This is a genomic window from Tanticharoenia sakaeratensis NBRC 103193, from assembly GCF_000963885.1.
Taxonomy (GTDB): domain Bacteria; phylum Pseudomonadota; class Alphaproteobacteria; order Acetobacterales; family Acetobacteraceae; genus Tanticharoenia; species Tanticharoenia sakaeratensis.
This window is the reverse complement of record NZ_BALE01000015.1, coordinates 1-57,671: the sequence shown is the minus strand read 5'-3', so window position 1 is coordinate 57,671 and position 57,671 is coordinate 1. Positions and strand designations below refer to the sequence as shown.

Sequence of the window (57,671 nt, the reverse complement as noted above, 5' to 3'; positions counted from 1 at the left end):
TCATAGCTGCCTTGGGCTAGCCTACGCGCTGAGCTGTTGCATCTGCTTCGTGGCAATCGCCGATCGTCGCAGCCTGGCAGCCTGGCAGCCTGCGGACTACCTTACGTCTTGCCGCGCGTCGGCTCTATGGATGCTTTTTGTGTTCGGCACGCACGCCACTGAACGACGCTGCAAATCGACTTCGGTCTGAAGAAGCCGGACTTGTTCTTGATCGTGGGTCGAGTTTTCGCATCCGACATAAAAGTCTTCAATGTTGATGCTTCCGGACGACGCTGTTCTACATCGTGCCTTGGGCTGGTCGACCGGGATGGACCCGGCCGAGGCTTGCGGCATAAGGCGGCATCATGCCGCCCAAATCAGAAATCCAGTTCGATCGTGAAGTGGTAGATGCGCGGCAGGCCCGCAACGGCAGCATTGGTCGCACTGCCGCCACCGTTGATGCTGGAGGGATAGACCGACGCCCAATAGCTCTGGTTGGTGACGTTGTTGACGCCGAACCGGAAGACGATCGGTTCATCATAGACACGTGTCGCGTAACGGGTGCCGAGGTCGAGCGTGACATAGGACCCGGCGAATGTCGTGTTGGTCACATTCGCCGCGCGGCGCCCGGTATAATGAACGTTCGCGTTGACGGCAGCGCCGCGCAGGAACGGCAGACGATAGTCGACGATTACGTTCGCCTGAACAGGCGGAACGCCAACGACTTCCTTATGCGACGTGCTGGCAACCCCGGTGCTGCCCAACTGGGCATCCATCCAGGTCATGCCGCCGAAGACGCTCAGGTCGCGCGTGACGCTGCCAGCTGCCTGAAACTCGACACCATAGTTGCGCTGGTTGCCGAACGTGCCGAACACGTTGGTCGTCGGATCGGTGTATCCGTATGGCCGCGTCATCCGGAACGCCGCGACATTGAGCTGCAGCCTCTTGGAGACGAGGTATTTGTAGCCGACCTCGTATTCCTCGGACCGGAGCGGAGCCAGGACCTCGTTGACATTGGCCGCGCCGGCCGGCGCCGTCGGACCAGCCTCGAGCGCACGTCCCCAGGTGAAATACGCACTCTGATTGGCAGCGGGCTTGTAGATCAGGCTCGTCATCGGGCTGAAGGCCGCGTTGCGGCTGTAGCTCGAGGTCTTCACGTTCCTGGTGTTGTAGTTGTTGGTGCTGAGCCAGCTCCAGGCGAGCGTGCCCATGATCGACCAGTGCTTCCCGAGCGAGATGGTATCGCCGGCCAGCAAGGACTGGTTCGTGGTGTCCGCCGACTTGTAGTTTCCCGAGAAGTAGGGCTGCGGACTGGAGACGACCTTCGGATCGTTGATGTTCGCCTTGCCGAGGCTGAATGACTGACCCAGTGTCGGGTTGTAGTTCCCCATCGTGTAACCGTTGGAGCCCAGCTCAATCTCGTGCTTGAGCGGTCCGGTGTAGAAACGCCCGTTCAGATAGGCGAGATTGCTGCCGACCTTGAAGTTCTTGGCAGTGGCCGCTGCGGAGATCGTCTGGTTATAATCTCCCCGGTTGTCGGTCAGTTGGTTGGCGACCGTGAACACATCGCGATAGGCGTTCTGATACAGGCCGCCGAGCGTCAGGCTCCAGTCATCGTTGAAGTGATGGATGATCTTGGCCAGCGCCGTGTTCGTTTCAGCATTGTAGCCGCCCTGCGACTGTCCGTATCCCCGGTTCGACAGATCCGGCGCATTCGGAAGCTGGATTGTGGGACCATAGGAGAACTGTCCGGCAAATCCGCGTTCGGCATAGCTGTACTGGCTTGCATCGATCTGGATAACCGTGTTGGGCGACAGGTGAATATCGAAGTCGCCACTGACCAGATTGCGGCGGATGTGCGAGCCCTCGACATAACTCATGCCTTGCTGGTTCAGCAGGTTCAGACGATAGCCGAACCAGCCGTTCCGGCCCACGCGACCGGAAAAATCTCCGCTTTCCAGCGGCGCGCCAATCGAATCGACGCCGACCGTCAGTCGCTCGGTCATCCGGTCCGTCGGGCGCTTGAGCGAATAGTCGAATGTCCCCGCCGGGTTCTGCGGCCCATACAGGGCGCCTGCCAGACCGTTCAGAACCTGAAGGCTGTCGAACTGTTCCGCGGCATACGGCGTGGTGATGACCATGTTCAGGCCATCCATCCGCGAATTGGACACCACGTCGGCCTCGAAGCCGCGAGACTGCGGGCGGCTGGTGTTGGGGTCACCGCGGATCTCGAGCTGCACGGACGGCATGTAAGCCGCGAGATCGTTGACGTTTCGAGCCTGCTGGTTCGCAATGATGTCCTGCGTCACCGTCATGATGGAAAACGGCGTATCCAGGATCGAACGGTTGCCCAGCGGACCAAGCGACGCCGTCGTATGGTTGTACTGGGCGTTGGTGCCGGTCGCCATGCGACGATTAACCGTGATGTGCTCACCCCTGGCGGCCTGAATCGTGTTGTCGGACGATTTTGAGGCAGGGTTTCTGGCCGTCGTGGCCTGTCGGGCCGGAACGGGCGTCAGGGCCGTCGTCTGCGCCATGGCTGCTGGGGATACGATGCTCGCAAGCACCGTCGCACCGACAAAGACAGCCATCCGTTTGGCAGGGTACATTGAAACTCTTTCGTCAGGGCCCGGAAGCGAACGACTCCCGGTCGTTCGTTTGTGTTCCCTGACGGTCCCAGAATGAATTGTCCAGCATGCCATCCAGTTTTATGGAGCTGAAACGGCATCGTTCGAAATGATTAAGTCATTGATAATATTCATAATTATAGTTTGTGTTTTTACATTCCGTGCCAACCTCACGAATTCGTGAGGTTGGCACGGGCCTGACGCAAAAGATCCGTCACAACGTTCTCGAAACGGGCGTTCGGGTCCGCGTTGCACAGGTCGAGCGCGGTTCGCAGCAACGCGATTCCGATACGAGCCGTCAGGACAGGTGCAACGATGCCGCGGCCCGCCAGCGCATCGGCCACTATCGTCTCCCAGCGGGCAAACCCCGCCAGAGATAGATCCTTCACGTCGCCCGCCCCTGCCCGCGCGATCGTTCCCAAGCTGATGCGTGGCCGGTCGTCACTTGCGAAGCGCGCAAAGCCGTGTTCGAGAAGACCAGCCGTTGAAAGGCCGGCCGGTGCGTCCCGGATGGCAGCCCCAAGGGTTTCCCCGACATCGGTCATCCATGCCAAAGCGATGTCGGACTTGCTGTCGAAATAACGAAAGACCGTCCGCCGGGACGTTTCAGCCGCCTTGGCGATGTCGTCGAACGACGTCTCGTCATAGCCGTGCCGGACGAACAGCGTATGCGCTGCGTCCATCAGCGTCTGGCGGGTTTTGGCATGCTTGATGACGCGCGCCGGCGTCGCGGACGGGGCATCGATCCAACGGTTCCTGATCGCGGTAGCCAGTTCGGCGGGCGTGTCCAGATCGAAGCCCATATGCGGCGCATCGACTAAAACGATGTCCTCGACCTTTGATTTCCATATCTGGCCGAAGCCCCGGTCTCCTTCGAGACGCTCGGCATGGCGCACTGTCGCGGCTGTCACGACGGCCGGGATGCCGAACGCTTCGCGGTTATACCGCGTGACGACATCGCGCGTATCGGATGCCTTCGCGAGAAGGGCCTGAAGATGGGCGGGATCGAGACGGCATTGATCGACCGCCGCGAATAGAACCGGTGCGGCGTTGCGTCGCAGCGCGCGTGCCGCAGCCTGCACGGAAGTCGACAGCCCTTGCCGCCAGTTCGGGTTATGAACAATCTCGACGTCCAGCCCATCCAGATGGCGCGCGATGACCGGGACGTTGACGACCACGAACAGACGCTTCGGGGACGTGTCGAGCAGCAGGCGCGCCATATGCCGGATCAGCGGCTCGCCGTTTATCGTGAGTTCCTGCTTGGGTTGTCCAAGGCGCTGACTACCGCCCGCGGCAAGAAGGACTGCTTTGTGACGTCTCATGGCGCTCCGGCATGACGCTTCGGGATGGGAAGATTAGGCTGCTCGCCGGATGTGGCAACGCCGGGCATATATCCATGGGGCGGTGACAGGCCCACTCTGCCTGACATCCCCTGACGAACACAGCCTGTGCCGGGATATACATCAAACGCAACACCCTCGCCCGCCGCGCCGGCCGACCTGTGTCGGAAGACGCTAACCTGACCGACCGGGATGATGCCGACGAGGAAACTTCGCCTTTCCGAGGCAGAATACTGGATTTGAGGCATCGTCCGTATGCTGGCGGACGGTGCCTGCTGTGGTCACTCCGGGCGATGCACGTCGTCCCAGGCAACCGAGCGGACGAAGATGCCCAAGGGGCGCACATCATCCGAGCCGGGGAAGATGTCGTGCGGCGGTGTGGGGTTGCTGACGTCGATGAAGAGATTGATCGTCCCGTCGGGGGGAATGTCGCCATGAGGCACATGCAGCACGAGTTCGTGGGGCTTGCCATCCGGATACTGCCAGTGCCCGAGAGCACGCCGGTCATCCTCCAGGCTGAAACGAACAGGCGACGGCGTGCCTGCCGCGATCGCACTTGTATCGAGACGCACGACGATGTCGCCCCGGGGGCGGACGGCCGGACGGAAGCGCAGCACGGCCACGTTGCCGCGTGTCCATCTCCCGTTGCCTTCCGGATCGAACCAGCCGCTGGCCGCCATGCCGTCCGCGGTCGGGGCGGCTGGAGAAATCGCGATCCCGGCCGGAATGGCCGGCGGTGGCAGCATCGTGTGCTCGATGCAGGCACGCGGCCAGTCCGTTCCCCAGCAGGGCAGCGCCGGCAGAAGGATGATGCGACCGCGCCACGGTGCGCCGCGCACGTGAATGCCGTCTTCGAAACCGATGTCGAGACGCCCGGCCGGCCAGGGCCGCAGCGGCTGGAGCATCACGCCGCCCGGGATTGCAAAGGCCTTGAAGTCGGCAATGGGCGCGACGAGGTGCGATCCGATCGTGAGATGATGGGCACCGAAGTAGAACTGGTCGATCCGGCCGTCGGCGGGCACGGCGATGGCATCCATCACTCCCATGGGTGCGACATCGAGCGCCACTGCGGCGGGGCCGGTGACACGGCCCGTCGTGACAAGCGGCTCGGGCGTTGCCCGCCAGCACGTGAGCAGCGCAGCAAGCGGGACCAGCCAAAGGAGCGCGGCCGGACGACGCACGACATCCCTGATCAGGAACAGGCTGTAGAACCCAAGCAGGCCAAACGCCCACTTGAAATAGTGGATGTTGTGATAGTCCCACAGCCCGGGCGCATGCAGATCGCGATAGCTGAGATACAGCAGCGTCGAGCCCAGGATCGTGCCGCCCATGACCATGTCGCGCAGATGGCGGCCAGTCACGATCGCGCTCGCAAGACCGAGCAGCCCGGTGAGGACGAACGGCAGCGTCGCGATCATGCCCTGCCCGACCGGCAATGCGGGCTTGGGCGAAATCATCAGTTCCACCCAATGCAGGGGGATCAGCCGTGCTGCGAACCCGATCTGTGCCGAGCTCTGAACATAGGGGCTCTCATGAAGACCCCAGATTGCGAGATAAAGGCCGAATACCGGCAGGGCACCCACGATGACACCGCCGCCATACGTCAGGATCGAGCGCACGCAGGTGCGTCTGTCGATCCGCCGGAGCCCGGTCGCGACCAGCGCGCCGAGCCCCAAGGCAGCCAGGATCAGCGCGCCATCGATCGGTCGCCCGCTTCCGACCAGTGCTCCGAAGAACCCGCATCCGAATGCGGCAAGCGCACGCGGCCTCTGGAGCCATGACAGAAATGCGAGAAGCGCTGCCAGCGTCAGCGGCGTGGCAAGCGTGCTGGTCCAGGGCGTGACCCAGACGGCGCGGATCGGAGGCGGCACCAGTTCGCACAGCGCGAAGCAGACCGCACCGATCAGGCCCGCGCCCCGGAGATCCGGCGCCAGGCGGCTGCACAGTGCCGCCGTCAGAACCACCGATGCGATCAGGCAGCCCAGATTGAGCGGCAGGAACGGATCGGCGATACCGAGCCAGACAAACGGCGCAGCCAGCAGGGGATAGAGCGGCAGATACCAGTGACTGGCCGGAGCAAGGTCACCATGCGCGAAGGCCAGCGCCGAGCGCATGTAGTGTGTCTGGTCGTAGTTGTGCCACCAGCCGCTCGTCAGGACCGGTGCGACCGGGCGCTCGGGAGAAACCGACCACGCCCACAAGTAGAAGAGACCCACGCACGCGGAAAGAAATGCCATCGCCAGACGAGGGGCGACGGCGGCAACGCGTCCCTTCATTCTATCTGCCGCGACCCAGTGTCTTGAGTGCGACGCGTCCCGCCACGCGGAATGGACGGGTCACGCGCCATGATGTCGACTGGCGGATCGCATCCCACCATCCCTTCGCTTCGTCGCGCTCGGCCGTGACGTCCACAAGCGCGCTCTGAAGCGCGATGATTTCGCCCTGCAGGCCGGCCAGCACGGTCGCGTGACGGGCGCGTTCGAGTTCGTGGGTGGCCGTCAGATCCAGGCTGCTGTCCAGTGGGATTGCCGGCATGCTGCATTGTTCACGCAGGCGGATGATCTCCTCGCGCTCGCCGTGCGCCGCCTCGATTTCTGCCGCATAGAGATCGCAGCGGGCCTGTGTTGCGGCCAGGCTCGTGCGCAGGCTCCGGATGGTGTCGGCCTGCAGGAGTGCTTCGTTGCGGACCGCCTCGAGCGTCATCGTGCGCGTGGTGAGGTGATGGTTTTCGGCGAGCACGCCGTGATAGCGCGCATCCAGATCGGCAATTGCCCGCAGCGCGTCCTGATGCCCGGCGCCGATGTCCGCGATCCGCCGGGTCGCGGCGGCCAGCTGCTCATGCAGCGTGGAGAGTTCGTCGTCCTTGCGGGCGATCATGTGCCGCTCGTCCTCGGCGAACGTCGATGCGACCTTCAGGGAGTGATCGAGGTTTGCGGCGTGCTGCCGGAGTTCCTCGAGCTGATAGCTCTCGAAATTGTCGAACACATTGACCGGGACCTGGAAAGCATCCGCGCTTAGGCCGGAATCGGCATGCAGGTAGAAGTCATTGAGCCCGTCGAACCAGACGCGGCGATAGCCGTGACCAGCCAGATAGGCCTCGATGCCGGTCTCCCGACGTTCGGGCCGCTCGGGCAGCGTGCATTCGAGCAGGATCACGCGGGGGGTATACTGCGCCCAGTCGTTGCTGCGCAGGACCGGCTCTTCCCACCCCTCGACGTCGATCTTCAGGACGTCGATCCTGGCCGGAGCGTGGTTGGCCAGGATCCCCGCCAGCGTCCGGGTCGGGATCGTGATTTCGCGAACGGTCCAGCCGTCGACGCGGCAACGCTCGGCCTCGGCCTTGTCCAGGGTCGACAGGCCCGTTCCTTCCACGACGAAGTAAGGCTGCCGCCCCTCTTCCGCATCGACCGCGACCTCGAGCGTCACGTCGCGCGGACGCTGCTCCGCATAGAGACTTGCCAGAGCCGGATTGGGCTCGATGTTGATCCCGTGCCAGCCGCGCTCGTAAAGGGCGCGGCAGTCGTTCTCCATCTTCGGATCGGCGGCGCCGACATCGACGTAGAACCCGTCCGGCTGGTCGCGAAACAGGCGGTTGAGAAGCACGTCCTCGAAATTGCGGCTGTAGGAGATGAAGACGGGGGGCGTGTTGTCAGACGGCTTGTTCATGAGCGTCTCTCCTTGCGGGATGGGCTCCTGGGTCACGACAGAAGACCAAGCGCTGTGAACCGGGCGAGCTGACGCTCCCGGACGGCGCGTTCGCTGTGATGTTCATCGATGAAGCGCCTGGCGGCAGCGGCACGTTCGGCAGCGTCCGCCGGGTTTCGGAGAACTTCCTGCATCTGCCACGCCGCGTGAACGACGTCAGGGTCTGCCCAGCGCTGGCCCTGCGCCATGGGATACTCGTTCTCGCCAACCGGGATCATGGTGAAGGAAACCGGATATCCTGTCCTGCTGGTCAGAAGGTCGGTCGTGGCTGCGTAATCCGTTGCGATCACAGGTTTGCCCAGCGCCATCCCCTCGGCCACCAGCAACCCAAGCCCCTCGCAGCGATGCAGCGAGACCAGACAGTCGCAGGCCGCCATCAGGCCGAGCGTATCCGCCCGGCTGAGGACACGATCGATCATGACGATGTCCGGGTCGGCCTCGATCAGCGCTCGCAATGCCGCCTGCTTCCCGGACACCTGCGCGCCGTTCAATGTCTTGATGACCAGCGTCATCCGGCGCTCCGGCATGGCACGCCTGGCCGCTTGGAAGGCCGCAATCACGCCTTCGGGATTCTTGCGTTCGATGAAGGAAAGGAAGTCGAACGAGTTGTAGAACAGGAACGAATCCGCGGGCAGACCGAACCGTTCGCGAATGCCGGTCGTATCGGGGGCTTCGAGCGTGAGCGCCACAGGCATGTGCACCACCGGGCGGTCGACGCGCCCGGCCAGCATGCGCTGGATCCATCGGCTCTGGGCCCAGATTTCGTCCACCTGATCGAACGCACCGAGCCATGCTTCGGGAAACTCTTCCAGCTCCCAGGCCGGCATGCTGATCCGGTAGCCGGACACAAGTCGGGGCGCCAGATCGGCCAGCACCAGCGGCAGCTGGTCGGCATTGATGTTGGCGAACAGCTGGATCCGCCCCCGGATCGGCTCGACCAGATAGGCATCGTGCCCGTGTTCGGATCGATCCGACACGACGCCGAACGCCACATCCGCGCCTTCAACCTGCAACGGACTGTTGACCAGCGTCGAGAGCGTATGGCGCGCGACCATGCCGACCCCGCTGACCGTGCGGAGATAGCCGACGACCGTGACGTCCGGTCGTGCGGCAGGCTCCGGCACGGGCCGGATCTGGGGCACGCGTTCGCCCAGGCGACGTGCCACCGGTTCGATCAGGCGCGGGTCGATCCCCTGCTCGTGGGAGAAGTGGCGCAGATACCACAGCGTGAGCCCAAGCACGTCCTCCAGCCGGCGCGGGTCCCGGAACAGGCGCTGGTTCGGGAAGTGCTGGTGCAGGAATGCCTGGAAGTTGGTGAAGACGAGCGATGGCCGGTCGCGATTGGCGCCGGGCGCGGCCCGATGCAGATGGGCCTCGAACGTCCGGAACGGGTCGGTCGGCCAGTCGGGGGCCGTCTCACGGAACATCTGCCGCACGAGCGGCGGGATCGGCACGTCGGATGCGAACCGGCCATATGCATAGGCCCCGCCCGGTATCTGGCCGTGACCGTGCGCTTTCAGCAGTCGCGCATAATGATCGAGCAGCTCCGCGAGCGGGCCGCTGTGAGTCCCGCGGAAATTGCGGCTGTGCTTGCTCAGCACATGGGGACGGCGGGGGTCGTAGCCGCTGAAATGGAAGAAGATCAGCGGCAGGTCGTTTGCAAACCATCCGTCCGCGGACTTCTCAAGCCGGGCCTGCCCGAGATTCCAGTAGGCCAGATTGAGGCCCGGATGATGAAGAATACGCGCGTTCGGCGCGAACCCCGGGATGAGGTCCATGAACTTCTGATCGACGAAGATGCCCTTGTCCTGGGCATTGATGCAGTGCCGATAGAGCCGGCGCTGCCACCAGTAGATCAGCGGCAGGCTTTCCGTTCGCGCCGAGACGCCGAGGAAGCCGAGATTGTACACGCCGGCGCGCATGATCGCGACGTCGTCAGGATCGGCATCGCCCTCGGCAGGCTGCCGCAGATGCGGGGTCAGCACGAACGAGGCGCCCGTGTCGAAGGCTTCGAGGACGGGCTCGAGCGGGGCGAGAAGCAGGATGTCGGGGTCGAAGTAGAGAACGCGCTCGAAGCCCAGCGCGGTCATGAGATGACCGAACATGAACGGCTTGAGTGCCGTATTGAACTCCATGATGTCATAGGAGAACGCGAAGCTCTCGAATGCCGGGATACCCAGGGCATCGGCCGGGATGATCTCGAATGGGCCATCATAAAGGCCCGGCATCGGATCGGGACGGTCCGCCAGGCAGACAAACAGCGCCATGTCGGGGTGCCGGGCCCGGACGGACTCCAGCAGGACGCGGGCACCCGGCAGGTAATTGTTGGAGCAGATCGTGAACAGCGCGGTGCGCGGGCGGGAATTGCCTGGCGTCGCGTCCGAACCGGCGGACGCAGACGGAAGATCGGCCGTGACAGTCATAGGCTACCTGATTGGAAACCGGCACGCAGACATTGCGGCCGGTCTGGCGGACGATGATAGAGGGCCGTGGAACGACCGGCCCATAGTGCATGCCCGTCCTCCCGCCATGGCGCAAGTCTTTCGCACCGCTTTCAAAATCACGTCCCGGATCCCCGGTCGGGATGCCGTTGGGGATGATCTGCGGAACGAGGAAGGGTCAGCCGGAAGCGACAGGAGCGTCCACTCGACAGCGCTTCCGCCCGCGAAAGCGTCGTCCACATATCGCGGCAAAAAAGCGCCGATCGCTGGCCCTTGCTGGATAGCGCCGGAAATTTCCGGGTCCATGTCCCTGGATCGTCTCTTGCACGTGGCAAGTGCCATCCTAAAGCGCCCTCTTAGCCGAGATGCGATCGGGCATGGGCACGGCCAATGGTCTTCTTCGGCTTCAAAAGCAAACGGACACCAGTGAGGTCGCTGACCATCTAGGCTGCCTACGTTCGGCATCCCTGACCATAGGCCTTGCGCACTTGTGCGATGACTGCGCGTCCTGACTCCGGCGCAGGACCAGCGCCGATCAGAAAACCGGTGATGCTCGGGCTTCGCACCCTGCCCAGCTGACCAGGCTTCGACCAGGCGCCGGCCATTCCCGTCAGGAGAAGCCTGTTTTTCCAGTACCATCTGACTTGCCCATCTTACGGATGAGCAAGTTGGCCTCATGTTCTGGCAGCCTCGCGTTACATGAAAATACCGCAGGAACATAACCTAGAAGGGAACGTTTACATCACCTCGGCGAGCAGATCTTTGTGATGCGTCGTTTCGTTGTTTGTAAAGATTGTCAAAGCATCTCGGTTTCCTGAGAAAACGGAGCGGAAACGTGACGGCAATTTCGCAACGATATCCCGCCGACGCCGGACCGGGCAGTCGTGGCCTGCGGAAGCGCAGAAGCTTCGTATCACCTTCGATGAAACGGCCACGATGGGACGCTCACCCGAGACATTTACAGGCAGAACCTCGGGGATGAGCCGGGCACAGCCAATCTAGCTGCGTTACACGCTTTCGACACCGGTTTCTTTCGCTCGTCCAAGCCTGTTCCGTCAGCAAGCGTTTCGACGCGGTCACTGGAGCAGAACGATGGGTGGATATGCTGCTTTTCTGACGAAAGCCAATCGCGCATCCCGGACTTCGCATCATGGCTGGGTAGCCAGTATTTCCGGCCGTCTGCAGAAGGACACGCCAGACCTCGCGTGGCAGAACGACGAGAGCCTGGTCAAAAGCGAGATTTTCGGCATGGAACGGCTCGAGGCACATGCCAGAAGCCTTGCCGCCGCCCAGACTCTTGCCGTTCCAACCGGACGGCACAATCGCCCGCTATCAAAACGGCTTTCAAACAACCGGGCCTTTCTTCGGAACGCCGATGCGCGAATTTCCGAAGCGATCGCTCTCGGGTCCACCCTGACCCCTGCGGCGCAGTGGCTTGCGGACAACTACACGCTCATCGACATGCAGATCAGGGAGACCGATCTCGATCTGCCACCGCGTTTTTACGCGCGTCTGCCCAAGCTGGCCGACGGGCCTTTCTCCGGCCTGCCGCGGGTCTTCGGCGTGGCGTGGGCCTACATCGCTCATACGGACAGCCATGTGCTGCCCGAGACCCTGTATAATTACCTTCTCGCCTATCAGAGTGTGGTTCCGCTGGGTGTCGGTGAACTCTGGGCCGTGTCGATCACGTTGCGGATCGTCCTGATCGAAAATCTTCGCCGCGTCGTAGGCGGCATCATGAGACACAACGCAAGCAAGGACAACGCCGACAGGCTGGCCGACGAACTCGGCCTCCATCGCAAGGATACACCGGGCGCGATTTCCGGTCTTCTGGAGACGATCGATCCCGACATCTTCGATCATGCATTCGCGGCCCAGCTTTCTCATCGCCTGCGGGGTCTCGATCCGGAAAAGGATCCGGCTCTCGTCTGGCTCGAACAGCGGCTCGTCGATCACGGCGCCACGATCGAAAGCGCGGTTCGCGCCGACCTGCAGGAACAGGGCGCATTCAACGCAACAATCCGGAACATCATCACCAGCCTGCGCCTGATCGGAAGCCTCGACTGGACGGAAGCATTCGACCGGGTCTGCCCCATCAATCTGGTCCTGGCGGAATTCGAGAGCTTCACACAGGCGACTTTTGCGAGCCGGGACCTTTACTACAAGGCCGTCGAAGAGCTCGCCTATGGAAGCACATTCAGCGAGATGACCGTGGCAGAACTGGCGGTCACGATGGCGCATACCGCGAAGGCTGACGCGTCTTCGGACGCCCGCCGAACGGATCCGGGCTACTACCTGCTGATGGCCGGCCGCGCCGAACTGGAGATGGTGATCGGATATCGGCTCCCGTGGCGCCATATGGCCGGCCGCCATCTCCGCGCGGCTGGGATTGCGGGCTACTGTGCCGCAGTCATTGTCCTGACGATGCTGTTTCTTGGCATCACGACGGCGATGAGCTGGCAACACCCGTCTGCCGGGCTGCTGATCCTGGTCATCGTGCTGGCCAGCATTCCGTTGTCGGATGCCGCGGTCGCCCTCGTCAATCGAATGGCACTGAAGACATTTCATGCGACGATGCTGCCGGGGTTCGCATTTCGCGACGGGATCCCTGACCATCTGCGGACCATGGTGGTCATACCGGCCCTGCTGACCACCAGGGACACGATCGACGACCTCGTCGCACGACTGGAGCTGCATCACCTCTCCACGCGCGAAGACGCTGTGCACTTCGCCTTGCTGACGGACTGGACGGACCATAATGGTCCCAATGCGCCAGCAGATGACACCCTGCTGGATCTGGCAAAGCAGGGTGTGGCCAGACTGAATTCCAAATACGGGCCGGCGCCGGGCGGCGTGCGCTTTCATCTCCTTCATCGATCCCGCGTCTGGTCCGAAAGCGAGCGGGTCTGGATGGGATGGGAGCGCAAGCGCGGCAAGCTCCACGAATTCAACCGCCTGTTGCGCGGGGCGAGCGACACGACGTTTCTGACGCCGGATCATCCCCTGCCCGCTAGCGTGCAATACGTCGTCACCCTCGATGCCGATACGCGCCTGCCGCTGGAGACGATCCACCGCCTGATAGGAAAGATGTCCCATCCGCTGAATGCTCCTGTCTTCGATCAGGCAAGCAGCCGCGTCTGCGAGGGATATGCGATCCTGCAGCCCCGCGTTACGCCATCGCTGCCGATCGGCCATGAGAGCACGTTGTTTCAACGCGTCTTCGCCAGCATCCGCGGCATCGATGGCTATTCCGCAGCCGTATCCGATCTCTATCAGGACATGTTCGGAGAGGGGTCCTACGCCGGCAAGGGCATCTATCACGTTGATGCGTTCGAGGCAGCCCTGTCCGGCCGCGTCCCGGACTCCACCCTTCTCAGCCACGACCTCTTCGAAGGCATCTTCGCCCGCGCGGGCCTCGTGACGGATATCGAGGTCGTCGAGGAATTTCCGGGCGATTATCTCGTTGCCGCCCAGAGGGGCCATCGCTGGACACGGGGTGACTGGCAGCTTCTGCCGTGGCTTGTCGGAGGGCTGTTTCGTCGTGATCCCACACCGCGCGAGCGGTTTTCGGGCATTGCACAGTGGAAGATGCTGGACAACCTGCGGCGCACGCTCTGCCCGCCCCTGCGCCTTCTGGCCCTTCTTGCCACGTGGCTGCTGCCGTTCCATGCAGCAGTCGTCTGGACGATTGCCGTCCTGCTCGCCATGAGCGTGCCGACTTTCCTGCCTGTTCTGCCGGAGCTCCTGCCGCGGCGGGACTGGATCACGTGGAACAGCTACCTGCGTGGCCTCAGTGCCGTGGCGCGCGAGGCGGCGATCATGACGTCTCTCAACATCGTCTTCATGGTGCATCAGGCGCATCTCATGGCCGATGCGATCTGGCGCACCCTGGTGCGCGTCTTTCTGACACGACAACACATGCTGCAATGGGTGCCGGCGGCGCAGATCCAGGGACCGCGCCGATCGACGCTTGCCGGATACTATTTCCGAATGGCGGCCGTCCCCGTGCTGGTCGTGGCGATCATCGTGATCGTTGCCATCAATGCGCCCGAAAACCTGCTTCCCTGCGGGATGCTTTCGCTGCCATGGCTCCTGTCGCCCGCGCTGGCCATGTGGGCGAGCCGCACGCCGGTCATCGCTGCCCGCACCAGGCCGTCGCGCACCGATATCCGAACCCTTCGCATGACGGCCCGCCGCACGTGGCGCTTCTTCGAAACATTCGTGACGCCGGAGGACCATATGCTTCCTCCGGACAATTTCCAGGAGGAACCGGCCCCGGTTCTGGCACATCGCACCTCGCCCACGAATATCGGCCTGTATCTGCTCTGCGCCGCCAGTGCGCACGATTTCGGGTGGGCCGGTCTTGTCGACACGGTGCAGCGCCTGGAAGAGACCTTTGCGACGCTCGAACGCATGCCGCGCTACAGGGGGCATTTCTACAACTGGTATGCCACCGACGATCTGAAGCCGCTCGATCCCGTCTACATTTCGAGCGTCGACAGCGGCAACCTTGCCGGCCACCTGATCGCCCTGTCCAGAGCCTGTCAGGACTGGTCTGCCGAGCCGCAGCAGACCGGGGAATGGCGCGAAGGCGCTGTCGATGCGCTGAACATCGCCATGACGAACCTGACGTTTCAGAACGGCGTGCGACTGCCGAACGACGGATCCGGGCGGCGCCTTCTCCGGCTGCTTGCGGCACTGAAAGGCGCGATCATGTCGACGCCCGACGATGCGTTGCCCCCGGCGCTCGAGGATTTGTGCCGAAAGGCCAGGACCGTCGAAGATTTTGTAACTGTTTCGGATGCGGCGCATCACTCCGACAGTGCAAAGGCACGTGCTTCCGACCGCCTCTTCTGGATCTTGGCCCCGCGCCGGACAATCGAAAGCCGCATCCGCGATCTCGATCCGCAACTGCATTCAACCCTCGCCGAGCGCTTCGCAGTCCTGGCACGGAAGGCCGCAGCGATGGCGCATGAGATGGACTTCCGGTTTCTCTGCAACCAGTCCCGCCACCTGCTTTCCATCGGTTATGTCGTTTCCGAGGATGCATGCGACGTCAGTTGCTATGACCTGCTCGCGTCCGAAGCACGGCTTGCAGTTTTCTTCGCCATTGCCAAGGGAGACATGACCGCACGCGACTGGTTCAAACTCGGCCGCACCATGACGCCCGCCGGCAATGGGGCAGCACTGATTTCATGGTCGGGCTCCATGTTCGAATATCTGATGCCCTCGCTCGTGATGCGCGCGCCGATCGGCAGCCTGCTGGAGCAGACGAACGCCCTGATCGTCGAGCGCCAGATCGCTTATGGGCAGGCGCATCATCGTCCATGGGGCGTTTCGGAATCCGCATACAATCTGCGTGATCTGGACTACACCTATCAGTATTCGAATTTCGGCGTCCCCGGGCTTGGTCTCAAGCGTGGTCTGGGTCTCAATCTGGTGATCGCCCCTTACGCGACGCTTCTCGCCGCGATGGTCGACCCTCAGCAGGCTGTTGCCAACCTGACCCGGCTGGAACGGACCGGGGCCCTGGGTCACTTCGGCTTCTACGAAGCTCTCGATTTCACGCGGGAGCGTATCCCCGATGGAAGCGATGTCGCGATCGTGCGCGCCTACATGGCTCATCATCAGGGCATGTCGATCCTGGCTGCAGCCGATGCGGTCATGAACGGCATCATGCGTGCACGTTTTCACGACGACCCCGTCATCGCATCCGCCGAGTTGCTGCTGCAGGAACGCGCACCACGTGCGGGCGCGGTCGCACGCCCTCTGCCTTCTGAAAGCGAGAGCCGACCTCAAGCGGTCTATCCCACGACCGCACCCGCAGGTCGCTTCCTGAACAGCGCGGACACACCGGAACCGGTGACACATCTCCTGTCCAACGGGCGCTACTCGGTCATGCTGACGGCGGCCGGATCCGGATACAGCCGCTGGAACGGACAGGCCGTCACGCGGTGGCGGGAAGATCTTACCCGAGACGATCACGGATCATATCTGTTTATGAAAAACCGCCGGACGGGCAGCATCTGGTCCGCAGGACTTCAACCGTGCGACAAGCGTCCGGACACATATGGCGTGGCGTTTCATGAAGACCGCGCTGATTTCGTCCGTCAGGATGATGCAATTATCACGACGCTCGAAATTCGCGTGTCCGCGGAAGACGATGCCGAAGTCCGCGTGGTATCGCTCCTGAATACAGGCAGTGAAGCTGCGGAGCTCGACGTAACCTCTTATATCGAGCTGGCTTTGCTGGCCCAGAACGCCGACCTGGCTCATCCTGCGTTCACCAAGCTCTTCGTTCAGACGGAATATATGCCGCAGGCACGGGCCCTGATCGCGACGCGCCGGAAGCGCATGTCGGACGAGCCGGAAATCTGGGCCGCCCATCTGATCGTGACCCCCGGTCCGATCGAGATCGAAACCGACCGTGCCCGCTTCATCGGCCGCGGCCGGGACCTGAGCCGCGCACTGACCATTACGGACGACACCGCACTGTCAGGCTCGACGGGCACGGTTCTCGATCCCATCTTCTCGATCCGCACGCGCATTTCAGTCCGCGCCGGAAGCACGGTGCATGTTGCATTCTGGACGATGACAGCCAGCAGCCGCGCGGCATTGTTGGACATGATCGACACGCACGCGGACCAGGCGGCTCTCGAACGAGTCCGGACGCTTTCGTGGACCCAGGCGCAAGTGCAGTTGCGACATCTCGATATCATGCCTCCAACAGCCGAGCTTTTTCAGCGTCTGGCATCGCACATCCTGTACGCAGGCCCGTCGCTTCGCCGCGAATCCGGCGCCATGAGCAGGGGAGCCGGGGCGCAGTCGCTTCTCTGGGAACAGGGGATATCCGGAGATCTTCCGATTCTTGTCCTCCGCGTCGGCAAGAATTCCAACATGGATACCGTCCGCACGCTTCTGCTTGCCCATGAGTATTTCCGGCTGAAGCTCCTGGCGGCCGATTTCGTCATCCTGAATGAACAGCCGACCTCCTATCTGCAGGAGCTGCAGACGTCGCTGGAACAGATGATTCATGCCGTGCCTCGCGCTGGCGAGGCAGCAGGCGCCGTGCGTGTCCTGCGCACCGACCTGGTATCATCCGCAGCCAGAAGCATGATCCTGTCGACGGCGCGTGTCGTGTTGACGGCCGACCAAAGCCTGCTGCAGCAACTCGATCAGGCGGAGCGGTCGGACATGCATCCTCCGGTATCGCCCGCACCGAGGGTCGATCATCCTGCTTCCGCTTTTGCCCTACCCGCCATGCAGGACCTCGAGTTTTTCAATGGTCACGGCGGATTTGCGGACGATGGCGCAGAATACGTGGTGGTTCTTCGCCCCGGCCAGACCACGCCGGCACCCTGGGTCAACGTCATTGCAAACGATACGTTCGGGTTTCAGGTCTCCGCCGACGGCAGCGGCTATACATGGTCGGGCAACAGCCGCGATCATCAGATCACGCCATGGTCGAACGACCCGGTCTGCGATCGCGCAGGCGAAGTCTTTTATTTGCGGGACGAAAACACGGGCACTCTCTGGTGTCCTGCCGCTGCTGTTCGACGGGATCGCAACGCGACCTACGTGACGCACCATGGGCGGGGATATTCGCGACAGGAGCGCGTTGCGCATGGCATCGCGAGCACATTGCTCCAGTACGTGCCGCCTGCCGATCCGATCAAGATCACCCGTCTTGCGCTTCACAACCACTCCAGCCAGCCACGGACCCTGTCCGTCACGGCTTATGTGGAATGGGTCCTGGGAGCGGCCCGGGGATCGACCGCGCCGTTCACCGTCACCGAACTCGACGAGGAAACGGGAACGCTGTTTGCGCGGAACAGCTGGGATGCGACCTACGGCGGATGCGTCGCCTTTGCCGATATCGGCGGCTATCTCACGGCCGTCTCCGGCGACCGCACCCACTTCCTGGGGCGTAATGGCACGACGGAGAATCCCGCAGCCTTTTCCCGGCCCGATGGCGTGAAAGGACAGACCGGGGCCGGCCTCGATCCATGCGGCGTGCTTCAGACGATCGTCACGCTTCCGCCGGGTGGAAAGGTGGAGGTCCTGTTTCTGCTTGGCGAAGGTGCGTCCGCCGATGCTGCCCGCGCCCTTGTCGCGCGCTATCGCACCATCGACCTTGATGCGGTGCTGAACACCGTTCAGGAACACTGGCGCCATGTGACCGACATGATCCAGGTCCGGACACCTGATCGCAGCATGGATCTCATGCTCAACGGCTGGCTGCTGTATCAGACACTTTCCAGCAGGGTCCAGGCACGGGCCGGTTTTTATCAGGCCAGCGGCGCTTACGGCTTTCGGGATCAGCTGCAGGACGGAATGGCGCTCGCACTGTCATGTCCCGAACGTGTCCGCGGCCATCTGCTCCGCGCTGCAGGTCAGCAGTTCATCGAAGGCGACGTACAGCATTGGTGGCTGCCCCAGACCGGTGCCGGAGTCCGCACACATATCTCTGACGACCGCGCGTGGCTTGCATATGCAGTCGCGCACTACATCACGACAACGGGCGATGCCGGGATACTCGATGAAGTCGTGAACTTCCTCGAAGCCCCTGCCCTGCCAATCAGTGAGCACGATCGCTTCGCGATACCCGCCACCTCTGTAGAGACAGGGTCCCTGTTCGAACATTGCGCACGCGCGCTCGATCACAGCATGGCAGTGGGCGCCCATGGATTGCCGCTCATGGGAACGGGCGACTGGAACGACGGCATGAACCGTGTCGGTGAACAGGGGCGCGGCGAGAGCATCTGGCTGGGCTGGTTTCTGCATGCTGCACTCCACGCATTCATCCCGCTTGCGCAGGCGCGCCGCGAGAGCGCGCGTGCCCGGGCGTGGCAGGATCACGCGAGCGCTCTGGTGACCGCACTGGAAACGACATGGGATGGAGACTGGTATCTTCGGGCCTATTTCGATGGCGGAACGCCGCTTGGGTCCCGGCTCGATACCGAATGCCAGATCGATGCCATCGCGCAGTCATGGGCCGTCCTGTCGAAGGCAGCCTCGCCGGAGCGCGCGGAACATGCCATGCGCTCCGTGCTTGCACGCCTGAGCCGCCCGAAGGACAAGCTTGTGCTGGTCCTATCGCCCCCGTTTGATACGGCAAGTCCTGACCCGGGTTATATACGTGGGTATCCTCCCGGGATACGCGAGAATGGCGGCCAGTACACTCATGCCGCACTCTGGACGGTCATGGCCGTTGCATCTTTGGGTGACGGCGATCGGGCGCAGGCATTGTTTCACACCCTTAATCCGGTCAATCACGCGCGGACTCCGGAAGAAGTCGCCCGCTATCATCTGGAACCCTATGTGGTCGCGGCTGACATTTATTCGACAGAGCCACATGTCGGTCGAGGTGGCTGGTCGTGGTACACCGGCTCGGCAGGCTGGATGCAGCGCGTGGGCACGGAATTCATCCTGGGCATTCAGATTCGGGGCGACAGCCTGCTCATCGATCCCTGCATCCCCCGCGGCTGGCCAGACTTCGAGGCAACGATCCGCTGGCGTCGCACCAGCTATCATGTCTCGGTTTTCAATCCCATGCACGTCTGCCGTGGCGTCAGCCAGATCAAGCTCGATGGGAACGCCCTGTCCGTTACGAACATCGTCAACCTTGTCGATGATGGCGGCCGGCATGAGGTGGACGTTCAACTCGGAGGACGCTTGCAAGCGGCTGCGGCCCTCTAAGAGTACTCTGGCAAAGCGCAGAAATTTCGGGGCTGGAGTATCGACACCCATTGGACCCCGGAAGGTCGAGATACGTTGCTTCGGACAGGCATCACAGCCGTCCGAAGCAACGCACCCTGATGAAATGCCTTACTGCCAGCGGAAAGTTTTAAAAGCCCGTTGACAGTGTGACGAGGGCGGCAAAGTTGCCACCGACGAGGTAGACAGGTGAGCCAGCACTTACGCTGTTGCCGAAGATACCCTTCCGGCTCATGGCCGTCGCGGCTGAACTGCCCGGAATGGATCGATAGATGTTGTTGCCGAGATTGATCAGGTTGAGCTGAATCTTCGGCCCCTTCAGCGGACCGACCTTGCTCAGGCGATAGCCGAGGGCCAGATCGGAGACGACATAGCCCGGCATGCTCTGATCGTTCATGAACGTCGAATACATCTTGCTCTGGTAGCGAAGATCGAAATTGCCGAAGAAGTGACCCGAGTCATATGCGAGGCCGACCGAAGCCGTGAACTTCGGTGAATCCACAGCTTTTTTTCCGGCCGTGGGCAGATAGTCGATGACTGAAATTCCCGCAGCGTTGGTCGCAGCGACCGGCACGTTGTTGTCCATCGTGGCATGCAGATACTGCCCCGAGACATACGGGCTGAAATGATGCCATGGGCGAAGGCCGAGTTCCGCCTGCACACCGCGGGAAGTCTGGCCGCCCACGTTGATCGGCTCGGATATCAGGGTGTTCGTGTAGGGCAGATAGCCGGACGACGTCACCTGATGGTTGGTCATGTTCGCGTTGAACAGCGAGATCTGGAAGTTATAGAGACCGGAATGGCGATAGCCGATTTCTTCCGAGATGTCGTATTCCGACTTGAGGGAGCCGGGCTGTTCGACAGCCGAAGCCGAGTTCGGGTCAAAGATCTGGCTGTACGCCTCAACAGATTCCGGCGCACGAAACGATGTTGAGCCGTTGATATAGACCTGGTCACGCGGCGTGATCTGATAACTCGCCGAGAACTGAGGCAGCGGCTCGAAATAATTCCCCGCGACCTTATAGGGATCGGCGCCCGGGACATTGTTGGTGCCGGAGCGCGACACCATGGCAGCGCGGAAGCCGGCCGAAATCGTCAGCTTGTTGTTGAGAAGCTTCAACGTGTCGGCGATGAACAGCGCATTGACCTGCTGCTTGAAATTCAGGTTGTAGCCCGACAGGATGCGGCCGCCCGGAACGTAGATCGGGTATTTGCCGTACAGATTGGCCGCCTCGCCCTCATAATTAACGGGCGTGAACGTCTCGACTTCCTGGTGGGTCGTATAAGAATACCAGTAGCCGAAGGTCACGTTGTTGTGGCCGTGCGTCCAGGAAATCGAGTTGTTGATGGCGCTCGAATTCTGGTCCCACGGGTCAACGCTCGCCGTAGTCAGCGTATTGTTCGTGGCATAAGGCTGATTGAGATTTCCATATTGCTCGGTCCCGTTATAGCCACCGGACGCCGGGATGTTCTCGCCGCCGGTCGAGGGACCGTGCTGATGCACGAAATACGGCGTAATATTCAGGTGTATTTCGTCGCTCAGCGTGAAGTGCATGGGCGCCACGACATCAAGCGAATTGAAGCCGGAGAAATTCAGCTTGTAGTAATTCGCATTGCCCGGCGTGTAGGTCGGGCTGTAATAAACGCTCGCCTTGCTGGCTGCCCACTGGGCGGCCGTTGGCTCGCGCCAGCTCGTCTGCTGCTGGGCGTTATATCCGAAAATGGCGGAAATCGAATTGTCCTGACCCCATTCCTTCACGAATTTTGCATCGATATGATAGCGATGAAGTCCGCCGGGGCCGCGCCAGTTATTATTCGACAGGTGAGAAAACGACACATAGCCGCGAATGCCGCTCTGGCCGATATCGCCCGTTTCCAGACGCATGAATTCCTTGTTTGCGCTATGGGTTCCACCCATCACGCTCATGTATCCGCCCGCATGATGGCTCGGGTTGAGCGCCGTCGCCGTGATTTCACCACCCGTTGCATTGAACAGCGGCGCGTTCAGATCGGGCGATCCCTGCGAAACAGTCACGGATGCGAGATTTTCGGTGTCGACGAGCATCGATGTGTAAGGCTGGTAATTGATCGGATCGGCCAGCGGCGCGCCTTCGAACAGATACCCGATCTGGCTCTCATTGAAGCCGCGCATGGTAATCGTATCGCCGGTCACGCCGAGCGGATCCTGGCTGCCGAACGTCACACCGGGAAGATTGGCGATCATCGACGAGATGTTGCCCGTAGGCGCCTGTTTGGCGATGAAATCGCGCGTGACACCACTTTGCGAACGTGGCGCCGTCTGATGCGGCATCAGGCCGCCGCCGGGCGTTGTGTTCGTCGTGCCGTCTGCATTGCGACGCGCACCTGAGACGGAAATTTCCTCGGTCTGCGGCGTGGCCGGCCCGAGAACGCCACTTTCCGTCACGCTTGGACGGCGATGTTGTGCAGGCGGCGTGGCCGAAGCCTTGGCAGGATGAGCACGGTGCGCCTTCAGCTGGGGCTGCGCGCTGTCCTGCGCGACCGCCTTGCTGAAATGCAGACCGTTTCCAGAAAGAAAGGCTGCGCAACACAGAAGAATGTTTCGATTTGACAGGCGCATGCCGACATCCCGGATCAGGTTGATGATTGCGTTTTCAACACGCTATTCGCGCTCGTAATTGCCAAGAAAGGCGCGCACGCGCGTTGTTATCAACGATCGTTTTGCACCCACACCGAAACCCTATCCAGAGCGTTTCTGGATCGCAATAGTTTAATGATGGAACAAAGGTCTTTTTTGTGACAGCGGCGTTTTGCGTTGTAAAACTGCGACGAATCCGCCTCCAAAGCACGGGCGTCTCGGCACATAAAGCAACAGCCCACTTAGTTTTCGTCAGTAAACAAAGCGGCGTTTCATCGTGGACTGCCCTCCGGCACACCGACGTCTGAAGCTCGTCTTCCTTCAGGCAACGCAATCGCCGCGGCGACTGAAGCAGCCTTGTCGGCGCAACCGGAGGATGCCCGTAATCATCCTTGCGCCCGGATGAACTATGGAACGCCTGTGCGCTGACTTCGGAGCAACACGCCGGGCAAGATCGCACTTTTCGATATCGCGTCATTCGGTCCCGATGATCGCGCCGGACGCCTGCGCATCGGCACGTCGCTGTCTCGCGATAGCCGTGCGCAGGTCGATGTCGACGCTACAGCCTTGCCGCCCGCGCTTCGCGCTGTTCGCAACCCGCCTGAGAATGAGCCGGGAGTGGTCCGGGCGCGTCTCGCCCGTCTTTTCTGACCGGACCTCGTCCTGTCCGGTCATGCGAGGCGTGAGGGCATTCGACGCCCGCACTCCCCCATGACGGACTGCTCCCGGAGCGCGAGTTTACACGGCTCCGGGAGCATATCCCGGCCTTTCCTCAGTGCGCCGCGTTAACCAGCGCCTCAAGTCCCGGCAGAATATCGATCAGCAGGCCGCTGGGCGGCAGCTTGCTCTTGTAGGACGCAACATGGCTTTCGCATGCCGCAAAGGCCTGTTTCTGAACGTCGATCTGACGTGCGGCCTTGGCATGCCAGGCGGCGTCGTGTCGGCCACGCTCCATTGCCTCGAGGCCAGTGATGGCGAGCGCCGAAAGCTGTTGCGAGACGGGACGCGCGGCCTGCAGCATCGGCGTGTTGGCCACCGTCGCGTAAGCCGCGTCATTGCCGGCAAGCGTCTCGAGACGCGCACGCAGATCTGCTTCGACGGTCCTGTCGCCCGCGGCGTAGCGTTCCGCCAGGCCGTTGAACGTCATTGCCACGAAACTGTCGGGAGCCGCGATCGCACCGGGCGCATTCAGCATCTCGTCGCCACCATGGTACGCAAGCCGGTTCATCGCATAGTTCCGGACGGGACTCGTCACCGATGTCAGCACGGTCAGCGGCGTGATGTTGGCCGGCGTCAAACGCGCGATCATACGCGCTTCGTTTCGCGATGCCTCGATCCCGGTGGTCTCGAGCTCGGCCTGCACGATCGGAAGCCGACGCTCCATGTCCGCGCTATCCGAGACAGATTGCGGCGACCAGAAACGCTCGGCAATGGCCGCCGAGCGCGGCCAGAGGCGTGCGTCAAGCATCTCGTCCGAGACGATTTCGCTCCAGAGCGGCGCATCGCCGCCCAGCACGAGCGCCTTCTGCGCGTCATCGAGTGGCGGCGCGTTCGGATCGAGGGTAAAGGCCTCGCGTGCCGGATCGGGCGCCTGACCGGGCGTAGGCGCTTCCGGGGGCAGGCCATCCGCTTTGACGTCAAACGGATCGACCGCATAGTGCTGCCGTGAGGGTCTCAGCAGATCGAGATAATAGCCGGACGAGACGACCACAGGGTGTCCGGCCTTCGTCGCCGAACCGATCCATTTCGATCCGCGCCAGGCTTCGACAACGACATCCTTCGGGATCGGCGCCTCACTGACCTCGTCCCACCCCATCATGATCTTTCCCCGGCGGGCAAGCATATGCTCGACCTTCGCGGTGAAAGCCGCCTGGAGGGCCGGCGCATCGGCATAGCCATGAGCCTTCATATAGGCAGCGATCTTCGGGTTGTCCGTCCATTGCGAGGGCGACACCTCATCGCCGCCGGAATGGAAATACCGGTCCGGGAACAGCGCGCTCATTTCACCATAGAGCGCATCCATGAAATGCAGGACGTCCGGCTGGGTCGGGTCCAGGGCTGCCGTGTTCAGATTGAGGTGCTGAGAACACGTCGTCCGCGTTTCCCCCGCGACGGACGTCGTGGCGCAGGAGCTTTTCCAGTTCTTGGTCATTGGCACCGGCTGCTGTGCGGCCAGACCCGGATAGGCTTGAAGCAGGGACAGAGAGTGTCCGGGAATATCGAACTCGGGGACGATGCGGATGCCGCGATCGGCGGCATACGACACGACCGTCCGGATCTGTGCCTGCGTGTAGTACTGGTTGTGACCGCCGACGTCCTGCAGCTTCGGATACAGCCTGCTTTCGACGCGGAATCCGGTGCCGTCGCTCAGATGCCAGTGCAGCACGTTGAGCTTGGTCATTTCCATCGCATCGAGTTGCCGCTCGACCGAATCGACCGACATGAAATGGCGCGAGACATCGATCATGATGCCGCGCCAGGGGAAGCGCGGCGCATCGTCGATCACGGCATCGGCGAATGTCGCCCCCTGCGGTGTTCTCTGCACGAGTTGCAGAAGCGTCGCCAGACCGTGCAATACGCCGGCCGGGCCGTTGGCGCTCAGCTCGACGCCGTTCGGCGCAACCTTGAGAGTATAATTTTCCTTTTCCTGAAGCGTCAGATAGGCAGGATCCGCACCAAAGCGGATGTGCAGCATCAAGGGCGCGCCGCCGGTCATGGGCCCTGCAAGCGCGGACAGGCGCGTCTCGAACCGGGTGACCGCGCGACGCAGCAGGGGTGTTGGACGCATTCCGTCCCAGACAACCTGCACGCCCTGCCCCAACGGTGCTGCGCCACCATCGAATGAGGCGCTCTGCGGTATCGGCATCAGCGCCGGGGCGGCTTCGGCCTGGCCCGCCCGTGCGGACAACAGGGCAAGAGCTGCGCAGCCGGCGAGAAGGCGCGATGCATGGCGTCGACAGAATGGCGTCATGTCAGGCAATTTCCTGTGCTGGTGATAAAGGATTGGATTGATCAGTCGAAAGGCCGAAGTGCCGCGCGAAATGCGCGGATCACGTCCGGATCGGCAGCCGCGCGGGTGGCACCAAAGCCCAGCGCGCCCACAGTCTCGGCGTAACGGATCGGCCGGCCGCGGCAGGACGCATGGACCGCGCGGACACCGGTTTCATGCAGCAGGGCCGCGACATTCTCGGGTCGCACGCCACTGCCCGCCATGATGTCGATGCGCCCGGCCGAAGCCTGAACAAGCGCCCGGAGCGTCCCGGCACCATCGGAAGCCGCCGGTGCACCGCCTGACGTCAGAATACGTTCGAACCCGAGGCGGATCGCGGCCTCCATCGCAGCGAACGGATCCGGCACCAGATCGAACGCGCGATGAAGCGTGCGGCCAAGCGGCCCGCACGCATCGCTCAGCCGCGACAACATCGCTTCATCGAGCGTCCCGTCCGCACGGCTTGCCCCCAGAACGACACCTGCGAGGCCGCTCTCGCGGGCGACGGCGATGTCGGCCAGCATGATCGCCTCCTCATCGGGGGCGAACACGAAATCGCCTGCACGCGGCCGGATCATTGCATAGACCGGCACGCTGCTGTCTGCGGCCTGCCGCATCAAACCAGCACTGGGCGTCAGCCCACCAACTGACAGCGCCGCGCACAGCTCGATGCGTGACACTTCCGGGACCTGGACCGCGTGCAGACTGCCAGCGTCGTCCAGGCAGATTTCGAGATCGATCATGCCCATGCCGCCTTCGAGATATGCGCGGCGAACAGCGCGCGCGTGTAGGGATGTCTCGGTGCCTCGAGCAGCGTCTCAGGCGCGCCCTCCTCCACGATCCGGCCACCCTGAAGGACAATGCCCCGGTCGCACAACACGCGCACGACCGCCAGATCATGTGTGATGAACAGGAGCGACAAGCCCAGATCATCACGCAGATCCATGAGAAGATTGAGAATCTGCGCCTGTACCGAGATGTCGAGAGCGGCCGTCGCCTCGTCGGCGATCAACAGCTGCGGTTCGACGGCCAGCGCCCGGGCAATACCGATGCGCGCGCGCTGCCCACCGGAGAACATGTGCGGCATGCGGTCATAGGCGCTCTCCGGAAGGCCGACGCGTCCGAGCAGGGTCATGACCCGCCGACGTCGTTCGCGCGCAGGAACGATGCCATGAATCGCAAGCGGTTCCGCAATCTGGGCGCCGACTGTCATCTTCGGATCCAGACTGGCCACGGGATCCTGAAAGATCATCTGCACATGACGGGCACGCGATCGACGCGCCATGTCATCGCCGAGCGTGATGCGGCCGGCGCTGACCGGGGCCAGGCCTACGACCGCCCGGGCGATCGTGCTCTTGCCCGACCCGGACTCGCCGATCAGCCCGACGATTTCTCCCGGTGCGACGCGCAGGGACACCCCCCTGACGACCGGCACGTCACGTTTGCGCCATGGCGGTCCGGCACGAAAAGAGACGTGCAGATCGTCGATATCCAGAAGCGGACTCATGGCGCGACAGCCCATTCATCGGCGCGCACGCAGGCAACGCGCCGCGCACCGACAAATTCCCGCGCCTGAACCGGTGCAGCAACGCATGGCGGAAGGCTCTGATCGCAACGTGGGGCGAATGCACAGGAAACGGGGCGCGCGGCAGGCAGCGGCACCGAGCCCGGCATCACGCGCAGGCGCCGTCGTCCTGTCGCATCCACGATCATGGACGACGGGTCGGGCATCGAAGCCAGCAGACCACGCGTATAAGGATGACGGGGGGCGCGCAGGACTTCCCGGATCGGGCCCTCTTCCATCAGGCGGCCGGCATACAGGACCGCGACACGATCCGCGATCACTGCGGCCGCGCCGAGGTCATGGGTGATGAACAGCGTGCTCGTGCCCATCTCGGTCGCCAGTTCGCGGATCAGGGCGAGAATGCGACCCTGCGTGCTGGCATCCAGCGCCGTCGTCGGTTCGTCGGCGATCAGCAGGGCCGGCCTGGCGCTCAGGGCCATCGCGATCATGACCCGCTGGCGCATTCCGCCGGACAGCCGGTGCGGATAGGCCTCGAGGCACTGCGCCGGATCCGCGATACCGGTACGTCCGAGCAAGGCTTCCGCCGCCTGCCGCGTGGCGCGGCGGCCGACGATATCAGGTCGATGCAGAGCCAGACATTCGCCGATCTGCGCGCCGATCCGCATGGACGGATTCAGGGCACTCATCGGTTCCTGAAAGATCATGCCGATGCCTCGCCCCTGCACCGCACGCCTCTGCCTGGCCGTCAGCGCTGCAAGATCGACGCGCTTCTCTCCGTCCGAGAAAAGGATCCGTCCATCACGGATCGAACCACCCCGCAACAATCCCATGACCGCCAGAGCCGTGACGCTCTTGCCGGAACCGGACTCGCCCACCAGCGCCAGCGTCTCGCCCCGCGCGATGTGAAACGATACGGCGTCGAGTGCCGCCACATCGGCAAAATCGACGCGCAGTCCCGAGACTTCGAGAACAGGGTCCTGCGTCATGCAGCCCCGTTCCGCGGTGTCTGCCCCCGCGGTTGCGGCGACCAGTCGAAGACCGGATCGAACGGATACGTCGGGCGATGCGTGCGCAGGCGCTGCAGGTTCGCTACGTCCTGATTGACGACGCCGTCGGACAAGGCCATCAACGAGGGGTTCGCAAGAGGCGCGAGATCCGGCGAGAGATAGCCCGATTTGACGACCAGAATGCGCGTTGTGCCCGGATCCCGGCCAAGGCGCTCGAAATCGCCCAGGTTGTGATACGGACGACGACGGGCTGCCAGGACGATCGTGATACCGCGATGTTGCAGCACGGCCTCGCGGTCGCGCGGATCCTGCGCGTCAATCAGACGCGTCACCACGCACGGCAGCGATACGCGCCCGCCCGACGGATCGAGCGTTGCTCCGATATCGAAAATCGCCTCTGCCCCCGCGCCGATGGCAAACGCGTGCGCGCAGGCCGGAGCATCCGTAATGGCCGCGATGACGACGCCCTGCGCATCGCGCAATGCCAGTTCCGCCAGAACGTCGGCACGATCGCCCACACCGCCGCCCGTCGGATTATCGCCGGAATCCGCGATGATGGCAGGCGATGTCCGACTTTCCATGGCCTTGCCGACGCACTCTGCGATCGTGCCGGTTTCGCAGCCGAAGGCAAAGGCGTTTCGTGCCTGCCAATAGGCGTCGGCGAGTTCCGAAGCGGCCGATGTCAGCTGTCCGTAGTCCGTCCCGGTGAAGACGACAGATGCCGTCGCGCGCGGCTCGTCCGCCCATACATAGCCGACCATCAGCGACGCGTCCCATATGCCGGGTCGCGCATCCAAGGCCGGCAGGCGCGCATAGAGCCCTTTGGCCGGCTCGTCCTCCGTACTCGTTCTCTCGCCGGGCAACAGCACCGGAACGGGCGCCCATACGATCATCGGGCGCACGCCGGTGTGCAGCGCGTCGACCAGCATCTCGACGGCCCGGCGCATCGTGCGTTCGACATCGATGTGAGGTGCCGTGCGGTAGGCGGAGAAGATATCGAGCGCATCGGTGATGGGCTGGCTTACGTTGCCGTGCAGGTCGTAACTCGCGGCAACGATGCAGTCCGGCCCCACGACCGCCCGGGCAGCGGTGATCCAGTCGGCCTCGGCGTCATCGAGCCCCTCGACCGACATCGCGCCATGCATCGCGAGATACAGCCCGTCGAGCGGCAGGCTGGCGCGCAGGAGCGTGAGAAACCTGCCTTTCATGGCCTCGTAGGCCGCGCGCGCAATCGGACCGCCGGGGACCGCGCGCGCGTGCAGAAGCGGCAGGAAATCAGCTTCGAAATCCTTCAGGAACGCGAAATACGGCATGGCCGCGAGATCGCTTTCGCTGTTGATGCGGAAGACGTCTTCCGTCATCAGGACGGGATTGTAGGTGCTGCACTCGGTATGGATTCCACCGACGGCAATACGCGGGCGCGTGTTCATGTCCATTCGTTCCCGAAAAGAAATTTCTGCGCTGCGAGACTGGCAGCGCCCTTGGCAAAACTGTCGTCTTCCAGCCCGCGCAATGTCAGCGTCGTCTGGACACCGGCGCGACGCAGTACATGGGTTTCCATCTCCTGCCGCAGGACCCGACCGAAGACACTGTCCTTCAGAGCCGGATCGAGAATGACCAGAACCTGGCTCGGGTCGAACATCTGAACCAGCTGTGCCAGGGCAATGCCGAGCGCTGCACCGGCACGATGCAGGATGGCCAGCGCTTCGGGATGGCCATCGGCCGTCATCGCCGCCAGTTCGTCGATGTCCGATGTGAGCCCCGCCTGCCGCGCGGCCCCCCGGATGGCCTGAAGCGACGACACGGTTTCCAGACAGCCGCGATTGCCGCAACGGCACGGCAGCGCGCCGCTTCCATCCAGTGCGATCGGCGAATGCGAAATCTCGCCGGCTCCCCCATGGTGGCCACGGTGAAGCCGGCCATTCACGATGTGTGCGCTGCCGATGCCATCGCCGACAAACACGAGGCTGAAATCGGGACAATCGCCGGATGGGCCGAACAACTGCTCCCCCAGGATCAGCGCATTGGCGTCGTTCTCCACGAAGACAGGCAGCCCGGTCACGGCCGACAGGCCACCCGCGACATCGACGTTTACCCAGCCGAGTGCCGTCGATGCCAGCGAGATACGCCCGTCGCGCGATACGAAACCCGGCTGGGCGACACCGATGCCCGCAATCGGCCCGGCGCCGGAGCCCGCCCGCTTGCGCACGATATCGACCGCCCGGGCCAGGCCTTCGAAACATGCATGCGGGTCCGTCTCGCGCGGCATGACATACCGGGCCAGGATGCGCCCATGTGGATCGGTCATGACGACCGTCGTCGGGTCGGCGTGAAGGGAGATACCGATGAAGCTCGCCGCGTCGCTGCACAGGCCGAGCGTGATCGACGGGCGTCCCTGCCCGAAAACGACCGCCTCCTCACGCAGGACGCCGCGCGCAATCAGGTCGCGCACCAGCATCGATATGCTGGCCTTGCTGACGTCGAGCGCGCGCGCAAGGTCGGTACGGCTCATAGCGCCGAGCCGGCTGAGCGTGCTGAGGATGCGATGGTGGCCCGCTGAGAACATTGCGCGCGATACGTCCGACTGGTGAAGAACTTATTTCGTTTGATAAACCAACTTCCTGTCAATAGAAGAATGAGGTGAATTAACGACAGCACTTGTTTTCCTTGGGATTTCTCGCGACGCCCCAAGGGTCATTTTCGATCACGCACGAGCGCCTATGCGACGATCTGTCTTCCTCTGCTGCATCACTGCCGGTTTCGCGATGAAAAGTGCGGCCGCCGCCTGTGCGGCCGGCCTGACGGTCATGCTGGCCGAGCCACCACGCAGCATGGACCCGGCCGATCAGAACGCGACCGCGACCCACTCCATCCTTGCACCATTCTACGAGAGTCTGGTGCAACAAGATGAAACGGGCTCGATCCGTCCCGGATTGGCAACAAGATGGTCAGGCTCGGTAGATGGTCGCGTCTGGCGTTTCACCTTGCGTCCGCATGTTCTCTTTCATGACGGCGCACCGTGCGATCCGGAAGCAGTCGCAGCCTCTCTGAAACGGCTCATCGATCCAAAAGCCGGGCTTGCCGGCGCTGGCGTATTCCGAGGCCTGATCATGGACGTTGCAGAGGACGGGCAGGACGTCGTCATCACGCTTGCACGCCCTTATGCGGACATCCTCCACCTTCTGGCCATGACACAGGCTGCCGTCGTCTCTCCGATCGCAGCCCGAGGCGGCACGCTCGGACGACATGCGGATGGAACGGGACCGTTTCGTTTCGGGGACTGGCAGGACGGCGACCACGTGCGTGCGCTGCGATTCGACCGCTACTGGGGTGCGGCACCGTCGCTCGACTGGATCAACTGGACATGGTCGCCAGAGCCCTCGGTGGTCAACATGGCCCTGCAGACGGGAGATGCCAACGTGGTCATGCCGATCTCTCCTGTCTTTGCAGACCTGTATACGCCGGGGCGGCCGGCATCGGCCGAAGCTGTCGTTTACCGGGCTCCGGGCAGTGCGCTGTTCTGGGCGGCGCTGAACACGCGCCTGCCCCCGCTGAACGACCCGCGCGTCCGGCGTGCCCTGAGCCTGTCCATCGATCGTCGCGCGCTTGTCGCGGGGCTGCTGCATGGAAACGGACAGCCGGCCTGTTTCGCAATCACGCCGGAAACGCCGGGTGCACGCGGCTGCGGCGCTGCGGCGGGCGCAGATATCGATCAGGCACGGACGCTTCTGGAACAGGCCGGATGGCACAAGGGCTTTTCCATCACCGCCGTCGTGCAGGAGCCGGAGGAGCCGATCGCCGAGGCCCTGCAGGCGATGTGGCGCAGCATCGGCGTCAGGCTCGTCATCAGGCGGCAGGAAGCCGGTGTCTGGGTGCAGTCCGCCTTCGCCCCGCCGGATGAGAAGAAGCGCAGCGAAACCGGCGTCATCATTTCCTCATGGTCCGCGCCGTTCGTCGCCGATCTCCAGATCCGCCCGCTCTATGCCGCGGCCAGTGCCGCACCGGCCGGCGCCAATCTGGGCTTCTACGATAATCCGATAGTCGATGCGGAGATCGAGGCGGCCGCCGGTACACTCGATCCGATCGGACGCGCGGCGTTGTACGGCACGATCCAGACACGCCTTGCAGATGATGCGCCCATGCTGCCTCTCTACGTGCAGGACGATCTGTTCGGCGTTCGCCGCGACATCGAAGGTGTCACCAGCCTTCCGGATGGGGAAATCGTCGTGACACAGGCGCACCGGAGGCCCGTTCGATGACAGGTGTCGCGCGCCGGGTTACCACCCTTCTTGTGGTCATGCTGTTCGTCTCGGCCGTTGTCTTCGTGGCAATTCATTCATTGCCCGGTGATCCAGCGCGGCTGATGGCAGGCCCACAGGCACCCCGGAGCGTGATCGATGCCCTTCATGCCCGCCTCGGTCTGGATGAACCGCTGTCAGCACAATACGTCCATTTCCTGAAACGCGCCCTCAGCGGGGATTTCGGCCTTTCCCTTCGCGACGGGACGCCGGTCGGTGCTGCCATCGCACAGCGCCTGCCCTACTCGCTCCTGCTGGGCGGCCTGTCCTATGTGCTGGCCATCGTGATCGGCGTGCCGGGCGGAACGCTGGCCGCGGTCCGTGTCGGCCAGTGGCCCGATCACCTGCTGATGGCCGCGACCCTGGTGGGCGCATCGTTGGCCGGATTCTGGGTTGCCCTTCTCGGCATGGAGATCTTCGCCGTCAGGCTTCACTGGCTGCCGCTTATGGGCGCGGGCGACTGGCGGCACTATATCCTGCCGGTCATGGTGCTGGCCCTGATGCCGGCCGCGCTGATCCTTCGCATGACGCGCACCGGAATGCGCGACGTTCTGCGTCAGGACTATATCCGCACGGCCCGCGCCAAGGGACTTCCGCCTGCCATCGTTCTGACGCGTCACGCGTTGCGAAACGCCATGGTGCCGGTCGTCACAGTCATCTGCCTCAATCTCGGCGGGCTGATCAGCGGCGCGGTGGTCACGGAGACGGTGTTCGACTGGCCGGGCATCGGACGCCTGCTGATCGATGCCGTGCGCTATCGCGACTACCCGATGATCCAGGGCATCACGCTTCTGTCGATCCTGGGCGTCCTCGGCGCCAACCTGGTCGCGGAAATCCTGATCGCGTGGCTTGATCCCCGCACGCGGGGCAACTGACATGATCCGCATCATGCGCCGCCATCCTGCCCTGTGCCTCGGAGCCATGCTCTGCGGGCTTGCCCTCGTGCTGGGCGCCATCGGCCCCGTCGTGATCGGAGGCGACCCTTCGGCACAGGACCTCTATCATGTGCTGCAACCGCCTTCATGGACCCATCCCTGCGGCACCGATGCCTTTGGTCGCGATATCTTCCTGCGGCTGATCTACGGTCTGCGGCTGACGATGTATGAAGTGGTCGTCAGCACGGCATGCGCCGCGGGCATCGGCATTCCGCTCGGTCTTTTCTCCGCCATGGCGCCATCGTGGCTGGATCGCGCGATCATGGGCCTGTCCGACATGGCCTTCGCCTTTCCCGGCCTGGTGCTGGCATTGCTGATCGTCAGTCTGCTGGGACCGGGCCTGTTTCACGCCCTGCTGGCGATAGCGGCCTTCTCGATTCCGATCTACACGCGGCTTGCGCGAAACCTGACGCATGCGCTGCGGCATGCGACCTATATCGAGGCATTGCAGGTGCTGGGCGCATCGCGCGCGCGCATCCTGTTCCGTCACATGCTGCGCAACATCGCGGCACCCGTTCTCGTGCAGATCACCCTGGGCGCAGGTACGGTCGTCCTGTCCGCGGCAAGTCTCTCTTTTCTCGGTCTCGGCGCACAACCGCCCATGCCGGAATGGGGCACGATGATGAGCGACGGGCGCAACGTGCTTGGAGCCGCATTCTGGCCATGCCTGTTTCCGGGACTTGCCATCGCGCTGGCCGTCATCGGGCTCAACTGCCTGGGAGATGGACTACGCGAAGCACTGGACGCCCGGTCCGAACAATCCTGAACGAGACAATGACACTCACATCCCCTCTTCTCTGCGCCGATATCGGCGGCTCGTTCATCGACTGCGCGCAGGTCTATCCGGACGGAACGCTCGGTCCGCGAGACCGGACACCCACGCCGACCGACGATCTCGATGCGTTCCTGACAGCAATGGCGGACATTGCCGCCCGACACCCGGGCGTCGATCTCCACATCGCGCTGGCAGGACTGCAGGATCCGGCGACCGGGATCTGCACGGCGGCAAACATCCCTTGCGTCAACGGCGTCGGTCTCGCCGGTCGTCTGAGCGCCTTGACCGGCCGTCGCGTCCGGATCGGCAACGATGCGGATTGCTTCGCCCTCGCCGAAAGTCGCCTTGGCGCGGCGCAAGGCCACGAGAATGTGCTGGGCATCATCCTCGGCACAGGCGTCGGCGGCGCGCTGGTCCTCGGCGGCAGACTGGTAACCGGCGCGGGCGGCCTGACCGGCGAATGGGGTCACGGCCCCATCATCCCCCACATCGTGGGCGCCGAAAAAACGACCCCCTGCTTTCCCTGCGGTTGCGGACAGCGCGGCTGTATCGATACGATCGGGGGCGCCCGGGGGCTGGAACGTCTGCACCACTGGTCCTGCGGCAGGGCGCTCGACAGCCGCGCGATCCTTGCCGCCTGGCGTAATGGCCAGCCTGACGCGTGCCGGACGCTCGATTATTACATCGGCTACGTCTCGTCGGCGCTGGCGCTGGCCGTCAACCTGACCGGTACGACTGCGGTGCCCGTCGGCGGCGGCCTTTCAAACGCACCAGATCTGATCGCGGCACTCGACCGGGCAGTCAGGACACGCATCCTTCGCACCAACACCCCGCCCCTCCTGAGCGCGTCCCGCCTGGGCGGCGATGCCGGCCTGATCGGCGCGGCCTTTCTCTGATGAGCGATACACCCATGACCACCCGATCTTCCGCGCGCAGGAACGACGTCCCTTTCCCCGCTTCGTCAGAGCCCGATGAGGGCCTGGTCGGTGCACATGGCTGGGGGCCCCTGATCGTGGCAGCCGTCATCTTTTTCGCCATGGGCTTCGTCACGTGGCTGAACGGGCCGCTGATCTCGTTCGTCCGGGTCGCCTTTTCCCTCAACGACTTCAATGCGTTCTTCATTCCCCTCGTTTTCTATGTGTCCTATCTCGTCTTTTCCATTCCGGCATCGATCGTCGCCCGACGCCTCGGCCTCAAGCGCGGCTTGGCCTTCTCCATTCTCGTCTCCGCCATGGGCGTCGCCCTGTTCGGCCAGTTCATCGCACTCAGGATCTATGCCGGCGCGCTCGGCGGTCTTCTCATGCTCGGTGCCGGACTTTCGCTGATGCAGGTGGTCATCAATCCACTGGTCAGCCTGCTCGGTCCGCCAACCCAGGCCGCGAAGCGCATCGCCATCATGGGGATCTGCAACAAGTTCGCGGGTATCCTGGCCCCCATCGTGTTGGCCACACTCGTCATGCACGATATCGGCGGGGTGGCCGCCCATGCGCAGGCAACCTCCGATCCGACGGCACGCGCGGCAATCCTTGCAGCATTTGTGAAGGCGATCTACTGGCCGTATCTCGGCATGGCCGCCCTGCTGGTGCTGGTCGCGATGATGGTCGCGCGTTCGTCGCTCCCGGATCTGCAGGCGCCGCCTCTTCCGACACTCTCCGGCGATGCGACCCATCGCCTGCTGAAACCACATCTCCTGGCCGGCATCGTCGCAATGTTCCTATATGTCGGCGTCGAAGTCATGGCGGGCGATGCGATCGGCACCTACGGACAGGGATTCGGCCTGCCGCTTGACCAGACCAAATTCTTCACGTCCCTCACATTGGGCGGCATGCTGATCGGCTACGCCGCAGGTTTCATCGTCGTGCCGCGCCGCATATCGCAGGAACGCTACCTCGAGCTTTCCTGTGCCCTCGGGATCGTCCTGACAACCTGCGCCTTCCTGACGCACGGCTATGTCTCTGTGCTGTGTGTTGCCCTGCTCGGCGTCGCCAATGCCATGATCATGCCGACGATCTTCCCGATCGCCATTCGCGGGGCCGGTTCCGCGACACCACTCGCGTCCGCATTGATGATCATGACCTACAGCGGTGGTGCGATCGTTCCGCAGATCTATGTCTGGCTGAAGATGCATTTCGGCTTCCAGGGCACGTTCACGGCGCTGGTCCTGCCGTCGTATGTGGCGATCCTGGCATTCGCCCGTCGCTACGGCCGCGTCGGGCTGCAGGCGCCTCCGTCCGGCCGGCGCTGAACTCCCGTCCCGCGAGCAGCTCACCATGGATTACTCGTCATAGCGGCGCGATCCTTCCCGGATGAGACCACGCCTGAGCGCACCGGGCGCCATTTGCGCCTGCCCCGGCATTCCGTGCAGTGCCATCCGCTGGCCCGCCTGCAGACACCGGCCCGCGCCCATGCAGATCTGGCAGTTTCCTGTGAAGCCAGGAGTTGAAACGGCGTTACATGTGCTCGCGAGCCGGGTGCGCGGGCAGGGCCGAACGAGCGTCTCCTGATGCATCGGCGCTGGACGAGACGGGCGCCGGCCAGCCGCCGGCTTACCCTTCCAGCGATCCATGCATCAGACACATTTGCACAAACATTTTGACGTCAGATCGTTGCGGCTGATACGCTTCCTTCACATCAGCGCCCGTCAGCGGCGGCGCGGCGCACTGCGGACCCGACACACGACGAATCAACGGCGGTTCGTCAGCCTGACCAGGGCGTGATGCCTGCGCATGCGCACGCATCATTCGGAACCGATTGTGGACAGAGGCTTTCTCAAGGCCGGCCACGCGCCGACGCTGCTTGCCGCCTTTCTCTATTTCGACGTGTCGTTCATGGTCTGGGTGCTGCTCGGCCCCTTGGGCGTTGCGATCGCCCATGACCTGCATCTCAACCCGGGCCAGAAAGGGCTGCTGGTTGCGACACCTGTCCTGGCGGGTGCGGCCTTCCGTGTCCTGGCCGGGGCATGCGTGGACCTGTTCGGCCCCTATCGGACAGCGATCGCAGCGCAGTTGATCGTAATTGTCGGGTTGTGGCTGACATGGCTGCTCGCCCCGCACAGCTATGCTGCCATGTTCAGTGTGGCGCTCGTCCTTGGCGTTGCCGGCGCATCCTTCGCCATCGCACTCCCGCTGGTGTCGGGATGGTATCCGCCGCGCTACCAGGGAACGGCGCTCGGCATCGCGGGTGCGGGCAACTCCGGCACGGCACTGGCATCGCTGTTCGCACCCGGGCTCGCGGCGCTCGTCGGATGGGTCAACGTCCTTGGGCTTGCGAGCGTGCCGCTTGTCATCGTCCTGGGGATTTTCCTGACCTTCGCGCGCGAGCCGGCACGCCGTCCGAACACCGACGGGATCGCATCATGGTGGCCGGTGCTTCGCTCTGCCGATTGCTGGTCCCTTATGCTGTTCTATGGCGTGACCTTCGGCGGTTTCGTGGGCCTTGCCTCGTTCCTGACCATCTATTTCAATGATCAGTATGGCCTCTCACCGGCAATGGCCGGCGCCTGCACGGCGGCCATCGTCTTCGTGGGATCATTCGTGCGGCCACTGGGCGGCGCCCTGGCGGACCGGATCGGCGGCACGCAGGCCCTGACCCTGCTCTATGCCGCGGCAGCCGCCATCTACGCAGTGATCGCAATCGGACTGCCCTCCATCATGTTGGCATTCCCGATCTTCTTTCTCGGCATGATCGTGCTCGGGCTCGGCAACGGGGCCGTGTTCCAGCTGGTCCCGACGCGCTTTCCCCACAAGGTTGGCATTCTGACCGGCCTGGTCGGCATGAGCGGAGGCGTCGGCGGGTTCTATCTTGCGGCGTCCCTCGGTGCGGCCCGTCAGGCCAGCGGCTCGTATGGTCCCGGCTTCCTTGCCTTCGCGGGCATCGCACTGGTGGCGCTCGTATGCGTCCTGTTCTGCAAGCGGCGGTGGACGCAGCAGCCGGCACCTTGGGGCGCATCGGAGGCTGCGCAGTGAGCCCGCGCGCATTCGGTCTCGCGCCCCTCACAGCCCTTGCGCTCGCGGTTCCGGCTCATGCCGCGCCGCCGGGTGGCAGCACCGACTATGGTGTCTTCAGCACAGGCGATGGTGCAGCCGCGGGCTTCGGGGCCGTCGGAGGCGTCGGGCAGGCCCGCTGGGCGGAGGACTGGTCCAACCTCACATCGACGCCGCCGGAACGTCGTCGGCAGGACTGGTTCAACCGACTCAAGCACGTCAAACTGACCGACAAGGACGATGTCTGGATCTCGTTTTCAGGAGAAGAGCGGCTTCGCTACATCTTCGAGAACCAGCCCGTCATGGGAACGGCCGGCAAGACCGATGCGAACCGCCTCCTGCTCAGGAGCCAGTACGGTGCCGACCTGCATCTCGGCGAGCACGTCCGCGCGTATGCCGAGTTCCTGTACGGGAATGCCGGCGGATCGAATTATTACGGGTATCAGACCGGCACGCAGCGCGAGCGCCTGGATCTCCAGCAAGGCATCCTCGAGGTCAAGGGCACACTGCTCGGGGCGAAAACCGGCGTGATGGGCGGGCGGCAGGTGTTTCTGGATGCGCCTGTTTCCATGCAGTCCGCACGCGACCTGACCAACGTTCAGCAGACCTGGGACGGATTTCGCGGCTATGCGATCTGGAAGCGGTTCCGGATCGACCTGTTCGATTTCATGCAGACCAACAAGCTGCCGCTCGGCGTGTTTTCCGACGGCACGAACTACAACGCCCGCATGTATGGCGCCTATACGTCCACGGCCCTGCCCGCCTTCACGCTGATGGGCCACAAGAGCCAACTCTTCGCCGACGTCTTCTATATCGGCTACCTCTATGGCGGTGCGCTGGCCGCTCTGCCCACGGCGACGCCAGGCAAATCACAGGCCGGGTCGACGCGTCGCGACAATGTCGGCGCGAAACTGTGGGGCACGGCCGGCCCGTTCGGCGTCAATCTGACGGGGGTCTTTCAGGGTGGCCAGTTCCGCCCGGCCAGCGAAGCCCAGCCCACACGCGCGGTGCGAGCCTACGCGGTCAATGCCGCCATCACCTACAACCGGCGTGACCTTGCCGGGCGTCCGTCGATCGGCATTCAGGCCGACCTGTTCTCCGGCGGGTCCTATCGTTCGAAGGACGGTGCGGTCGGTACATTCGCGACACCGTATTTTCCGCTCCCGTATTACAATGACGTCACGTTGTCCCTGACCTCGCAGAACCTGGTCGGCGCCGGGCCGATCATGGACTTCGCACCGGCCCGCAACCTTCATTTCAAGCTGCATGTGCCGCTATTCTGGCGAGACAGCACCAATGACGCCGTCTATGCTGTCGGCAAGACCTACTCGTGGCGCGACAACCTGTCAGGCGGCTTCATCGGCACGATTCCGCAAGCGCAAGGGTCGTGGAACTTCGCCCCGCACTGGACCTGGACGGAAGATCTCGCGGGCCTCGTGGCATCACACGGGATGCACCGCGCCGGCGCGAAGAACGACGTCTTCATCATGCAGACCCTGGCCTTCAGATTCTGAGCAAAGGACACCCGAACCATGACGGACAAACCGAACATCATCGTCATCGGCAACGGCATGGTCGGCCACTACTGCGCCGAACAGCTCGTGACCCACGGCCTGCATGAGAGCCACCGCATCCATGTCTTCGGCGCGGAGAAACATCCGGCCTACGACCGCGTCCATCTCACGGAATACATGACTGGGCAGGACGCGCTGTCCCTGCGGCTGCATCAGGACGATTTCCACGCGGCCCATGGCATCGAGCTGCATCTCGGCGTCCATGTCATCGATATCGACCGCGACGCACGCATCATCCAGACCGACCATGGGCCGTATCCCTACCAGTCTCTCATCATCGCGACCGGCTCCTACCCGTTCGTGCCGCCAGTCCCGGGCAATACTGGCACCGCTGGTCTGGTCTATCGCACGCTCGACGATCTTGATCAGATCCGGGCGGCCGCCGAGGGTGCGCGTCATGGTGTCGTCATTGGCGGCGGGCTGCTGGGGCTCGAGGCTGCCAATGCGGTCAAGTCGCTCGGCCTCGATGTCTCGGTCGTGGAGTTTGCGCCGCGCCTGATGCCGGTGCAGCTCGACGCGGAGGGTGGTGCTGCACTCCGGCACCGGATCGAGGCGATGGGCATCGAGGTCCGGACCAGTCACACCACACAGGGCATCGAAGCCGGGGAATCCCGACGCCACAGGCTCACATTTGCCGACGGCGATGTTCTCGAAACGGATCTCGTCGTCTTTTCAGCCGGCATCCGGCCGAACGACAGGTTAGCGCGCATGTGTGGACTGACGCTGGGCCAGCGCGGCGGGATTGCAATCGACAACCACTGCCGCACGTCCGACCCCCACATCTTCGCGATTGGTGAGTGTGCCGCATGGCAGGACCGTGTCTTCGGCCTTGTCGCCCCCGGCTATACCATGGCGCGCACGGCGGCGGCCGTGATCGCGGGCGAGGACGCGGCCTTCACGGGCGCCGACATGTCCACGAAGCTCAAGCTGCTGGGCGTCGATGTCGGCTCGATCGGTGATGCGCACGGCGCCGAGGCCGGCTCGACGAGTTATCGCTTCATCGGGGAAACGGACGGTTCCTACCGCCGCCTGGTGCTCTCGGCCGACGGATCACGGGTCACGGGCGCCGTTCTGGTCGGCGATAATGCGTATTACGACACGATCCTGCAGTTCGTGCAGAACGGCATCAAGCCGCCTGCCGATCCCGCGGCCCTGATCCTTCCGCGTGGTGAAGGCGCGGAGCTTCTAGGCGCGAATGCCCTGCCGGACACGGCCACGATCTGCTCCTGCCACAACGTCACCAAGGGCGCGATCTGTTCCGCGATCGATGACGGCTGCGCGGATCTGCCGGGCCTGAAAGGGATTACCAAGGCGTCCACAGGCTGCGGCGGCTGCACGGCGTTGCTGAAAAGCGTGTTCGAAACGGAGCTTTCGGCACGTGGAATCGAGGTCGATCATTCCCTGTGCGAACATTTCTCGCACACGCGACAGGAACTGTATTCCCTCGTGCGGGTGCATGACATCCGCACCTTCGAGGATCTGATGGACCGCCACGGCAATGGTGGCCTGGGGTGCGATATCTGCAAGCCCACCGTGGGCTCGATCCTCGCGTCCGCCTGGAACAAGCCGATCACCGATCCGGCCTACATCCCACTGCAGGACACGAACGATACGTTCATGGCCAACATGCAGAAGAACGGCACATATTCGGTCATGCCGCGGATTGCCGGGGGCGAGATCACGCCGGAGAAGCTGATCGTGCTGGGCTCGGTCGCCCGCAAATACGGCCTGTACACCAAGATCACCGGCGGACAGCGGATCGACCTGTTCGGGGCGCAGATCCATCAGCTTCCCGATATCTGGGCCGAACTGATCGAGGCCGGTTTCGAGACCGGACATGCATATGGAAAATCGACGCGCACCGTGAAATCCTGCGTCGGCAGCACGTGGTGTCGGTACGGCGTGCAGGACAGCGTGAGCCAGGCGCTCGCTCTCGAGAACCGTTACAAGGGGCTGCGCTCTCCGCACAAACTCAAGTTCGCCGTCTCCGGCTGCACGCGCGAATGCGCCGAGGCGCAGGGCAAGGACGTCGGCGTCATCGCCACCGAAAACGGCTGGAACCTCTATGTCTGTGGCAATGGCGGCATGCGCCCCCGCCACGCCGAGCTTTTCGCGACCGACCTCGATTCCGAAACGCTCGTGAAATACATAGACCGGTTCCTGATGTTCTACATCCGTACGGCCGACAAGCTGCAACGCACGTCCGTCTGGCGCGAAGGCCTCGAAGGAGGTCTGGATTATCTCAAGGACGTCATCATCCGCGACACGCTCGGCATCGCCGAAGAGCTTGAGCAGCAGATGCAGGCTGTCGTCGACACGTATCATTGCGAATGGCGCGACGCCCTTTCGGACCAGGAAAAGCTCAAGCGTTTCCGGACATTCGTGAACGACAGCCGGCCGGACCCGAATATCGCGACCGTGCCGGAACGCGATCAGGTCAAGCCCGCCGACACTGCACCGGCTCCGGCGACGCCCGCCGGACCGCAGGAATGGCGGGTGCTGTGTGACGAGAGCGATCTGGTCGCACGCTCCGGTGTCGTGGCGTGGCACGATGGTGCGCAAATTGCCTTGTTCCTGATCCCCGAGCGGCATGGCCGCCCGGCCGAAGTCTTCGCGATCGACAACCACGACCCGTTCTCGAATGCCAACGTCATCGGCCGCGGCATCATCGGTGACATCGCAGGACAGCTCGTGGTCGCCTCCCCTCTCTACAAGCAGCATTTCCGCCTGCTCGACGGCATCTGCCTCGAGGACGCGACGAAGCAGCTCCGGACGTGGGACGCACGCATCGTCGAAGGACGCGTCGAGATCCGCGCGCGGGAGGATGCCTCGGCACGTCAGCCGGACCTTGCGCCCGTCTGATCGATGACACGTACGCAGACCCGCTCAGCCTGTCCTTATTGCGGTGTCGGCTGCGGCATCGTGTTTGAGGTCGAGGACGGCCGGATCGTCAAGCTGCGCGGCGATCCGGACCATCCGGCCAATGGCGGTCGCCTGTGCACGAAGGGCAGTTCCTGCCACCAGCCGATCACGTCGCCGGCGCGGCTCGATCGTGCGCAGATCAGACGAGATCGCACGGCGCCGCCGGTGGCTGCTGCGATCGATGAGGCCATTTCCGAAACTGCCCGGCGGTTGCTCAGCATTCTCGAGACACACGGCCCGGATGCCATCGCGCTCTACGTGTCCGGCCAGATGTCGATGGAAGCGCAATATCTCGCGAACAAGCTCGCCAAAGGTTATATCCGCACACAACATATCGAATCCAATTCGCGCCTGTGCATGGCAGCAGCCGGCGCGGGCTACAAACTCTCGCTCGGTGCCGACGCTCCGCCCGGGTCGTACGAAGACTTTGACCAGACCGACCTGTTCTTCGTCATCGGCGCAAACATGGCCGATTGCCACCCGATCCTTTTCCTGCGGTTGCTCGATCGCAAGCGGACCGGCGCGAAGCTGATCGTGGTCGATCCCCGGCGCACGGCCACGGCCGACAAGGCCGATCTTTTCCTACAGATCCGCCCCGGCACGGATCTCGCCCTGCTGAACGGTATCCTGCATCTGCTGGTCAGGTGGTCCGCAATCGATGCCGATTTCATCGCAGCGCACACGATAGGCTGGGACGAGATGCCCGCGTTCCTGGCGGACTACACACTCGAGCGCTGCGCCGCCATTACCGGGATCGAGCCGGAAAAGATCGAGCAGGCAGCCCGATGGATAGCGGACTCGCCCGACTGGATGAGCCTGTGGACGATGGGTCTCAACCAGAGCGTCACCGGGGCATGGAACACCAACGCCATCTGCAACCTGCACCTCGCAACCGGCGCCATCTGTCGACCGGGGTCCGGCCCATTTTCCCTGACCGGCCAGCCCAACGCCATGGGCGGGCGCGAAATGGGCTACATGGGGCCGGGCCTGCCCGGACAGCGCTCGGCGCTGGTGCCAGAAGATCGCGCGTTGGCCGAACGATTGTGGCACCTGCCGCCGGGGACGATCCGTGACGAGGCGGGCGTCGGTGCCATCGCGATGTTCGATGCCATGCGACGGCAGGAAATTCGCGCCTGCTGGATCATCTGCACCAATCCGGTCGCAACCGTCGCACGGCGTGCCAACGTCGTGGAAGCGCTCCGGGCAGCTGACTGCGTCATCGTGCAGGATGCCTATGCGGATTCCGAGACCGGCTGTCACGCCGACATTCTGCTTCCCGCAGCATTATGGGCGGAAGCGGACGGCGTTCAGGTCAATTCCGACCGGACCATGACGCTGACCCGTCAGGCAGTCGCGCCCCCGGGAGATGCATTGGCGGACTGGGAACTGATTGCCCGCGTTGCACAGGCCATGGGGTTTTCCGACGGGTTTTCGTATGCGTCGGCAGCCGAGGTTTTCGCCGAGGCCAGTCGGTTCGCAAACCCGAAAACGGATTACGACATATCGGGGATCAGCCACGAACGCCTGCGTCAGGGGCCGGTGCAGTGGCCCTGCGCGCCCGGCGATCCTGCAACCCGTCATCCGATGCGCTATCTTCCCGGTCCGCGTTTTCCATTTCCGGATGGCCGCGCGCGCTTCCTCGCACGCCCGTATCTTGGTGCCGGCGAATGGCCGGACGACGACTTCCCGCTCGTGCTCGGCACGGGGCGCCTGCAACACCAGTGGCACACGCTGACCAAGACCGGCCGCGTGGACAGCCTGAACAAACTGAACGCCGGGCCATTCGTCGAACTGTCGCAGCATGACGCCCGGCAGCATGGCATCGGGCCCGAAGATCGCATCGAAATCCGGTCTCGTCGCGGGCGTGTCGTTCTGCCCGCACGCATTACCGATCGGGTCAGTCCGGGCGTCTGCTTTGCCCCATTCCACTGGAATGACCGTTTCGGCGATGACCTCGCGGTCAATGCCCTGACACCTGATGCGGTCGATCCAATCTCGCTGCAGCCGGGCTTCAAATTGTGTGCCGTGGCCATCAGCTGGCTGGAACCGCCGACGGAGGAGCGCCAGCCTGTGACCGCCGACACGATCCCCGACCGGATTGCCGCGCATCTGAGGCTCGCCGCCCAGCCTGCTGCGCCCCTGTCCACTTCGGCCACGACCTGGCTGTCAGGGTTTCTTGAGGGCCTGCGCCTCTCGCCTCCCGATACTCAACTGCCTGTCGTGCCGGATCATGCCCCGCTGACGGCCGACGAGCGGCTTCGGGTCGACGGCCTGTTGTCAGGCCTTTATTCGCGGGCGACGAGCGTCTCGCAGATCGCCCAGGCCGGGCCGGGCGACGACGCCGACCCCGACGTCACAATGCTCTGGGCCTCCCAGACCGGGCGTGCCGAGACAGTGGCCGCTGAAGTCGCCCAGGCCCTGAAGGCTGCAGGTCAGCGCGTTTCCATGGCGTGCCTTGATACCGTCTCGGCCGATACAGTGCCGAACGGGCCCATTATTTTTGTTACTTCGACATTCGGCGACGGGGATCCACCGGATTGCGCGACGGCATTCTGGGACGGGATGCAGGCCCGCAAGATGCCGCTGGACGACACGTCGCACGCCGTGCTCGCGCTGGGCGATTCCACCTATGCACGCTTTTGCGGCTTCGGTCGCGCGCTTGACGGGAGACTTGCCGAACTCGGCAGTCGAATTCTCGTCCCACGGCGGGAATGCGAGCCGGACTACGAAGATGCGGTGGCCGACTGGCAGGTGCAGTTGCTTGCAGCTCTGGTTCCCACCGCATCGACTGCGGCCACGACGGCTCCGAAGACGAAGACATCCCAGCGCGATACCCCGGTCGTCGCCACGCTCTGTCGCAACGAGCGCCTGACATCGGATTGCTCCGGACGCGACACCCGCCTGATCGGTTTCGACCTGACCGCAAGCGGCCTGCGCTACGAACCCGGCGACGCGCTTGGCATATGGCCGCTCAATCATCCCGATGCGGTGGAAGCGGCGTTATCTGCCATCGGCCTGCCCGCGGACGCGCCGCTTGCACTGAAGCACCATGGAGTTGTTCCGCTTCGCGACGCATTGACCCGTCATTTCGATCTGGGACGTCCGTCGCCCGCCATGCTCGAGCGTCTTGGCCTGACGGCAGGGTATCTGCCGGAGTTGCTAATGAGTGCACGGCTTTCTGCGAGCCGGGATGATATTCCGCGTCTGTTCCGCAAGCTCCAGCCGCGTCTCTATTCCATTGCGTCGTCCCAGCGTTTTCATGCCGGGGAAGTCCATCTGACAGTCGGCATCAGCCAGATGCCATACCGTGGCCTCTGCTCGCCGTGGCTTGCGGATCTCGCTTCAGGCGACACAGCAGACGTCTTCATCCAGTCGAATGCGCATTTCCGGCTGCCGACCGAGAGTGCGACACCAATCATCATGATCGGCCCAGGCACCGGGATTGCGCCGTTCCGCAGCTTCCTGCAGGAGCGTGCGGTAACCGGAGCATCGGGCCGCGCGTGGTTGTTCTTTGGCGAGCGGCACGCCGCCAGCAGCTTCTATTTCGAGGAGGAACTCAAGTCTTTCCTGGCATCCGGAACACTGACGCGTCTCGACACGGCGTTCTCGCGCGATCAGGATGCACGTATCTATGTTCAGGATCGCATGGAGGAACATGGTGCCGAACTCTGGTCCTGGCTCAGCGCCGGAGCGCACGTCTATATCTGCGGCGACGCCGCCCGCATGGCCCGCGACGTGCATGCGGCCTTGCGCCGTATCGTGGCGCGCCATGGCGACATGAGCTTCACTGCAGCCGATACGTTCGTCTCGGATCTGACGCGCGCGGGGCGTTATCGCCGGGACGTTTACTGATCCATGCGCGTGCTTCTGGCAGATGAGAACTCCGGACGCGTCAATGCCTTGTCCGATCTGCTTGCGGCCGACGCATCGCTTACCCTTATCCGGCTGACTGCGGGCACGGCGCTCATCGACGCCGTGCGGCAGTTCCAGCCCGATATCGTGCTCGTCGATCTGGCGCGACCCGACCGCGACGCGCTCGACAGCGTGCGCGCCTTGTCGGGGTCCGATATGGAGCGGCCGGTGGCGTTGTTTGTCGACAAGGACGACGAACATCTGATGGAAGATGCGTTCGAAGCCGGCGTGTGCTCCTATAACGTGATCGACACGCCGCCGCGCGACGTCAAGCCGTTGCTCCGCGCGGCAATTTCACTTTATGCGCGTTTCCGGCGCACGCAACGCGCACTCGATACAGCGCAAAAAACGCTTTCCGAACGTGATCTGGTCGATCGCGCCAAAAAGCTGTTCATGAAAAACGAGCGTTGCGGCGAGGCCGAAGCGTATCGCTGGTTTCGGCGGCAGGCGATGCGGGAAGCCCGCAAGATCGTGGATGTTTGTGCAAGCTACCTGACCATGCAGGCACCTGCAGCCGAGGATACGAAATAAATGACTGCCTCCATCCGCATCGGCCTGCTCCGCCTTGCCGACAGCGCGCCTGTCCTCGTAGCCGACCATCTCGGATATTTCCGTCGCAACGGGCTCAACGTCTCCATCATGGTCGAGCCGTCCTGGTCAAATATTGCCGACGGCCTTGCCTGGAACCGGCTGGATGCAGCTGTCGTCTTTCCGCCGCTCGCGATCATGACCGCTCTGGGACGGCGCGGCAGGCCCGTGGCACTTGATCCGCTTCTGATCCTGTCGAAAGGCGGAAATACTATTGTCCTGCGACATGGCGCTCTGGAACCTCAACCGAACGGGCAGCGCCCCAGGCTTGCAGTGGTGCATCCGTACTCAACCCATTTCCTCCTTCTGCGCCGTTATCTCGCAATGAAATCCAGCACGGCTGATGACCTTGCGCAGATTGTCGCCATGCCGCCGGATACCATGCTGGATGCATTGCGCGATGACAGGATCGACGGATTCTGTGCGGGACCACCATGGGGCGCTGCCGCCGAGCACGAGGGAATCGGCCGTATCGTCGCCGGATCGTCCTCCATTTGGGCTGACCACATCGAGAAGATTCTTGTCACGACCGGATCCTGGAGGGAGGCAAATGCTGATGCGTCCGAAGCGCTACGCAGCGCTCTTCAGGACGCCATCGCATTCTGCAACCGGATCGAAAACCGCGACGTGCTTGTGCGGCTGCTCACTGCGCCACTTGCAGATGGTGGCCTCGCCCTTCCCTTGGGTGCGACACGCGAAATCCTGCCTGGCGCGACCAATCATGACGCCATGACCTTCGGCAGCGAACATGTGACCGCGCCAGAGCCGATGTTGAGCGAAATGGTCGAACTTGGCTGGGTAACTCCCATGGAAATCGGCGAGCTGAATTTCAGCCTTTGAGCGCTGGACGCTACGATCCTGTCAGGGGGCATTGTGCAGAAGCGGCAGCCACGCAGCTGGTCGGTTTTTCACGTTTGACAGGTCCGAAATACGGACGCTGGCTCTGCCCCGCGAGCAGGCGCTTGCCCTGCACAACGATCTGACGTCGATCTGCGCGTCACAGGTGACGGCCCTTACTTACCTCGCCTGACGCGCCTAAGACGCGGATGGAAGTCCATGCGCTGATCGACTGGATCGTGGCGCCCTGTGATTTCCGACTGGGGCGAGTATTGCCTCGAGACTGAGGGCAGGTGCTGGAGTTGCAGCGCGCAACGTAAACGAAAAGGCTTCAAGCAGCCGCGCGAAGCTGGGGCCGTAGGGGCAAGACTGTTCGTAAGGCGAGATCAAGCGTGCAGTTCTGTCGGTTTTTGCGAGGCCTTGCTGACCGTCAGGCGGCTGGAGGATATAGCGAGCGCTGCTGTTTTCCTTTTCAGCTTGCTCGCTGCCTGCATCACGGACGTCAATCTAAAGGTCGATGTGGACATATTTCCCGGCCTTTAGAAGGCCAGGAACATTGCAAATTTTCATGCCTGTTCATCACGGATTTGAGGTTCGGTCGTCCGGCCTCTTCCGGCGGCTATAAAGTCGGCCGCCTCGTTTCGATCCAGATATACGAGTTACCCATGACGACGGAAATGGCGCGATGGGACTGTGTTGCCCAAGGCAACTGATCAGATAACAACCTTGGGTAAAGCTTCGGCCGGCATGGCGCTGGATTTCGCCGCAGCCATCCAGTTCATCAGGCCGCCAAGGGAGATCATGGTCAGAACGATATTCTCCAGCGCCATGACCAGGACGCCCTGTTCGAAATAGATGATGGCGCCAAGCGCATAGGTAAATGTCCACAAAATCCAGCTCTCGACAAATTTCCGCGCCATCAGGATCATCGCGGCTACCTGAAGCACAAGAATCGCCGAATCCCAGAACGGGTAAGGGTCCGACGGGATCGCGCCCGGTGACGGCGCACCCAGATGCACCATCATCGCCGATATTTCCCGGAACAGGGCATCAATCCGCCAGGTCATGATGGCGATGGCGGCGGCGCAGGTCATGCCTGCGATGGCGCGAGGCCGCGCGAGCATCCATCGCACATGAAGACTATCAGAGGCCTGCGACGCGCCGGGTCCCCAGCAACACCATCCGTAGATGTTGGCCGCCACGAAATAGATTTGCAGGAGCAGGCTTGCATAGAGCTGAATCTGAAAGAAGATGACAGCGAAACAGCTCGCGTTCACCACGCCGAACGGAAAGTTCTCGATCCTCTCCCGGCTGGCCAGCCAGATGCAGGGCAGACAGAAAGCCGTGCCCACAGCCTCGATCCAGGACAGATCATAGCCGCCCCGGCCGAGCGGGATATGCACAAGGGTCGTATGGACGCTGAAATAGTCGGCCATCGTCATGGACGCATCGCTCCGCTACTGTTTCGAGCCGGTCACATGGGGCCGCGTGTATCACCGCAGTCGTAACTTGGTATGCTCCGCCGCAGGGCGCGGCAGATATCCAGCGCCATCGTGTCGCGCGTGGCGCCATCAAGATCGCTCGGAAATGCACGGGCCGTCCGGACGGCCGGAATAACCTGTCGATACACCGGGTCTTTCCGGACCCGTGACTGGTCCCAGAAGGGCCGTGTGGCGACGAGAAGATGCCGGGGCGGCGCGTGTCCGCGCAGGTCTTCCGAAAAGGCAATGAACGTCTTCATCGCCGCACCCGTCATCATCCGGGTAAACGCTTCGGCGTCACGCCCGCACGCGGCGTTTGAACAAGTCTGTGCGCTGGTTACAAATGCGTCGCTGTAGAGCATCGGAGCCGGGCTCCTGCCCCACGCGACCGGGATCATGGTCGGAACCGTGGCGCCCTTCGGGGCATACCGATCAATGTAGAAACTCTGTTCGGAAAAGCCGATATCCGCGACGCTTTCGCCGATTGCGAACTGCCGGTCGATCTCGCCATCAGGTGCACGGGTCAAGGTGCCGTCGGCACATGGGTTGCGCGTGCCCTGACTGCAGGTCGCGGCAAGGGCTGCGAGATCGTGGATTACGTCAGCGTCGGGCGCCTTCTTCATCGCCGCGGACAGGCTCTCGTATCCATGGTCCTGCGCGTAAGCATTCATGTAGATCGAAGGCAGGCGCGTCGTGCCTGACAGGTCGGCGGACAGCAGACGTTCCTTTGCGGAATGACGGGACAGCACCGCCAGAAGATCCGGGAGCGAACGGACGGATTTCAGCGCCGGGTCGCGCATGTAGATGAAGTCGAGGCACAGCCAGCTCGGCACGCCGTAGAACACTCCATCCACCGTCACGGCATCCAGGCCTGCGGGCCATGTCGTCTGGCTGGCCGGATGAGCGGGCAAAATCGTGCCTGATCCGGCCAGCATGCGCAGATAGAGCGTGTCGATTTCCATGACGTCGAAGCCGCCACGGGACAGGAAGCGCTTCAGTTTCGCCGGGTCATAGATGTCGATCCGATCGCTCATGGCGGCATGCAGCAGGACATCGGGATGTTCATGTTGATAGACGGCCACGACATGGGCGACCAGCGCATCGAAATTGCCGTCAGGCAGGCTCGGTATGAACGGGTAAAGTGCCACGTTCAGGACGCGGGTCTGGCGCCCGTTCAGGCGCAGCATGGCGCCGACGCCATCACGCAATACGCCCAGTGCGCGCACGGACAACCCATTGCACCGCGCGGTATCGATCGTCTCGTCCCCTGCTGGCACGATGCTGACCATCGTTCGCGGCGGGACCGCGATCATGCGGCCGGACGGTTCAATCCGGCATGAAGCCGGTGTCTGCGCATCGTTTCGGATCGACAGGCGCTGGGCATGCGCGCCGCCCGCGCCGACCAGAAGCGATACGATTGTCATCAGGACGCGCAATGCGGCACGACGCATGCGATCCGCGCAAGGCAGGAGCCGGATCACAGCTCAGAACCCGGTCGTCACTGTCGCCATGGCGGCGAACGTGCTGGCGACATAATAATACGGGCTGCTGCCCGGGATCGTGCTCCCCCGGATGCCCGTCGTGTCGAGCGCGTTCGACGAGACCGTGCTGACGCCGGACAGATAGCGCGCGCTTCCAAGGTTGTAGAGATTGAGCTGGATCTGCGGATGTTTGAAGAAACTGATGTCCGGCAGACGCAGCCCGAGGGTGGTATCGACCTGGCCGTGCGCCGGGAGCTGCTCCTGGTTCATGAAGTCAGCGTACTGCGCATCGATCCAGCGATACATCACGTTGCCGAAAATGGTCCCGTCGTCATAACTGAGAGCGGCGCTGACGGTCCATTTCGGTGCCAGCACCGATTGCCGCCCGCGGGTTGGCAGAGTGTCGTTGACCGTATCACCGTCCGCATCGACCCCTGCTGCGCCAAGATTGCTCTGCATCCGGCTGTCGAGATATTCCGCCGCGATATAAGGGCTGAGATGATGCCAGGGACGCGTGCTGAATTCCAGATCAGCGCCGCGAAGCCGCTGATTGCCGCCATTGATCGTCGTGCCGAAATCAAACCCGTTCGTATAGATCGACGAGGCGATGTTGCGATGGTGAATTTCAGTGTTGAACAGGGACGCCGATACGTTCACGACGCCGGTATGCCGGTAGCCGATCTCTTCCGTTACGGCATATTCGTTCCTGACGCCGACACCTCCCGGCGACCCGTTCCCCGCACCGTCATAGACGTCGAAATAGACAGGGGCTGACGGCATCTTGAAATTGGTGGAGACCGACCCGTAGATCTGGTTGTGCGGGTCGATGCGGAAACTGGCCGAACCGCGCGGCAGCGGCTCAGCCGTATTCATGCCCACATGATATTGCGGCCCGGGCAGCGCGTTCGTGCCGGTCCGGTTGACGATCGCCTCCTTGAAACCCAGTTCGATCTGCAGACGGTCCGCCAGATAGGACATTCTGTGCGCCAGATAGATGCCGTTCGTCTGGCTGATCAGATGATAGTTTACGCCATAAAGGATCTGTCCAAATGCGTTGCGAAGCTGCTGGGATGCCCAGTAGCTCGACGGCGCGCCATCGGCACCCAACTGGTTGTAGGTCTGCTGCTCGAGATCGTCGGCATAATCGTACCACCAGCCGAGTGTCGTCGTGTTGTGTGAATCGAATTGATACCGGGCCGACAGATTAAGACCCGGGTGAAATATGCGCTCGAAATAGGCGGCCTGGACCGGATACGTGCCATCCGCATTCTGCAATGACGGTTGTGGAAATTGCAGGCTTCCGGGGAATTGCGCGGTCCCGATGTAATTGCCCGTGGCACCGATCGTTTCCCCGTAGCCCGAGGCGCCCGCGCCCCAGTAGAAGTACGGCAGCACGTCGAACCACAGCGCGCGCGTGACCTGATAACGGCCCGGCGCCGTCAGGATGATGTTTGAAAATCCGCCGACATTGACCTTCCAGTAGGAGGAGGGATTTGTCGGGTCGTATTGCTCCGTGAAATTGTTGGGTCCTTTCGGGCCGAACGCCTGCCACTGAGCCATCGTCACGTTGTTGTAGGATGGCTGGTTGTTCGTGTTGAAGGCGATATCGAGCGCCTGTCTGCTTCCCTCGCCCCATTCCCGCAGCAGCTTGGCATCGACATGCTGGCGGTTGCCGATGCCCGCCCCGCGCCAGGGCCGGAAGGTCGTGTTCGAGTAGGAAATATAGCCTCGCAGGCCCGTATGTCCGATCAGGCCGGATTCGAGCCTGACGAAACTCCGGTTCGTCATGTGCGAACCGTAGGAATAGTCGATCAGGCCACCGCGCTTCATGGCCGGATCGGTTGTCTCGAGGCTCAGCGTTCCGGCGGTGGCGTTGGTCAGGGGGGCGTCCAGAGGTGACTGCCCCGGCGTCAGGGAAATCTGGCGATAATTCTCGGTATCGCCCCATTGTGACGTATAGGGGATCGATGAATCCACGTCGGCGATCGGGGCGCCGTCGTAAAGGTAACCGAGCTCGGAGGCCTGCATGCCGCGAATGTTGATCGCCGTCTGATCCGACAGTCCAAAGGGATCGGATGATCCGATGTTGGCGCCGGGCGCATATTCCGCGATCTGCGCGGCAGACGTTGCGGGAGCGAGTTTTGCAATGAAGTCGCGGCTGATCGTCGTGACAGAATGCGCGCTCGTTTCCGTCACCATCATGCCGCCGCCCGGCGTGGTGCCGGTGACACCGTTCGCAGACTGCAACGCATGCGCGCTGACGAGGATGTTTTCGCCCGTCAGGGCTCGAGCACGCCCCGCTGTCGGCTTTGTACGATGCCCGGCATCCTGTGTTCTGCCGGCATTGGCTGCTGGCGCGGCGTGGCCTGCGCCCATGCTCAGGGACAATGCGGTCGCAACAGTCAGGACGCTCGTTCTGTTCACGATCTTTCTCACCAGGAGAATGCGGGCGTCGCCCGGTTATGCCACGGAGCCGGCATGGCTTGCTGGACAAACGTTGCCGTCTGGAAACAGTAGGCAGGCCCTGCGAGCTTGCGACAATGATCTATTCGAATGTTACGGTGATAGCTCGCGGGCATCAGCCCGCATGGCCGTCCGTTCGGTCGCGATCCCGTAAAGAGGATGCCCGTGAGCATGAACCTCGATCTCATCCGCTCTTTCACGGTCCTCGGCCATACATGTCATTATGGCGAGGCAGCGCGCGCGCTCGGCGTATCACAGCCGTCGCTGACGAAACAGATCCGCCGCCTGGAAGACCTGCTTGGCGCGCCATTGTTCACGCGAGGTCGTCAGGGCACCAAGCTGACGCCGTTCGGCCGTCAGTTCCTGAACGACACGCGGCCCATTCTCGCGCTGAGCGAGCAGGTCTGGCAACGCGGCCTGCGCAGCGCGACGGGCGAGCGTGGCCGGCTGGCCGTGGGTTTTACGTTCTCGGCCGTCGCCGCCATGTCCAGCGTGCTCGACGTGTTCGCCCGCGACTATCCCGAGATCGAACTCGCGTTTGATGACGTGGCATCGGATACGCAGGTCGATCGCATTCGGGAAGGCGTGCTCGATGTCGGTTTCGTGCGCATGCCGGTCCCGCCCGATCTCCAGAGCCGCCGCATCGGCGCCGATCGCCTCGCCCTGCTCTATCCGGCGGCATGGCAGGACCGTATCCAGGGGCTCGACAGCCCCGCCGTCCGCGACATGCCGTTCATTGCCCTGCGATCGGAAAGCTCACCGGGTCTTGAACGACACGTGCATTCTGTCCTGCGTCATTATGAGGTTGAGCCGCGCCTCGTGCATCGCGTCGGCGCCGCCATGACGCTGATTTCCATGGTGGCGAACCGGCTTGGCATAGCCCTGATTCATGAGAGCGCGATGGTCGGGTTGGCATGGGAGAGCATCATCGTTCATCCGCTGGCCGAACCACAGGGTGCATGGGAGGTGGCGCTTGCCTGGCGGCCGGGGGAATCGAACCCGGTCGTCCTGCGTTTCCTTCACGCCGCGCGCATCATTCTCGGCGGCGCGGACACCGGGGACTGGGGCCTGTCGCCGCTCCGCCAGCGTCGAAAAGCGATCGCCAGACCCCGTCCGTGATGCCTGCGGTCTATCACGGAGGATGATGAAAACGCGTGGAGAATGACGGCGCGCGCCCTTAGTCTGGCAGAAACGACGACCTGCCCGCCTGCGCGCGCTGCGTGAGGGAGAAACCACCATGCAGACCATCACCTGGGATACGCCTTTCGTCAGGCAGGTGCTTGCGTCCATTCAGACCCACAAACCGTTCATTTACGGCCTGACCAACTATGTCGCGGCGACGCTGTCGGCCAACGTCCTGCTGGCCGTCGGCGCAGGGCCGGCCATCGGCCCGGCGCTCGACTGGCCGGAGCATTTCGCATCGGGTGCGAGGGGCGTCTGGATCAATGCCGCCGCATTGATGAGCGCGGATATCGACGCCCTCGAACGCGCAGCGCGCGCGGCCGACCAGGCAGGAACACCCTGGGTGCTCGATCCTGTCGCCTTTGGTGCCGGAGCTCCCGTCTACGACGCGGCCGTGCGTGGCCTTCTCGTGCATTCGCCGACAGTCATCCGTGGAAATGCCAGCGAACTGATCGCGTTTTCCGGAGGGGATGCAACCGGCAAAGGCGTCGAGACGACGGCCCAGACGTCCGAGGCGCTCGGCGCCATCGCCAGCCTGTCGCGTCAGGCCGGTGCAATCGTGGCAGTCAGCGGTGCCACGGATTACGTCGCGTCAGGCGACGAAATCTTTGCCATTCCGGGCGGCGATGCACGTCTGACCAAGGTCACCGGCGCCGGTTGCGCGCTGGGTGCGCTGATCGCCGCGGCGCTGGGCGCGCACGGCGATCCGCTGGAAGCGACACTCGCCGCACATGCGCTTTACGCCGAGGCCGCTGCGCGCGCATCCGGACAGGCACGGGGATCAGCCTCCTTCGCGACGGCATTCGTCGATCAGCTCTCCCTTCTCGAGCCGGAGCTCAATGCCCGATGACCAGCGCCTCCCGCTCGATCCCCCTGGCGGCCTTCATGAACGCGGGCCCGCAAGGGACTGCGGGCTGGCGCCATCCGGACGCAGCGTCAGACTTCCTGTCGGCCGACTATTACCGGCGGATCGCACGCCGGCTGGAGGAGGCATGTTTCGACATGGTCTTCATTCCCGATGCGCTCTCGGTGCCACGCAGCCTGGGCGGCACCTTTTTGCCCGCAGTGCGCTGGGGCGCGGGCACGCCGCGGCTCGACCCGATGACCGTGCTCGGCGTCATGGCGGGCGTCACCCGGCATATCGGCCTCGCGGCGACAGTGTCCACCGGCTATAACGAGCCCTACAATCTCGCACGGAGTTTCGCGACGTTCGACCACATGACGAACGGGCGCGCAGGCTGGAATGTCGTGACCAGCTTTCAGGATGCGGAAGCACGCAATTTCGGGCAGGAGCGTCTGCCGCCCCGCCATGAGCGCTATGAGCGGGCCGAGGAAGTTCTGACCGCCACCACGCGTTTGTGGGACAGCTGGGGCGACGAGGCCCTGATCCTGGACAAGGAGAGCGGCCGGTTTGGCGATGTCGAGCAGGTCAGCGCCGTTGATTACCAGGGTGCGCATGTGGCAACGGCCGGTCCGCTCGGCGTGCCGCGATGTCCTCAAGGTTATCCGGTCATCATCCAGGCCGGCTCCTCGCCGGCGGGACGGGATTTCGCGGCGCGCTGGGCGGACGTCGTGTTCTGCAGCCATGAATCGCTCGACAGTGCCGTCGACTTTTATGCGGACCTGAAGGCGCGCGTCTCCCGCCATGGACGCGACCCCGACCAGTTGAAGATCCTGCCGGCAACAACGCCGGTCGTCGGCGCGACATGGGATGACGCACTGGCGAAGCATCGGGCCTTCGAGGCACTGGTCGTGCCGGAAGCGGGCCTGTCGCGCCTTGCCTACCACGTCAACGTGGATCTCACACAATACGATCTGGACGGGCCGCTTCCGACACTCGATGAGGTCGGCGTCGAGGGTCATTATCGTGAAGTCGTCGAATTCGCGGCGCGCGAAAACCTGACGGTACGCGATATCGGGCGCTGGTATGGCGCCCGGACAGAAGGCGAAATGATCGGAACACCCGCGCAGATCGTCGACCGGATGGAGGAGTGGATTGCGAGCGGCGCCGCAGACGGCTTCATGATCCAGCCGACACATCTTCCCGGCGCCTTCGATGATTTCATCGACATGGTCGTGCCGGAGCTGCGCGCGCGTGGCCTCTTCAAGAGCGCCTATGAAGCAGGCACCCTGCGCGACGCACTCGGCCTGGCCCGGCCGGAACGCGGTGCGTGGCAGATGCGCGCGCGCATGACGGATACCCTCGACGCATGAATACGGACGCGCCGGTGCCGTTCCCGACGCCTCTGGTCACGGCTACTTGGCTGAAGGACCATCTGTCCGACCCCGATCTTGTCATCCTCGATGCCAGCATCGCCCGGCAGCAGACGGGCGCCTTCCCTTACGGTCCGGGTGTCCGGGCGTTCCGAACAGCGCATATTCCGACGGCGCACCATGCTGACCTGTTTTCGACATTTTCCGACCCGAACGGGGCCTTTCCGTTCACGCGCCCCGGCCTCGCCGCGATGCGGGATGCGTGCCGGGCGCTGGGTATCCGGCCGGAAAGCCGCATCGTCGTCTATGACGGGCTCAACATGACCTGGGCCGCGCGCGTCTGGTGGGTCCTGCGGGCATTCGACCTCGATGCCGTGTCGGTGCTCAACGGCGGTCTGGATGCCTGGCGTGCAGCGGGCGGACATGTCGAGACGGGCGACACAGAGCCTCCGATATCCGGCACGTTCCAGCCGATCGAGCGCCCGGGTTATTTCGTCGATCTGGCCTATGTGAAATCGGTTCTGACGAACGGAAGGGCCGCGGATCTGGTCTGCGCGCTTCGGCCCGACGCCTTCGCGGGCCATGGCGATCCGTCGCCCCGGCGGGGCCATATTCCTGGAAGCATCAATATCCCGTTCGCAGGAACGTTGTCAGACGGCGTTCTCGAACCAGCCCGCGTGAACGACGCATTTTCCGGCCTGAGCGACAGGCGTCACGAAACGATCCTGTATTGCGGAGGCGGAATCAACGCGGCGGGCTTGGCACTCGGCATGGCGGCCGCGGGACTGCCGCAGCCGCGCATCTTCGACGGGTCGCTCAACGAATGGGCCGCCGATCCGACCCTGCCCATGGAAGCGGGTGCATCATGATCGATAACGCCGTCATCCTTGGCATAGACGCTCACGCGCTTGCGGACGGCTATGCAGCGGGCTGGCTCGATCCGGTAGACGTCGCGCGCGAGGCAAAGGCTGCAATGGACAGTGGTGAACTGGGACGACACTGCCGGTTATCATCAGGCTCAAATGTAAGAAAGAACTCATACCAAAGGGCATAGCTGCTGACTCGTTGGTGATGTGACA

The 57,671-nt window shown here is 63.2% G+C and carries 31 protein-coding genes; 16 read left to right on the top strand and 15 right to left on the bottom strand.

Annotated features, from left to right (window positions below; translation table 11 throughout):
* Positions 1–356 precede the first annotated feature (356 nt).
* The 5 genes from B8446_RS06800 to B8446_RS06780 all read right to left on the bottom strand — a co-directional run bounded on the left by B8446_RS06800 (position 357) and on the right by B8446_RS06780 (position 10,074).
* Complete coding sequence (locus B8446_RS06800) at positions 357–2,570, bottom strand: TonB-dependent receptor (protein ID WP_048848584.1); 2,214 nt, start codon at positions 2,568–2,570, stop codon at positions 357–359.
* A gap of 206 nt (positions 2,571–2,776) precedes the next feature.
* The gene (locus B8446_RS06795) at positions 2,777–3,928 is read right to left on the bottom strand and encodes an NTP transferase domain-containing protein (protein WP_084712142.1); all 1,152 of its coding nucleotides are present in this window, start codon (positions 3,926–3,928) and stop codon (positions 2,777–2,779) included.
* Between the two features lie 299 nt (positions 3,929–4,227).
* Positions 4,228–6,222: a hypothetical protein gene (locus tag B8446_RS06790; protein ID WP_048848579.1), complete on the bottom strand. Its 1,995-nt coding sequence runs from the start codon at positions 6,220–6,222 to the stop codon at positions 4,228–4,230.
* 1 nt (position 6,223) lies between these two features.
* The gene (locus B8446_RS06785; protein ID WP_048848577.1) at positions 6,224–7,612 is read right to left on the bottom strand and encodes an FkbM family methyltransferase; all 1,389 of its coding nucleotides are present in this window, start codon (positions 7,610–7,612) and stop codon (positions 6,224–6,226) included.
* Positions 7,613–7,644: 32 nt separating this feature from the next.
* The gene (locus B8446_RS06780; protein ID WP_048848575.1) at positions 7,645–10,074 is read right to left on the bottom strand and encodes a glycosyltransferase; all 2,430 of its coding nucleotides are present in this window, start codon (positions 10,072–10,074) and stop codon (positions 7,645–7,647) included.
* A gap of 1,110 nt (positions 10,075–11,184) precedes the next feature.
* On the opposite strand from B8446_RS06780, the gene B8446_RS06775 reads away from it, so the two are divergent.
* Complete coding sequence (locus tag B8446_RS06775) at positions 11,185–19,791, top strand: GH36-type glycosyl hydrolase domain-containing protein (protein WP_048848573.1); 8,607 nt, start codon at positions 11,185–11,187, stop codon at positions 19,789–19,791.
* Positions 19,792–19,939: 148 nt separating this feature from the next.
* On the opposite strand, the gene B8446_RS06770 is transcribed toward B8446_RS06775, so the two are convergent.
* The 7 genes from B8446_RS06770 to B8446_RS06735 all read right to left on the bottom strand — a co-directional run bounded on the left by B8446_RS06770 (position 19,940) and on the right by B8446_RS06735 (position 30,513).
* Positions 19,940–22,408 carry a TonB-dependent receptor gene (locus B8446_RS06770; protein WP_053053742.1) on the bottom strand — a complete coding sequence of 823 codons (2,469 nt, stop codon included), beginning with the start codon at positions 22,406–22,408 and terminating at the stop codon, positions 19,940–19,942.
* Positions 22,409–23,198: 790 nt separating this feature from the next.
* Entirely contained in the window at positions 23,199–25,397 is a 2,199-nt protein-coding gene (locus B8446_RS06760) for a beta-N-acetylhexosaminidase (RefSeq protein ID WP_048848570.1), read from the bottom strand.
* 41 nt (positions 25,398–25,438) lie between these two features.
* Positions 25,439–26,158: a copper homeostasis protein CutC gene (locus tag B8446_RS06755; protein ID WP_048848630.1), complete on the bottom strand. Its 720-nt coding sequence runs from the start codon at positions 26,156–26,158 to the stop codon at positions 25,439–25,441.
* Positions 26,155–26,922, bottom strand: coding sequence for an ABC transporter ATP-binding protein (locus tag B8446_RS06750; RefSeq protein WP_048848568.1), 768 nt, complete (start codon positions 26,920–26,922; stop codon positions 26,155–26,157). Before B8446_RS06750 ends, B8446_RS06755 begins: the two co-directional genes overlap by 4 nt.
* Positions 26,919–27,926 carry an ABC transporter ATP-binding protein gene (locus B8446_RS06745; RefSeq protein WP_048848567.1) on the bottom strand — a complete coding sequence of 336 codons (1,008 nt, stop codon included), beginning with the start codon at positions 27,924–27,926 and terminating at the stop codon, positions 26,919–26,921. The genes B8446_RS06750 and B8446_RS06745 overlap by 4 nt, the downstream gene beginning before the upstream one ends.
* Complete coding sequence (locus tag B8446_RS06740; protein WP_048848629.1) at positions 27,923–29,377, bottom strand: M81 family metallopeptidase; 1,455 nt, start codon at positions 29,375–29,377, stop codon at positions 27,923–27,925. The genes B8446_RS06745 and B8446_RS06740 overlap by 4 nt, the downstream gene beginning before the upstream one ends.
* Positions 29,374–30,513, bottom strand: a complete 1,140-nt coding sequence (locus B8446_RS06735; protein WP_048848565.1) for an ROK family transcriptional regulator — start codon at positions 30,511–30,513, stop codon at positions 29,374–29,376. The genes B8446_RS06740 and B8446_RS06735 overlap by 4 nt, the downstream gene beginning before the upstream one ends.
* Before the next feature lie 154 nt (positions 30,514–30,667).
* On the opposite strand from B8446_RS06735, the gene B8446_RS06730 reads away from it, so the two are divergent.
* From B8446_RS06730 to B8446_RS06675, 11 genes are all read left to right on the top strand, one after another.
* Entirely contained in the window at positions 30,668–32,206 is a 1,539-nt protein-coding gene (locus B8446_RS06730; RefSeq protein WP_048848563.1) for an ABC transporter substrate-binding protein, read from the top strand.
* A complete protein-coding gene (locus B8446_RS06725) occupies positions 32,203–33,120 on the top strand; it encodes an ABC transporter permease (RefSeq protein ID WP_048848562.1) in 918 nt (305 codons plus the stop codon). Before B8446_RS06730 ends, B8446_RS06725 begins: the two co-directional genes overlap by 4 nt.
* 13 nt (positions 33,121–33,133) lie before the next feature.
* Positions 33,134–33,946: an ABC transporter permease gene (locus tag B8446_RS06720; protein ID WP_241767670.1), complete on the top strand. Its 813-nt coding sequence runs from the start codon at positions 33,134–33,136 to the stop codon at positions 33,944–33,946.
* A gap of 8 nt (positions 33,947–33,954) precedes the next feature.
* Positions 33,955–34,851 carry an ROK family protein gene (locus B8446_RS06715; RefSeq protein WP_048848557.1) on the top strand — a complete coding sequence of 299 codons (897 nt, stop codon included), beginning with the start codon at positions 33,955–33,957 and terminating at the stop codon, positions 34,849–34,851.
* A gap of 14 nt (positions 34,852–34,865) precedes the next feature.
* On the top strand, positions 34,866–36,200 hold the full coding sequence (gene gluP, locus B8446_RS06710) for a glucose/galactose MFS transporter (protein ID WP_084712150.1): 1,335 nt from the start codon (positions 34,866–34,868) through the stop codon (positions 36,198–36,200).
* Positions 36,201–36,708: 508 nt separating this feature from the next.
* Entirely contained in the window at positions 36,709–37,920 is a 1,212-nt protein-coding gene (locus B8446_RS06700; protein WP_048848627.1) for a nitrate/nitrite transporter, read from the top strand.
* Positions 37,917–39,452 carry an alginate export family protein gene (locus B8446_RS06695; protein ID WP_241767669.1) on the top strand — a complete coding sequence of 512 codons (1,536 nt, stop codon included), beginning with the start codon at positions 37,917–37,919 and terminating at the stop codon, positions 39,450–39,452. Before B8446_RS06700 ends, B8446_RS06695 begins: the two co-directional genes overlap by 4 nt.
* 18 nt (positions 39,453–39,470) lie before the next feature.
* On the top strand, positions 39,471–42,374 hold the full coding sequence (gene nirB / locus B8446_RS06690; RefSeq protein WP_048848553.1) for a nitrite reductase large subunit NirB: 2,904 nt from the start codon (positions 39,471–39,473) through the stop codon (positions 42,372–42,374).
* Between the two features lie 3 nt (positions 42,375–42,377).
* Positions 42,378–46,286 carry a bifunctional nitrate reductase/sulfite reductase flavoprotein subunit alpha gene (locus B8446_RS06685; RefSeq protein WP_048848550.1) on the top strand — a complete coding sequence of 1,303 codons (3,909 nt, stop codon included), beginning with the start codon at positions 42,378–42,380 and terminating at the stop codon, positions 46,284–46,286.
* 3 nt (positions 46,287–46,289) lie between these two features.
* A complete protein-coding gene (locus B8446_RS06680; protein WP_048848549.1) occupies positions 46,290–46,877 on the top strand; it encodes an ANTAR domain-containing response regulator in 588 nt (195 codons plus the stop codon).
* Complete coding sequence (locus B8446_RS06675; RefSeq protein WP_048848547.1) at positions 46,878–47,774, top strand: ABC transporter substrate-binding protein; 897 nt, start codon at positions 46,878–46,880, stop codon at positions 47,772–47,774.
* Between the two features lie 710 nt (positions 47,775–48,484).
* Here the strand turns inward: B8446_RS06675 and pnuC are convergent.
* From pnuC to B8446_RS06655, 3 genes are read right to left on the bottom strand one after another with little or no spacing between them, the layout of a single operon-like run.
* Positions 48,485–49,213 (bottom strand): nicotinamide riboside transporter PnuC, encoded by a 729-nt coding sequence (pnuC, locus tag B8446_RS06665; protein WP_199484059.1) that lies wholly within the window; start codon positions 49,211–49,213, stop codon positions 48,485–48,487.
* A 32-nt stretch (positions 49,214–49,245) separates the two neighbouring features.
* Entirely contained in the window at positions 49,246–50,703 is a 1,458-nt protein-coding gene (locus B8446_RS06660) for a type 2 periplasmic-binding domain-containing protein (RefSeq protein WP_048848543.1), read from the bottom strand.
* A gap of 33 nt (positions 50,704–50,736) precedes the next feature.
* Entirely contained in the window at positions 50,737–53,157 is a 2,421-nt protein-coding gene (locus tag B8446_RS06655) for a TonB-dependent receptor (RefSeq protein WP_241767668.1), read from the bottom strand.
* A gap of 210 nt (positions 53,158–53,367) precedes the next feature.
* On the opposite strand from B8446_RS06655, the gene B8446_RS06650 reads away from it, so the two are divergent.
* The 4 genes from B8446_RS06650 to B8446_RS06635 all read left to right on the top strand — a co-directional run bounded on the left by B8446_RS06650 (position 53,368) and on the right by B8446_RS06635 (position 57,461).
* Positions 53,368–54,315, top strand: coding sequence for a LysR family transcriptional regulator (locus B8446_RS06650; protein WP_048848539.1), 948 nt, complete (start codon positions 53,368–53,370; stop codon positions 54,313–54,315).
* Positions 54,316–54,433: 118 nt separating this feature from the next.
* Entirely contained in the window at positions 54,434–55,228 is a 795-nt protein-coding gene (locus tag B8446_RS06645) for a hydroxyethylthiazole kinase (RefSeq protein WP_048848537.1), read from the top strand.
* Positions 55,225–56,592 (top strand): LLM class flavin-dependent oxidoreductase, encoded by a 1,368-nt coding sequence (locus tag B8446_RS06640; protein ID WP_048848534.1) that lies wholly within the window; start codon positions 55,225–55,227, stop codon positions 56,590–56,592. The genes B8446_RS06645 and B8446_RS06640 overlap by 4 nt, the downstream gene beginning before the upstream one ends.
* Complete coding sequence (locus B8446_RS06635; protein ID WP_048848532.1) at positions 56,589–57,461, top strand: sulfurtransferase; 873 nt, start codon at positions 56,589–56,591, stop codon at positions 57,459–57,461. The genes B8446_RS06640 and B8446_RS06635 overlap by 4 nt, the downstream gene beginning before the upstream one ends.
* The last annotated feature ends 210 nt before the right edge of the window (positions 57,462–57,671 follow it).

Excerpts from the sequence above, each read along its gene's own strand:
- B8446_RS06800 (WP_048848584.1), bottom strand. The coding sequence starts at position 2,570 with ATGGCTGTCTTTGTCGGTGCGACGGTGCTTGCGAGCATCGTATCCCCA.
- B8446_RS06795 (WP_084712142.1), bottom strand. The coding sequence starts at position 3,928 with ATGAGACGTCACAAAGCAGTCCTTCTTGCCGCGGGCGGTAGTCAGCGC.
- B8446_RS06790 (WP_048848579.1), bottom strand. The coding sequence starts at position 6,222 with ATGAAGGGACGCGTTGCCGCCGTCGCCCCTCGTCTGGCGATGGCATTT.
- B8446_RS06785 (WP_048848577.1), bottom strand. The coding sequence starts at position 7,612 with ATGAACAAGCCGTCTGACAACACGCCCCCCGTCTTCATCTCCTACAGC.
- B8446_RS06780 (WP_048848575.1), bottom strand. The coding sequence starts at position 10,074 with ATGACTGTCACGGCCGATCTTCCGTCTGCGTCCGCCGGTTCGGACGCG.
- B8446_RS06775 (WP_048848573.1), top strand. The coding sequence starts at position 11,185 with ATGGGTGGATATGCTGCTTTTCTGACGAAAGCCAATCGCGCATCCCGG.
- B8446_RS06770 (WP_053053742.1), bottom strand. The coding sequence starts at position 22,408 with ATGCGCCTGTCAAATCGAAACATTCTTCTGTGTTGCGCAGCCTTTCTT.
- B8446_RS06760 (WP_048848570.1), bottom strand. The coding sequence starts at position 25,397 with ATGACGCCATTCTGTCGACGCCATGCATCGCGCCTTCTCGCCGGCTGC.
- B8446_RS06755 (WP_048848630.1), bottom strand. The coding sequence starts at position 26,158 with ATGATCGATCTCGAAATCTGCCTGGACGACGCTGGCAGTCTGCACGCG.
- B8446_RS06750 (WP_048848568.1), bottom strand. The coding sequence starts at position 26,922 with ATGAGTCCGCTTCTGGATATCGACGATCTGCACGTCTCTTTTCGTGCC.
- B8446_RS06745 (WP_048848567.1), bottom strand. The coding sequence starts at position 27,926 with ATGACGCAGGACCCTGTTCTCGAAGTCTCGGGACTGCGCGTCGATTTT.
- B8446_RS06740 (WP_048848629.1), bottom strand. The coding sequence starts at position 29,377 with ATGAACACGCGCCCGCGTATTGCCGTCGGTGGAATCCATACCGAGTGC.
- B8446_RS06735 (WP_048848565.1), bottom strand. The coding sequence starts at position 30,513 with ATGTTCTCAGCGGGCCACCATCGCATCCTCAGCACGCTCAGCCGGCTC.
- B8446_RS06730 (WP_048848563.1), top strand. The coding sequence starts at position 30,668 with ATGCGACGATCTGTCTTCCTCTGCTGCATCACTGCCGGTTTCGCGATG.
- B8446_RS06725 (WP_048848562.1), top strand. The coding sequence starts at position 32,203 with ATGACAGGTGTCGCGCGCCGGGTTACCACCCTTCTTGTGGTCATGCTG.
- B8446_RS06720 (WP_241767670.1), top strand. The coding sequence starts at position 33,134 with ATGCGCCGCCATCCTGCCCTGTGCCTCGGAGCCATGCTCTGCGGGCTT.
- B8446_RS06715 (WP_048848557.1), top strand. The coding sequence starts at position 33,955 with ATGACACTCACATCCCCTCTTCTCTGCGCCGATATCGGCGGCTCGTTC.
- gluP (WP_084712150.1), top strand. The coding sequence starts at position 34,866 with ATGACCACCCGATCTTCCGCGCGCAGGAACGACGTCCCTTTCCCCGCT.
- nirB (WP_048848553.1), top strand. The coding sequence starts at position 39,471 with ATGACGGACAAACCGAACATCATCGTCATCGGCAACGGCATGGTCGGC.
- B8446_RS06685 (WP_048848550.1), top strand. The coding sequence starts at position 42,378 with ATGACACGTACGCAGACCCGCTCAGCCTGTCCTTATTGCGGTGTCGGC.
- B8446_RS06680 (WP_048848549.1), top strand. The coding sequence starts at position 46,290 with ATGCGCGTGCTTCTGGCAGATGAGAACTCCGGACGCGTCAATGCCTTG.
- B8446_RS06675 (WP_048848547.1), top strand. The coding sequence starts at position 46,878 with ATGACTGCCTCCATCCGCATCGGCCTGCTCCGCCTTGCCGACAGCGCG.
- pnuC (WP_199484059.1), bottom strand. The coding sequence starts at position 49,213 with ATGACGATGGCCGACTATTTCAGCGTCCATACGACCCTTGTGCATATC.
- B8446_RS06660 (WP_048848543.1), bottom strand. The coding sequence starts at position 50,703 with ATGCGTCGTGCCGCATTGCGCGTCCTGATGACAATCGTATCGCTTCTG.
- B8446_RS06650 (WP_048848539.1), top strand. The coding sequence starts at position 53,368 with ATGAACCTCGATCTCATCCGCTCTTTCACGGTCCTCGGCCATACATGT.
- B8446_RS06645 (WP_048848537.1), top strand. The coding sequence starts at position 54,434 with ATGCAGACCATCACCTGGGATACGCCTTTCGTCAGGCAGGTGCTTGCG.
- B8446_RS06640 (WP_048848534.1), top strand. The coding sequence starts at position 55,225 with ATGACCAGCGCCTCCCGCTCGATCCCCCTGGCGGCCTTCATGAACGCG.
- B8446_RS06635 (WP_048848532.1), top strand. The coding sequence starts at position 56,589 with ATGAATACGGACGCGCCGGTGCCGTTCCCGACGCCTCTGGTCACGGCT.